The sequence below is a fragment of the Streptomyces sp. NPDC059564 genome, assembly GCF_042735575.1.
Taxonomy (GTDB): Bacteria; Actinomycetota; Actinomycetes; order Streptomycetales; family Streptomycetaceae; genus Streptomyces.
Map to the genome: position 1 here is coordinate 1 of NZ_JBHWBP010000027.1, position 42,912 is coordinate 42,912.

General features: G+C 69.5%; 48 protein-coding genes and 5 pseudogenes. 21 read left to right on the top strand and 32 right to left on the bottom strand.

Annotated elements, in window-relative coordinates; all coding sequences use genetic code 11:
- Window positions 1-152: 152 nt before the first annotated feature.
- Window positions 153-458, bottom strand: a complete 306-nt coding sequence (locus tag ACFV0Q_RS08070) for a hypothetical protein (protein WP_385002350.1) — start codon at window positions 456-458, stop codon at window positions 153-155.
- Here ACFV0Q_RS08070 and ACFV0Q_RS08075 point away from each other — a divergent pair.
- Window positions 406-624: an excalibur calcium-binding domain-containing protein gene (locus ACFV0Q_RS08075; RefSeq protein WP_385002342.1), complete on the top strand. Its 219-nt coding sequence runs from the start codon at window positions 406-408 to the stop codon at window positions 622-624. The two genes, ACFV0Q_RS08070 and ACFV0Q_RS08075, sit on opposite strands and share 53 nt — an antisense overlap.
- A gap of 52 nt (window positions 625-676) precedes the next feature.
- Here ACFV0Q_RS08075 and ACFV0Q_RS08080 read toward each other — a convergent pair whose 3' ends face one another.
- The gene (locus tag ACFV0Q_RS08080; RefSeq protein ID WP_385002216.1) at window positions 677-1,351 is read right to left on the bottom strand and encodes a hypothetical protein; all 675 of its coding nucleotides are present in this window, start codon (window positions 1,349-1,351) and stop codon (window positions 677-679) included.
- Between the two features lie 292 nt (window positions 1,352-1,643).
- Complete coding sequence (locus ACFV0Q_RS08085) at window positions 1,644-1,985, bottom strand: DUF5713 family protein (RefSeq protein ID WP_385002219.1); 342 nt, start codon at window positions 1,983-1,985, stop codon at window positions 1,644-1,646.
- 172 nt (window positions 1,986-2,157) lie between these two features.
- On the opposite strand from ACFV0Q_RS08085, the gene ACFV0Q_RS08090 reads away from it, so the two are divergent.
- Complete coding sequence (locus ACFV0Q_RS08090; protein WP_385002222.1) at window positions 2,158-2,292, top strand: hypothetical protein; 135 nt, start codon at window positions 2,158-2,160, stop codon at window positions 2,290-2,292.
- Between the two features lie 56 nt (window positions 2,293-2,348).
- On the opposite strand, the gene ACFV0Q_RS08095 is transcribed toward ACFV0Q_RS08090, so the two are convergent.
- A complete protein-coding gene (locus ACFV0Q_RS08095; RefSeq protein WP_385002225.1) occupies window positions 2,349-2,873 on the bottom strand; it encodes a hypothetical protein in 525 nt (174 codons plus the stop codon).
- A gap of 147 nt (window positions 2,874-3,020) precedes the next feature.
- Here ACFV0Q_RS08095 and ACFV0Q_RS08100 point away from each other — a divergent pair, with 147 nt between their 5' ends.
- The gene (locus tag ACFV0Q_RS08100; RefSeq protein WP_385002228.1) at window positions 3,021-3,188 is read left to right on the top strand and encodes a hypothetical protein; all 168 of its coding nucleotides are present in this window, start codon (window positions 3,021-3,023) and stop codon (window positions 3,186-3,188) included.
- A 16-nt stretch (window positions 3,189-3,204) separates the two neighbouring features.
- On the opposite strand, the gene ACFV0Q_RS08105 is transcribed toward ACFV0Q_RS08100, so the two are convergent.
- Window positions 3,205-3,555 (bottom strand): DUF6233 domain-containing protein, encoded by a 351-nt coding sequence (locus ACFV0Q_RS08105; protein ID WP_385002231.1) that lies wholly within the window; start codon window positions 3,553-3,555, stop codon window positions 3,205-3,207.
- Window positions 3,556-3,560: 5 nt separating this feature from the next.
- A complete protein-coding gene (locus tag ACFV0Q_RS08110; RefSeq protein ID WP_385002234.1) occupies window positions 3,561-3,920 on the bottom strand; it encodes a hypothetical protein in 360 nt (119 codons plus the stop codon).
- Window positions 3,921-4,147: 227 nt separating this feature from the next.
- On the opposite strand from ACFV0Q_RS08110, the gene ACFV0Q_RS08115 reads away from it, so the two are divergent.
- From ACFV0Q_RS08115 to ACFV0Q_RS08125, 3 genes and pseudogenes are all read left to right on the top strand, one after another.
- Complete coding sequence (locus tag ACFV0Q_RS08115; RefSeq protein ID WP_385002237.1) at window positions 4,148-5,584, top strand: serine/threonine-protein kinase; 1,437 nt, start codon at window positions 4,148-4,150, stop codon at window positions 5,582-5,584.
- Between the two features lie 73 nt (window positions 5,585-5,657).
- Window positions 5,658-6,636: pseudogene (locus ACFV0Q_RS08120) on the top strand (IS5 family transposase).
- 933 nt (window positions 6,637-7,569) lie between these two features.
- Window positions 7,570-7,865 (top strand): annotated as a pseudogene (locus ACFV0Q_RS08125) (IS3 family transposase); the annotation flags it as partial.
- Between the two features lie 38 nt (window positions 7,866-7,903).
- Here the strand turns inward: ACFV0Q_RS08125 and ACFV0Q_RS08130 are convergent.
- Both ACFV0Q_RS08130 and ACFV0Q_RS08135 read right to left on the bottom strand, forming a co-directional pair.
- The gene (locus ACFV0Q_RS08130; RefSeq protein WP_385002240.1) at window positions 7,904-8,488 is read right to left on the bottom strand and encodes a hypothetical protein; all 585 of its coding nucleotides are present in this window, start codon (window positions 8,486-8,488) and stop codon (window positions 7,904-7,906) included.
- Window positions 8,485-8,697, bottom strand: coding sequence for a hypothetical protein (locus ACFV0Q_RS08135; protein ID WP_385002243.1), 213 nt, complete (start codon window positions 8,695-8,697; stop codon window positions 8,485-8,487). The genes ACFV0Q_RS08130 and ACFV0Q_RS08135 overlap by 4 nt, the downstream gene beginning before the upstream one ends.
- Before the next feature lie 517 nt (window positions 8,698-9,214).
- On the opposite strand from ACFV0Q_RS08135, the gene ACFV0Q_RS08140 reads away from it, so the two are divergent.
- On the top strand, window positions 9,215-9,592 hold the full coding sequence (locus tag ACFV0Q_RS08140) for a DUF6193 family natural product biosynthesis protein (protein WP_385002246.1): 378 nt from the start codon (window positions 9,215-9,217) through the stop codon (window positions 9,590-9,592).
- A 333-nt stretch (window positions 9,593-9,925) separates the two neighbouring features.
- Here the strand turns inward: ACFV0Q_RS08140 and ACFV0Q_RS08145 are convergent, their stop codons facing one another.
- Window positions 9,926-10,375 carry an Lrp/AsnC family transcriptional regulator gene (locus ACFV0Q_RS08145; RefSeq protein ID WP_385002249.1) on the bottom strand — a complete coding sequence of 150 codons (450 nt, stop codon included), beginning with the start codon at window positions 10,373-10,375 and terminating at the stop codon, window positions 9,926-9,928.
- A 93-nt stretch (window positions 10,376-10,468) separates the two neighbouring features.
- Here ACFV0Q_RS08145 and ACFV0Q_RS08150 point away from each other — a divergent pair, with 93 nt between their 5' ends.
- Together ACFV0Q_RS08150 and ACFV0Q_RS08155 are read left to right on the top strand one after the other, a co-directional pair.
- Entirely contained in the window at window positions 10,469-11,287 is an 819-nt protein-coding gene (locus tag ACFV0Q_RS08150) for an LLM class flavin-dependent oxidoreductase (protein ID WP_385002252.1), read from the top strand.
- Window positions 11,284-11,721, top strand: coding sequence for a nucleoside deaminase (locus tag ACFV0Q_RS08155; protein ID WP_385002255.1), 438 nt, complete (start codon window positions 11,284-11,286; stop codon window positions 11,719-11,721). Before ACFV0Q_RS08150 ends, ACFV0Q_RS08155 begins: the two co-directional genes overlap by 4 nt.
- Window positions 11,722-12,214: 493 nt before the next feature.
- On the opposite strand, the gene ACFV0Q_RS08160 is transcribed toward ACFV0Q_RS08155, so the two are convergent.
- Window positions 12,215-12,574, bottom strand: a complete 360-nt coding sequence (locus ACFV0Q_RS08160) for a DoxX family protein (protein WP_385002258.1) — start codon at window positions 12,572-12,574, stop codon at window positions 12,215-12,217.
- A gap of 46 nt (window positions 12,575-12,620) precedes the next feature.
- Window positions 12,621-13,115, bottom strand: a complete 495-nt coding sequence (locus tag ACFV0Q_RS08165; RefSeq protein ID WP_385002261.1) for a cupin domain-containing protein — start codon at window positions 13,113-13,115, stop codon at window positions 12,621-12,623.
- Window positions 13,116-13,196: 81 nt separating this feature from the next.
- On the opposite strand from ACFV0Q_RS08165, the gene ACFV0Q_RS08170 reads away from it, so the two are divergent.
- Both ACFV0Q_RS08170 and ACFV0Q_RS08175 read left to right on the top strand, forming a co-directional pair.
- Window positions 13,197-14,048, top strand: coding sequence for a LysR substrate-binding domain-containing protein (locus tag ACFV0Q_RS08170; protein WP_385002264.1), 852 nt, complete (start codon window positions 13,197-13,199; stop codon window positions 14,046-14,048).
- An 811-nt stretch (window positions 14,049-14,859) separates the two neighbouring features.
- Complete coding sequence (locus tag ACFV0Q_RS08175) at window positions 14,860-15,201, top strand: HopJ type III effector protein (RefSeq protein ID WP_385002266.1); 342 nt, start codon at window positions 14,860-14,862, stop codon at window positions 15,199-15,201.
- 225 nt (window positions 15,202-15,426) lie between these two features.
- Here the strand turns inward: ACFV0Q_RS08175 and ACFV0Q_RS08180 are convergent, their stop codons facing one another.
- The 3 genes and pseudogenes from ACFV0Q_RS08180 to ACFV0Q_RS08190 all read right to left on the bottom strand — a co-directional run bounded on the left by ACFV0Q_RS08180 (window position 15,427) and on the right by ACFV0Q_RS08190 (window position 17,140).
- Window positions 15,427-15,993 carry a solute carrier family 23 protein gene (locus ACFV0Q_RS08180; protein WP_385002345.1) on the bottom strand — a complete coding sequence of 189 codons (567 nt, stop codon included), beginning with the start codon at window positions 15,991-15,993 and terminating at the stop codon, window positions 15,427-15,429.
- Window positions 15,985-16,112, bottom strand: a pseudogene (locus ACFV0Q_RS08185) (IS5/IS1182 family transposase); the annotation flags it as partial. The pseudogene ACFV0Q_RS08185 and the gene ACFV0Q_RS08180, both read right to left, overlap by 9 nt.
- Window positions 16,113-16,174: 62 nt before the next feature.
- Window positions 16,175-17,140 (bottom strand): hypothetical protein, encoded by a 966-nt coding sequence (locus ACFV0Q_RS08190; RefSeq protein WP_385002268.1) that lies wholly within the window; start codon window positions 17,138-17,140, stop codon window positions 16,175-16,177.
- Window positions 17,141-17,297: 157 nt separating this feature from the next.
- Between ACFV0Q_RS08190 and ACFV0Q_RS08195 the strand changes: the two genes are divergently transcribed.
- On the top strand, window positions 17,298-17,768 hold the full coding sequence (locus ACFV0Q_RS08195) for a hypothetical protein (RefSeq protein WP_385002271.1): 471 nt from the start codon (window positions 17,298-17,300) through the stop codon (window positions 17,766-17,768).
- Window positions 17,769-18,118: 350 nt separating this feature from the next.
- Here ACFV0Q_RS08195 and cqsA read toward each other — a convergent pair whose 3' ends face one another.
- Complete coding sequence (gene cqsA, locus ACFV0Q_RS08200; RefSeq protein WP_385002274.1) at window positions 18,119-19,294, bottom strand: alpha-hydroxyketone-type quorum-sensing autoinducer synthase; 1,176 nt, start codon at window positions 19,292-19,294, stop codon at window positions 18,119-18,121.
- A 143-nt stretch (window positions 19,295-19,437) separates the two neighbouring features.
- On the opposite strand from cqsA, the gene ACFV0Q_RS08205 reads away from it, so the two are divergent.
- A complete protein-coding gene (locus ACFV0Q_RS08205; protein ID WP_385002277.1) occupies window positions 19,438-19,995 on the top strand; it encodes an EF-hand domain-containing protein in 558 nt (185 codons plus the stop codon).
- Between the two features lie 339 nt (window positions 19,996-20,334).
- On the opposite strand, the gene ACFV0Q_RS08210 is transcribed toward ACFV0Q_RS08205, so the two are convergent.
- The 3 genes from ACFV0Q_RS08210 to ACFV0Q_RS08220 all read right to left on the bottom strand — a co-directional run bounded on the left by ACFV0Q_RS08210 (window position 20,335) and on the right by ACFV0Q_RS08220 (window position 21,668).
- Complete coding sequence (locus ACFV0Q_RS08210; RefSeq protein WP_385002280.1) at window positions 20,335-20,787, bottom strand: iron chaperone; 453 nt, start codon at window positions 20,785-20,787, stop codon at window positions 20,335-20,337.
- Window positions 20,788-20,862: 75 nt separating this feature from the next.
- Window positions 20,863-21,315: a pyridoxamine 5'-phosphate oxidase family protein gene (locus ACFV0Q_RS08215; protein WP_385002283.1), complete on the bottom strand. Its 453-nt coding sequence runs from the start codon at window positions 21,313-21,315 to the stop codon at window positions 20,863-20,865.
- The gene (locus tag ACFV0Q_RS08220) at window positions 21,315-21,668 is read right to left on the bottom strand and encodes a VOC family protein (protein ID WP_385002286.1); all 354 of its coding nucleotides are present in this window, start codon (window positions 21,666-21,668) and stop codon (window positions 21,315-21,317) included. The genes ACFV0Q_RS08215 and ACFV0Q_RS08220 overlap by 1 nt, the downstream gene beginning before the upstream one ends.
- 145 nt (window positions 21,669-21,813) lie before the next feature.
- Here ACFV0Q_RS08220 and ACFV0Q_RS08225 point away from each other — a divergent pair, with 145 nt between their 5' ends.
- On the top strand, window positions 21,814-24,660 hold the full coding sequence (locus tag ACFV0Q_RS08225) for an ATP-binding protein (protein WP_385002289.1): 2,847 nt from the start codon (window positions 21,814-21,816) through the stop codon (window positions 24,658-24,660).
- Between the two features lie 149 nt (window positions 24,661-24,809).
- Here ACFV0Q_RS08225 and ACFV0Q_RS08230 read toward each other — a convergent pair whose 3' ends face one another.
- The 6 genes and pseudogenes from ACFV0Q_RS08230 to ACFV0Q_RS08255 all read right to left on the bottom strand — a co-directional run.
- The gene (locus ACFV0Q_RS08230; protein WP_385002292.1) at window positions 24,810-25,487 is read right to left on the bottom strand and encodes a DUF6297 family protein; all 678 of its coding nucleotides are present in this window, start codon (window positions 25,485-25,487) and stop codon (window positions 24,810-24,812) included.
- A 22-nt stretch (window positions 25,488-25,509) separates the two neighbouring features.
- Window positions 25,510-26,196 (bottom strand): ATP-binding cassette domain-containing protein, encoded by a 687-nt coding sequence (locus ACFV0Q_RS08235; protein WP_385002295.1) that lies wholly within the window; start codon window positions 26,194-26,196, stop codon window positions 25,510-25,512.
- Window positions 26,193-26,945 carry a thiopeptide-type bacteriocin biosynthesis protein gene (locus ACFV0Q_RS08240; protein ID WP_385002298.1) on the bottom strand — a complete coding sequence of 251 codons (753 nt, stop codon included), beginning with the start codon at window positions 26,943-26,945 and terminating at the stop codon, window positions 26,193-26,195. The genes ACFV0Q_RS08235 and ACFV0Q_RS08240 overlap by 4 nt, the downstream gene beginning before the upstream one ends.
- A 239-nt stretch (window positions 26,946-27,184) precedes the next feature.
- Window positions 27,185-28,059 (bottom strand): IS5 family transposase gene (locus tag ACFV0Q_RS08245; RefSeq protein ID WP_385002301.1). Its coding sequence is split into 2 segments (ribosomal slippage): window positions 27,185-27,682 and window positions 27,685-28,059, totalling 873 coding nucleotides; the frame shifts between segments, so codons are not numbered across the junction.
- 71 nt (window positions 28,060-28,130) lie between these two features.
- Window positions 28,131-29,645 carry a flagellin gene (locus ACFV0Q_RS08250; RefSeq protein ID WP_385002304.1) on the bottom strand — a complete coding sequence of 505 codons (1,515 nt, stop codon included), beginning with the start codon at window positions 29,643-29,645 and terminating at the stop codon, window positions 28,131-28,133.
- A gap of 731 nt (window positions 29,646-30,376) precedes the next feature.
- Window positions 30,377-30,655, bottom strand: a pseudogene (locus tag ACFV0Q_RS08255) (VOC family protein); the annotation flags it as partial.
- 149 nt (window positions 30,656-30,804) lie between these two features.
- Between ACFV0Q_RS08255 and ACFV0Q_RS08260 the strand changes: the two are divergent.
- A pseudogene (locus ACFV0Q_RS08260) lies at window positions 30,805-31,047 on the top strand (SDR family oxidoreductase); the annotation flags it as partial.
- A gap of 59 nt (window positions 31,048-31,106) precedes the next feature.
- Here ACFV0Q_RS08260 and ACFV0Q_RS08265 read toward each other — a convergent pair.
- The gene (locus ACFV0Q_RS08265; protein WP_385002307.1) at window positions 31,107-31,613 is read right to left on the bottom strand and encodes a hypothetical protein; all 507 of its coding nucleotides are present in this window, start codon (window positions 31,611-31,613) and stop codon (window positions 31,107-31,109) included.
- A 184-nt stretch (window positions 31,614-31,797) separates the two neighbouring features.
- Here ACFV0Q_RS08265 and ACFV0Q_RS08270 point away from each other — a divergent pair, with 184 nt between their 5' ends.
- Window positions 31,798-32,070 carry a hypothetical protein gene (locus ACFV0Q_RS08270; RefSeq protein WP_385002353.1) on the top strand — a complete coding sequence of 91 codons (273 nt, stop codon included), beginning with the start codon at window positions 31,798-31,800 and terminating at the stop codon, window positions 32,068-32,070.
- On the opposite strand, the gene ACFV0Q_RS08275 is transcribed toward ACFV0Q_RS08270, so the two are convergent.
- Both ACFV0Q_RS08275 and ACFV0Q_RS08280 read right to left on the bottom strand, forming a co-directional pair.
- Window positions 31,999-32,313, bottom strand: a complete 315-nt coding sequence (locus tag ACFV0Q_RS08275; RefSeq protein WP_385002310.1) for an ATP-binding protein — start codon at window positions 32,311-32,313, stop codon at window positions 31,999-32,001. The genes ACFV0Q_RS08270 and ACFV0Q_RS08275 overlap by 72 nt on opposite strands.
- 69 nt (window positions 32,314-32,382) lie before the next feature.
- Complete coding sequence (locus ACFV0Q_RS08280) at window positions 32,383-33,540, bottom strand: zinc-ribbon domain-containing protein (protein ID WP_385002313.1); 1,158 nt, start codon at window positions 33,538-33,540, stop codon at window positions 32,383-32,385.
- A 426-nt stretch (window positions 33,541-33,966) separates the two neighbouring features.
- Here ACFV0Q_RS08280 and ACFV0Q_RS08285 point away from each other — a divergent pair, with 426 nt between their 5' ends.
- Window positions 33,967-34,347, top strand: coding sequence for a DUF6355 family natural product biosynthesis protein (locus tag ACFV0Q_RS08285; RefSeq protein ID WP_385002316.1), 381 nt, complete (start codon window positions 33,967-33,969; stop codon window positions 34,345-34,347).
- Between the two features lie 231 nt (window positions 34,348-34,578).
- Here ACFV0Q_RS08285 and ACFV0Q_RS08290 read toward each other — a convergent pair whose 3' ends face one another.
- Window positions 34,579-35,571, bottom strand: coding sequence for a hypothetical protein (locus ACFV0Q_RS08290; protein ID WP_385002319.1), 993 nt, complete (start codon window positions 35,569-35,571; stop codon window positions 34,579-34,581).
- Between the two features lie 264 nt (window positions 35,572-35,835).
- Here ACFV0Q_RS08290 and ACFV0Q_RS08295 point away from each other — a divergent pair, with 264 nt between their 5' ends.
- Window positions 35,836-36,657 (top strand): MarR family transcriptional regulator, encoded by an 822-nt coding sequence (locus tag ACFV0Q_RS08295; protein ID WP_385002322.1) that lies wholly within the window; start codon window positions 35,836-35,838, stop codon window positions 36,655-36,657.
- Between the two features lie 4 nt (window positions 36,658-36,661).
- Here ACFV0Q_RS08295 and ACFV0Q_RS08300 read toward each other — a convergent pair whose 3' ends face one another.
- On the bottom strand, window positions 36,662-37,255 hold the full coding sequence (locus ACFV0Q_RS08300) for a hypothetical protein (RefSeq protein ID WP_385002325.1): 594 nt from the start codon (window positions 37,253-37,255) through the stop codon (window positions 36,662-36,664).
- Window positions 37,256-37,333: 78 nt separating this feature from the next.
- Window positions 37,334-38,377 (bottom strand): helix-turn-helix transcriptional regulator, encoded by a 1,044-nt coding sequence (locus ACFV0Q_RS08305; RefSeq protein WP_385002328.1) that lies wholly within the window; start codon window positions 38,375-38,377, stop codon window positions 37,334-37,336.
- 93 nt (window positions 38,378-38,470) lie between these two features.
- Between ACFV0Q_RS08305 and ACFV0Q_RS08310 the strand changes: the two genes are divergently transcribed.
- On the top strand, window positions 38,471-38,869 hold the full coding sequence (locus ACFV0Q_RS08310) for a VOC family protein (RefSeq protein ID WP_385002331.1): 399 nt from the start codon (window positions 38,471-38,473) through the stop codon (window positions 38,867-38,869).
- Between the two features lie 49 nt (window positions 38,870-38,918).
- Here ACFV0Q_RS08310 and ACFV0Q_RS08315 read toward each other — a convergent pair whose 3' ends face one another.
- Window positions 38,919-40,205: a phosphatase PAP2 family protein gene (locus tag ACFV0Q_RS08315; protein ID WP_385002334.1), complete on the bottom strand. Its 1,287-nt coding sequence runs from the start codon at window positions 40,203-40,205 to the stop codon at window positions 38,919-38,921.
- Between the two features lie 380 nt (window positions 40,206-40,585).
- Between ACFV0Q_RS08315 and ACFV0Q_RS08320 the strand changes: the two genes are divergently transcribed.
- Window positions 40,586-40,720, top strand: coding sequence for a hypothetical protein (locus ACFV0Q_RS08320; RefSeq protein WP_385002336.1), 135 nt, complete (start codon window positions 40,586-40,588; stop codon window positions 40,718-40,720).
- Window positions 40,721-40,848: 128 nt separating this feature from the next.
- Here the strand turns inward: ACFV0Q_RS08320 and ACFV0Q_RS08325 are convergent, their stop codons facing one another.
- Complete coding sequence (locus ACFV0Q_RS08325) at window positions 40,849-41,529, bottom strand: NAD(P)H oxidoreductase (RefSeq protein ID WP_385002339.1); 681 nt, start codon at window positions 41,527-41,529, stop codon at window positions 40,849-40,851.
- A 105-nt stretch (window positions 41,530-41,634) separates the two neighbouring features.
- Here ACFV0Q_RS08325 and ACFV0Q_RS08330 point away from each other — a divergent pair, with 105 nt between their 5' ends.
- Window positions 41,635-42,573, top strand: coding sequence for an AraC family transcriptional regulator (locus ACFV0Q_RS08330; RefSeq protein WP_385002347.1), 939 nt, complete (start codon window positions 41,635-41,637; stop codon window positions 42,571-42,573).
- The last annotated feature ends 339 nt before the right edge of the window (window positions 42,574-42,912 follow it).

The following is a 42,912-nucleotide window of genomic DNA, read 5'->3' on the forward strand; positions in this document are numbered from 1 at the left end:
CGCACCACACATGGCCACCACCCGGACCGCTACGTCCAGATCGGTTCACTCACCAAGGTCCTCACCGGCACCGCCTTCGTCCGCATGGCCTCAGCATGACGTACTCAAGGGTCCCGGGCAGGTGCTCCGGTGCTTCGGCCATGGCCGCGGTCCTACAGGTGAGCCGCCAGCGCCTTCACGAGGTCGTCGCGGGTCATCTGCGAGCGGCCGTGAAGGTTCGCGGCGGCCGCCTTCTTGTAGAGGTCGGCTTTCGACAAGCCGCTCAGGTCCTCCTTCGGCGCGGAGCGGATCCGCTTCTTCGCTGAGGGCTTCGCCGTGGCCGAGGTCTTCCCGAAGAAGCTGCTGGCCTTGCCTCCGGTCTCCTTGGGGCTTGCGGCTCGCTCGACGCCGGCGCGCAGGGCTTTCATGAGGTCGACCGCGCCGATCGGCTCCGCGGGTGCCTGGGCGCTGAAGGTCACGGCCACCGTCGAGGTCGGCCTGAGCCCGGGCGCGCCCTACCGCCTGGAGCACAAGTATGAGAACTGCGGTGCCGCTCGAGCCGCCGGTGCAGCACCCCTACGTCGTGGCGAAGACGGGTACGGGCGGCACCTGGATGCGGACAGGGACAGCATCGCCTGCGAGTAGGAAAGGTCCGATCGTTGTGGTCGCCAAAGTCGCGTGACGGTCGTTTCCCGGCCTACTGCTTGGGAAGGCAGTGCCGGGCATTGAGGCGCGTCAGATCGGCGTTCACCTGGTCAACGTACTGGCGGCGCCATTTTGCGATGTCCTGGGCGGTCTGGCTCTCGCTCGTGATGTCCTGCACCTGGAGCTTGTCGGACAGCGCGAGATCTTGATCGCTCACGTCGTTCATTGCGTCCAGGAGTCTGGCGATCTCCTTCGTGTGCGATTCAGGCGTCTCGATCTTTCCCATCTCGCTGCTGAGCTTCCGCTCGGTGGTTCCCAGCGCGTCCCAGGCCGTTGCCGCCGGCTGATAGTCCGCGGATTTGTAGCCGCCGTCCACCCGCACGATGAGGGAGGCCTCGGCTGTTCGAACCTCTTTGGTCATTTGCGGGCTCAGGCCGTCGCAGACCGCGTTGTCCTGTTTCACCCAGTCCTCCACGGTGAACCTGTCCCGGGTGACGATCGCGAAGATCAGTCCTGCAATCCCGGCCAGGCCCGCGAGGGCGGCGATCCACCACCCCACATGCTTGCTGATCCGCCCCGCTCTACCGCTCTCATGATCTTGGTTCATGCCGCAACGTTTTCCCTGCAGACGAGGCGGCGGGCCCTTCCGGGAGAAGTGCACTCCTTGGGAAGACCCCGGCGGCGGATCAATCTCGATTTCGACGCGGCCACGTGCGACGAAGCTCATGCATGTGCGGGAGGAGGCCGACGCGGTCAGCGCCGACCTCTGATGCGGATCCCGAATTTTGGCTCTGGCCGGAGTTTCGTGAAATCCCAGGTCAGGAGCCGTGTGAGGGAACGTTCCGGCAGGGCATGTCTCGCTGGTGGGGGTCTGCTCGCTGGACGATGTGCTGTTCACAGACGTCGATGTGCGGTTGGAAGCCGTGGAGCTCACGGCCGAGGTGTTGGTGGTGATAGCGGCCGCGTGCGGTCCGCCGCCCAGGTGCCCTGAGTGCCGGAGGTGCCCTTCTCGTCCTCGTTCACCAGTCCCGACTGGCGGTCAGCTCCTCCGCATCCGCGTTCGTGAACCCGTATGCCGACGCGACGAAGCAGAACTCGTCACAGATCCACTCGCGCGCGACCGTCTCGATCTCGCTCCCCGCCGCCACGAACTCCCTGTCCAGCAGGTTGAACTCCTCCGTCGCGGCCTGGGTGAGCTCATACAGCGTTTCCAGATCCGACGGCTGCCCTGCCTCAATGCGCTCGCACAGCCGCAGCAGGATCGCCTTCCCCCCGTCGACCACGCGGTCAGGGAAGTACGAGTCGTCGTACATCTCCCGCAGGAACGCGTGTCCCGCTACCTGCTGGTTTGTGATCGGCATGGCACTTCCCTACCTCCGTGAAAAGCTGACGCGCTGATCATGCAAGGCACCACTGACAACGACGCCCGCGATGGACGCCAGACCCCACGTGATCAGTACTTTCACAACAGGCCCTAGTCGGCTGCCCGGCCTCACGGGCTTCGCACTCCGTTTGCTCCGAGACCTCGACGCCGTGACTGCCGGGCTCACTCTCGACTGGAGCTCCGGCAGCATCAAGGGCGCCGTCAATCGCATCAAGAAGATCAAGCGGCAGCTCTACGGCCGAGCCGGATTCGAACTCCTCCGCAAGATGATCCTGCTTCAGTGACCCTCCGCGATCGCGACCCCAGATGTTGCGCCAGAAACGCCTTCTGATCCCACACGTCAGAAGCGCGGCCCGACCGTGGGATGCGAGACCAAGGCACAGGCCGCGATCTGCAGTTGCGCTTTCCATGCCGCCTCGTCGAGCCCCAGCGTGTACTCGATGCAGCACGCGCATGGCGGGAGTAGCGCCACGAATGCATGCTCCTCAGCGGTCTCGACCTCTATCTCCGACCACTCGTCCGATGCCAACCCGGCGAGATCCACCTCCCCGGCGGTGAATTGCGTGGCCAGCCTGCGCAGCGCGTATCGGCGCGCCAGGTCGTGATCGGGCAGAATGATCCCCAATTCTTCGAGAGCCTGCTCAAATGTGTCGCGGATGTTCCGGGGGTCCGCATGACGCGGTAGGCCGGCGAGCTCGCACAGGGTCGGCGTGTCCATTCCCATTGCGAGTGCCTGGGCAGCGGCCATCGGCAGGTCTTCCGGACACACCTGATCCGCCTGATACAGCCACGCTGCCTCCGCCAGGGGCGGATAGGCGCTGCGGACAGGGCTGTCGGGTTCGGATGTGCCGTCTATCGCTGCCATGGTTCATACGATGCCAGCACGGCTCGCGAGAGCGCCTGCAAATTTGGACTGTCCCGGCAAACCGCCCTGCGGCCGGCCCACCTCATGCTGTTGCCCTGGTGACACTCCGCGACCGCTCCCCAAGATCTGTGCCAGAACCCCGTTCTCGTGAACAGAACCACGCCGGTACGGCTGCGGGAAATGCCGCCGCCCATCGAGCTGGACATCGTGGAGGCGTGGCGGCCTTACCGGATCCGGATCACAGACATCGGCTGGGAGACCAGGCACCAGCTCCCCCAGCCGGCGAAACCTCACGAGCCGCTCGACCCCGAGTAGTCCACGTCCGTTCCGGTCAGGTGTCGAGGAGCCCCAGCTCGCTGTCGGGCCGGCACAGCGGGCAGGCGATGACAGACGGAACGGTGCGCAGGACTTCCAGGACGGACTCGCGGGTGGCGGCGCGGCCGCGGTCGCTCACTTTGCAGGCGCCGGTGTGCACGCGGTCGGGCCTGCGGACGGCGCCGATGCCGTACTCGATCCACCAGCGGGGCGGCTCCGGCAGGGGGCGGCGGCGGGCCCGCTCATTCTCGACAGCCCGCACGGCGGCGATCTTCTCGTCGACCCGGGCGAGGGTGAGCTCCAGCCAACGGCGTATCACCAGAAGCTGGTCCAGGGCCGGGGGCAGGGGCAGAAGGGGATCCGGCATGGTGGTTACGCCGCCTTGGCCGTGTCGTCGGCGTCGGCAGGGCGGGCCTGCCTCTTCAGCTGCATGCGGGCGTTCACCAGGACCTCGCGGGGGACCGTTGCCCAGTGGGGGTGGTCGACGACCGCGATCGACAGCTCTCGAATCTCCCCCCACATCCGATCGACCGTCTCCTTCTGCTCGTCACTCCAGCCGGGGCTGTCGGGGACGTCCCCCCGGTGGGAGTGCTTCTCGGCCCGCCGCCAGCCCTTCATGGGCTCTACGCTCCAGGGCAGCCCGGCCAGGTAGGCGCGGTGCTCCGCGTGGAGGCGGTGGTGGCGTTCCTGCAGCTGGAGGAGATCGTCGGGGAAGGTGCTCGCATCGGTCACTCTCGAATCGTAAATCTGTTCGATTCGCTATGGGAATCCGACGCTCCGCACGGTCGCCCGTTCGGCGCCCTGCCCGCCCGGGTGCTCCTCGATCGCCCGCCCTCACGCCCGGTGGCAGGCTGGACTGAAGGGGGCTGGAAGGAGACGTGATGCGTCCTGTCTGGTCGGTTCACAATGGGCCAGTCGCAGTCGCATCGGGCGCGCGTGCGTGGAGGGGGAGCTGGGGGATGGACGCAGTGATCGGGCAACTAGTCCACGGCCGGTACAAGTTGAGTCGGCATTTAGGTTCTGGCGGGTTCGGCCAGGTGTGGTCCGCCGAGGACATGGTGCTCGGCGTGCAGGTGGCGGTCAAAGAGGTCCGGCTCGGGCACGCGCTGCCAGAGCAACAGGGAGAGCTTCTCGCCCGGGCCGCACGGGAAGCGCGCCACGCCGCCAAGCTGCGCGACCACCCCAATATCGTCACCGTGCACGACGTCGTCGAAGTCAACGGCGCGCCCTGGATCGTCATGCAGTTGGTGGAGGGTCACTCCCTCGCCGACGAGCTCAAGGCGAACGGTCCGCTCGGCGAGGCCAGGGCGTGCGCCATCGCACGGGCCCTTCTGCGGGCCCTGCAGTTCGCGCACGAGGCGGGCATTATCCACCGCGACGTGAAGCCCGCGAACGTCATGCTCACACCCCACGGGGATGTCCTGCTCACGGATTTCGGCATCGCGGTGGACCACACCGATACCCGGCTGACCCCGACCAACTTCGTCATCGGAACACCCGGATACACGGCCCCCGAGCGGTGGCAGGGGGCGCCGGCGAGCGGCCCATCAGATCTCTACTCGCTCGGCGTGACGCTGTACGAGGCTGTCGAGGGCGTGCTGCCGTTCCCCCGAGAGAACCCGGTCGCCGCTCTGGAGGAGATGCCCCGGATCGCACAGCGCGCCGAGCACCTTGCGCCCCTTCTCGATGCCCTGCTGCAGCGCGAGTCCGTCCGTCGGCCGACACCCGCAGAGGCGCTGGCCCTCCTGTCCGCCGTCTCGGCCGACCTGGGGCATCCGAGACAGCCCGAATCCGACGGGAGGCAGGCGCAGACCACGCTCACCGTCGGGCAGGAGAAGATGATCGCCCAGTGGGTGCAGCGGCGGGTCCTGCCGAGCCTCGGAACCGGGCTATTTGTAGCTGTGGTTGCTGGGGGCTCGGGCTACGGAAAGGACCTGTTCAAGTTCGACGACCCGACGGACAGCCAAGTCCTGACCGGTTTGATCGCGTTCGTCGTCACGGTGGCCATCGTGCTGCTGAAAGCCGTGTACGAGGGACGGTCCTTTCAGTCCGACATCGTCGTCGTGAGCCCAGACGGCTTCTCGGTGACGCGCTACCTCTGGGGAGAGGATCAGACCTTCACCATCGGATGGCGCGCGGTCGATCGCATCGGGCTCGGCAGCTCGAAGCACGGAGGTCAGCCGTACGCCGATGTCCGGGTCTGGTTCCACAAGGGCAGCGAACCCAGCCCGGCATGGCTGACCAAGCACGACATCAAGAGGCAGGACGACGGCAGCTTTCGGGTGTACTGCGCCGACCACGTTCCCTTCGTGCCAGCCGAGCGCCTGCACGATGCGCTGCGCACTTTCGCCGGGCCCCTGTACGACGACCCCGACTACACGTCTGATCCGGCCTAGGGCGTGTGTGATGTCGTGATCAGTTGCTGGGTTCTGCCCTCTTCGCGGGGCGGAACCCGGTAGGACTGTGGTGGTGACGCGTAGGCAACTCACCCATGCCCAGTGGAAGTTCATCGAGCCGTATCTGCCGATCGGTAGGTACGGTCCGTATCCGGAGCGGTTGCGGGAGCAGTTTGAGGGTGTGATCTGGCGGTTCCGCTCCAGTGGCCAGTGGCGGGAGATGCCTGCCGAGTTCGGCTCCTGGGCCACTGTCTACGGGCGCTTTCGCGTGTGGCGGGACGCCGGTGTGTTCACCGCTCTGCTGGAAGGCCTGATCGCCGAGGGTGCCCGGTTGGGTAGGACGGACTTGTCGCTGGTCAGCGTGGACTCGACCATGGTCCGCGCCCACCACGACGCCGCAGGGCTCCGCGTCAGCAAGCACCTCATGTCGGCCCTGGAAGAAGCCGTGCAGGAGCAGGAGGCAGCCCGGCAAAAGGGGGCGGCACGGAGGAGCAGAACGGACAGGACCAACGTCGGCGGGTCCGGCGCCGACGCAAGCTTCGTCTGAAGGAAGCCCTGCTCGGCAGGTCCCGGGGCGGCCTCACCAGCAAGATTCATCTCGCCGCGGACCGCAAATGTCGTCCGCTCGCGCTGGTCCTGACTGCCGGGCAGGCCGGGGACAGCCCGCAATTCGTCCCCGTGCTCGCGAAGGTCAGAGTCCGCTGCAGGTCGGCCGTCCCCGCACGACGCCTGGTGCGGTCGCTGCGGATAGGGCGTACTCGTCCCGTGGCAACCGTGCCTACCTGCGCAAACGCGGAATCAAGGCGGTCATCCCGGAGAAACGGGACCAGGCCGCCAACCGCAAGAAGAAGGGCTGCCGGGGCGGCCGGCCCATCGTCCACGACGCCGACCTCTACAAAGAGCGGAACACCGTCGAGCGTCTGATCAACAAGCTGAAAGCCTGGCGAGGAATCGCCACCCGATACAACAAATCCCCGGACAGCTACCTCGCCGGCCTCCACCTCCGCGCCGCCATGATCTGGATCGACGACCTCCTCAAAGCCGGCGACTGATCACGACATCACACAGGCCCTAGGCCCCCGCCCCGCCCAACCCCACAGGCCTTCTCCTTGCGGTCCTCCTTCTCCGGCTTCTCGGACTTCTGCGTCTTGCCGGCACGGCTCTGCTTGTCGTCGCGATCTTGGAGGCGTTGGCCGTCAGGCGGTTCAGGTGCGCGCCGTCCGCCGCGGGGCCGCCACCCTCGCCGATCTGCCCGCACGTCGACCACGGCAAGCACCTCAGGAAGGAAGAGCGAAGATTCGGGCTCTGCCCGCAGTCCAGTGAAGCCGGTTCGCCCCGCCCCGCCCTGGCTGCGGCGGATGCCGTTCTGGATCTTCGATGCGCCTATCCGAGTGCCTTCCGGATGTCCCACGAGCGTGCGACGCACGGCGGGGGTATGTCGTTTCGCACGAGGTGACCTTGGGATCCATGAGGAGATCAGCCGTGTACGCAGTGGTTCGACGGTACGAAGGAGTGACTGATCCGGCCGAGGCGGGACGCCGAGTGGACGAGGGATTCGTGCCTCTCCTCCGCCGAGTCCCGGGATTCGTGGCCTACTACTGGGTTGACGCAGGGGGCGGAGTGATGCTCTCCACCAGCGTCTTTGAAGACCAAGCCGGGGCCGAAGAGTCGGTCAGGAGGGCGGCTGACTTCGTACGGGAGAGCCTCGCGTCGCTGCTGCCCGAACCTCCCCAGGTCACGGCCGGCCAGGTTGTCGCTGCTGGGTAACGGCCTCCGGCGTGGTTCTGGATCCACGTACCTTCCATGCCGGTGACCAGGCACCTCACGGAACCCCGGGCAGAGCCTTGAAAGGCTCTGCTGGAGCAGGAGAACGAGGTCCAGCGCCGGGCCGCGGCCTATTCGTCGCAGGCGCATCTGCCGGGAAAGGAAACTACCCGCTCGTGAAGGAGCTGGCCGGGGACGGGGTGCCCGTCACGGTGACGTGCCGGGTATCGCAGTTCCGGTCCCGGACGTTCGTGCGGGCGCTCGACCGGCACCGGATGGCCGGATCGATAGGGAGGGTCGGGGCAGTCGGCGACAACGCGGCCATGGAGTCCTTCTTCAGCCTGCTGCAGAAGAACCTCCTCGACCACCGAAGCTGGACCACCGCGAGGAACTGTGGATCGCGATCGCGACCTGGATCGAGCGGACCCATCACCGACGCCGCCAACGAGCCGCACTCGGCCGGCTGACTCCCGTCGAATGCGAGACCGTCATCACCACACCGGCCCTCCAGGCCGCGCGGCCGAACCTGTCACCCAAAACTGCACCAGACCCCATTCACACGACGGGCCGCTTGTAGTACCGCCACGGGAACCATCCCACGCCAACCGGAATCCAGCCCTCTGATTCCATCCGCCGGTGTCGCGCGGAGGAGGGAAGCGCTACCCGGCAGTGCTCCCACGGCTGGCCGGACGCCTCCACCTCGTGGAAGAAGGGGCCGTAGCCGACCAGCTGCCAGCCGTCGCGGCCGGCTTCCTCCAGGGCGGCCATCTCGTTGAACGCGGTCAACCCGCCGAGGGTGCGGCGCTTCGGGGCGTTCGGGCCCGCGGCGGGCGGCGCCGACGGGCCCGCACCCGCATCCTTGCCCGAGAAGCGCTGCTGGGCCGCCTGGCGGCTCACCCCCAGGACGCGGCCCACCGTGTCCCAGCTGTGGCCGGCAGCCCTGGCGCCCTGGACGGCCTCGCGCAGCAGCCGGCTCGCCTCCTCGGCTCCGACGCGCGAGGCGTCCACGAGGCGCAGGTACCCGTGGGCATCGTGTTCGAGCGACTCGGCCAGCCCCTCGGGGGCGCCGAGGACGGCTGCAGCGATGCCTTCCCGGATCCGGGCGGTCTCCACCGGGTGGAGCAGCGGTTCGTTGTTCATCGGTGCGCTCCGGCAAGGGGTTCCAGGGCGTCGAGGACTTCCTCGTCCCGGCGCACCCGCTCAGCCTCGCGGGCAGCCAGGCCAGCCGTGCAGGCGATGGCCGCGAGGCCCGCGACGACCAGCGCGACGGTGGCGGAGGTGCCGAACCGGTCACCGAACATCACCGTCACGGCCGGCAAGCTCACACCGAGCGGCAGTACGACGGCCATGGATGCGGTGGCAGGAAAATCGACCCGATGCCGGGCCTTCGAACTCAAGATCGACATGCGTCAAGGAAACCTTGACGCAGTCGACTTGTCAAGAATTCCTTGACGCCCACGTCCCGCGCTGTGGCAGCCATCAGGAACCACGGCGCCGGGGCAGCCCGCGAGGCCCCAACGGCAACGGCAACGGCAACGAGTACCGATTCCCTGACAGGTCTTCCGTGACGGCCCGCCGGCAAATCCGGCAGGCGATCCCCATGCGCAGTCTCAGCCGGCCTACTCGACGCAGGAGGGGAACCGGCCGGAAGGTGCCGGAACGGCCTGGGAGATGAGCATCGTCGCGCGCAATGTGCGGATGCACGAGGCTGATGTGGCAGACGGAGACCCGAATCCCATGGGGCGGTCGTGGGTCTCCATCCACTGGAACTCGGAGAATCAACGCGTTGAAGTTCCCCGACCCGACATTCCCGAATTGGGTCCGCCGGACAGCGGCAACAAACCGAAGAGGAGGTGAGCTCGCAACATGACGGACAGTGAGGGCTCTGAGAAGGCTGCGGAGATCGTCGCGGAACGGTGGCAGGAGTTCCTGGGGTTCGGGGAAGACGTGATCGATCCCGCCATGGTGCGGGCCGCGTACGCGCAACCGCGGCTGCGGGTGCTCTTCCCCGGGGTCAGCCACGGCATCCTCTACCTCAGCCGGTGCACCGGCTACCCCGCCTCGCATGACGTGCCGCTCGTATATCCGCTCCTGGCCGGCGGGTTCCAGGTCACGGGCCGGGCCGGGGAAGGCGTCCTCGGCAAGGTGGCGACCCTGGAGGAGGCGTTCGCCTTGGTCGTGGCCCACCTCCCCGAAGGCAGCGGACCCGCCGTCCTCGGAACGAAGGACGGCCTGCGACCGTGACCTCGGCGGTCGGCACCGCCGCGGACAGCCGGCAGGCCAGCCTGGCCAAGGGACCGGATCGGATCGACCCCGCTGTGCCGCGGGCCGCGTACGACCACCCCGCCCTACGCGGTCACCCCCGGGCAGCCCACGACCTGAGCGGGGACGTCGCGCCAGGTCGCCGAGGTCGGGGCGACGGTAAGAACTTCCGGCCGATCAGTGGTCCAGGAAACGGCCTACGGGCCGATCCGGTCAACCAGAGGCCCGGTGAACACCTTGACCGCCACCGCAGGGAGTCATCTCGCAGAAGGCGACCAGTCCGGTCTGGGTTGCGCGCCGGGCGCAGGCCGTTGGTCAGGGCCGGTCGGGTCCGCGATAAGGCAGCGTCTGGCTGTAGACGACGCTCGTGGTCGTGCTGCCAAAACCGGCCAACTCGTCCATGAGTTCCTCCAGACGCTCCATGGAGGTCGCGGCCACTTTCAGGGTGTAGCAGTCGTCGCCAGTGGTGCGCAGGCACTCCAGGATCTCCCGCCGCTCGGCAAGCAGCTGCCGCAGCGGCTGGTGGTGGTGGTTGCCCGGGTACTTCAGCCGGACGACGGCGAGCACGGGATAGCCGACCTTGGCCAGATCCACAGTGGCGTGGTAGCCGGTGATGACGCCAAGCGACTCCAGGTTCCGCACCCGTTCCGTGGTGGCCGACGAGCTGAGGTTCACGCGCCGCCCCAGCTCGCTGAGGGAGATACGAGCCTCCTCTTGCAGCTGGCCGATGATCGCCCAGTCGACGTCGTCAAGATTCGCGGTCATGGCGCGATTCTACCGGCAGAATCATGGAAGAGAGGCGGTATATCCGGGAAGCTGCCGTTCCACACGGCATGATCACCGGGATAGCCTCGACTCATGCAACTTGGTGTCAATGTCCCGAACTTCGGGCCCGGAACCGATGCCGGCGTGCTGCGCGAATGGGCGCGTACCGCGGAGGGGCTCGGCTTCGATCTCCTCATGGTTTCGGATCACGTGGCCGTCACCCCGGACGTGGCCGAGCGCTACCCGGAGCCGTTCTACGAGCCGTTCACCACGCTGTCCTGGCTGGCTGGTCTGACGACGAAACTACGGCTGGGCACGACCGTGCTCATCCTGCCCTACCGGCATCCGCTGCTGGTGGCCCGGATGGCCACCAACCTCAACCAGCTCAGCGGCGGCCGGTTCGTTCTCGGCGTGGGAGTCGGTTGGGCACGTCAGGAGTTCGACGCGCTCGGTGTGCCGTTCACTGCGCGCGGCCGACTGGCCGACGCACACTTGGGTGCCCTGCGGGACGCCTGGCGCACGGAGACCGGGAACGGCACCACACCGATACCGGTCTGGGTCGGCGGCCACAGCGAGGCAGCGATCCGACGCACCATCAGGTTCGGCGACTCCTGGCACCCCCTGCGGCTCCCCCTCTCCCTGATGCGCTCGGTCCTGTCGAAACACTCGCTGCCGGGGTTCTCGCCCCGTCTCGCCCTGCGGATCACCGGCGCACCGGTCGACGATCCGGACCGGCCCGCCGGTGTCGGGACCATCGAGCAGATCCTCGACGACCTCGACCAACTCCGTCTGCTCGGCGCGGACACCGTCGTACTCGACCCCTACCACGGAGATCCGGAGGAGACCCGTCGGCCCCACGCGGCCTGGCAGGCGCTCACCACCGTGGCCACACACTGGAGGAACCCATCGTGATCACCGCTTCCGACGAGACCTTCCTGCGGCGCGCCATCAGCATCGCGGCCCATGCGGTCACCCTGGGCGACGCACCCTACGGCTCCCTGCTGACCGGCCCGGACGGCGCGATCCTCGCCGAAGCCCACAACACGGTACGGCGCGACGACGACATCACCGCCCACCCCGAACTGAAGCTCGCCCGCTGGGCGGCGCGCCAACTCGACCCGGACACGGCCGCCCACACCACCATGTACACCAGCTGCCAGCCCTGCGGCATGTGCACCGGCGGCATCATCCGCTCCGGCATCGGCCGGGTCGTGTACGCGCTCTCCACCGAACAACTCGTCGAACTCAACCCGCAGTCGGGCGAATGGCCGACGGTAACCCAGGAAGGCCCGGCCCTGTTCGACCAGGCACGCTCCCCCGTCGACGCCTACTACCGCTCAGTGTGAGGACGTCGGATCGTCCGGCTGGCCTTGGTATGCCACAACGCGGGTCCCGTCCACACCCACGAACGCCCGATCGGACGGCCACGCCGAAGCGCGGTGAGTGTGAAGGATCCAAGGATCCGACGAGGTAGCCCATTCGTGCTGGCCGGTGCCGCATCCGGCAACGTTCGCCCTGTCGACGACGGCGCGTGGGCGCCGGGCGTCTGGAGTGCCGATGCCGTTGAGGACGCCGCCACGGCTCTGGAGGTACGCGCCGGGGCACTGTCCGAGCGCAGCCCGGAGGCCGCAGAGCTCCTGGACGTCATCCCGGCGGCGGTCGCCGCGCTCCGCGAACGCGTCGAGCGCGTACCGGCGACAGCCAGGCCGGCCCGCCGAACCGACGCTGCGGAGGACCCGGCGGGCGTCCTGCTCTACTCGCGCCGGAACCCGAGAAGTGACAGCAGCCGTGTGGCGGTTGTCCCTGCGGGTGCCTCCACCAGTCGAGGGCTGTGCTCCATCACAGCCTGGTGGCCAGCCAGATGGTCACAGCCGCAGTGGTGATGAGCCCGACGTTGAATGCGATCCGGCGGTCTTCGCCGGTCAGGTGGACGGCGATCGCACCTGCCTGGAGGAGTACGAAACCGCTGGCCGCGGCCAGCGCCAGCGGGAGCGCTATGCCCGTCAGCGGCGGCAGGATCAGGCCGGTCGCGCCGAGTATTTCGACCGTCCCCAGCGCCCTGAGGGCGGGCAAGGGCATGCGGTCGACCCAGGACATCATCGGCCGGAGCTGATCACGGCTGCGGATCACCTTCAGCGTGCCCGCGTAGACATAGAAGGTGGCGAGCAGTCCCGCGACGATCCAGTAGGCGATGTTCATCGTTCCCCTTCATGGGTCATCGGTTCACTGAGACCCGTCGACTGCTTCAGTCGAGGTCGGTGGCAGGCTCGGTCGCGTACCGGCTCATCGCGTCGATATTGGCCTGGGGCGTCAACGGCCGACCGCCGGCGAGCGCCTCATGGAGGTCCCGGAAGTACTGCACGTACGAGTCGGGGGTGAACGTGCTGAGCAGGACGGCGGGTTGGTCGGTCAGGTTGGCGAAGGTATGCGGGGTGCCGGGCGGAACCATCACGAGCGTGCCCGTGGTGGCGTCGTGGTCCTCGTCCCCGACGGTGAACCGCACGGTCCCGGAGAGGATGTAGAAGCCCTCGTCGTGCTGGGCGTGGCGATGTTGCGGCGGTCCCTGGGTATGCGGGGCCAGGACGGACTCGGTGATCGCGAGGCGGTGCCCGGTGTGACTGCCGTCCTCCAGGACGCGCATGCGCGTGGTGCCCAGCACGATCGTCTCGCCGTCGCCGGGACCCACTACGGATACGGCCGGGTCGGCCTGCGGCGCGTTGGCCTCAAATTCTTCGGTCATGCTCACCAGTGCACCGTCAGGTACCTGCCGGTGTCCAAGACCCATCCTGCCGCGCCGATACCCGATGGGTATCGTGGCAGCGTGGAGCTACGGACCTTGCGCTATTTCGTGGCCGTCGCCGAGGAACTGCACTTCGGCCGGGCCGCCACCCGACTGCACATGAGCCAGCCGCCGCTGAGCCGGGCGATCAAGCGGTTGGAGGCCGATGTCGGGGCCCTGCTGTTCGCCCGCTCACCCACCGGCGTCACGCTCACTCCGGTGGGCGCCCTGCTGCTCGACGAGGCACGCGGCCTCCTCGACCATGCCGACCGCGTCCATGTACGCGTGAGCGCGGCAGCCGGCGCCGCGACCCTCACCGTCGGCATCCTGGGCGACGGCACCGACCCGGGAGTGTCCAGGCTGGCCGCCGCCTACCGCCGAACCCACCCCGGCATCGACATCCGCATCCGCGACACCGATCTGACCGACCCGACGTGCGGGCTGCGCACCGGACTGGTCGACGTCGCCCTGACCCGGGCGCCCTTCGACGAGACCGCCCTGACGGTGCGTGCGCTGCGAACCGATCCGGTCGGTGTAGTCCTGCGCGCCGACGATCCGCTGGCCCGCTGCGACCGGCTGCGGCTGGCCGAGCTCCGCGACCGACGCTGGTTCCAGTTCCCGCGGGGCACCGACCCCATCTGGCAGTCGTACTGGAACGGCGGCACGCCGCGCGAGGGCCCAGTGGTGCGCGCCGTCCAGGAATGCCTGCACGCCGTGCTGTGGAACGGCACGGTCGGCCTGGCCCCCCTCGGACACGACCTGCCCGCGGAGCTGACCGTGGTGCCGCTGATCGACATGGTGCCGAGCCGAGTGGTGGCGGTGTGCAACGAGGGCGACACCAACCCGTTGATCCGATCCTTCATCGAGATCGCGGCAGCCGCCTACCGTCACTGAGCGCCGCGACCGGTGCCGCCGCTGCTCGTGAACCGTTCGAACACAGTGGCCCCCGGAGGCTCCCGGAGTGGGGTTCTGGCATACATCCGTGAACGATCTTGCTGGCCTTCCGTCAGCAGGACGTACCTACCACGTGAGCTGGGCGGACTGGATGTCACGAGAGCCTGCTGGAGTCCTAGCCAGAATCGTTCACGGAATGTGTGGCAGAACCAAAATCAGACCATCAAAGCCCGGCGAGCAGACGTAGCGGTAGTAACGGTGGCCGGCTTCTTCTTCCGAGACTGTGTCGTCTTCGTATTGCACGATGTCGCCGGAGATCAGAAGCTCATGCCGCCAGATTCGAGGTCTTCGATGGCCACTCGGCCCTCCCCATTCCGGGACGCGCGACGAGCTCGGTCCCTCCGGCCGATGACCCTAGCGGGAGGGTCAGACAGCCGGGGCCGAGAGCACCCTGGAGATGGCGCCTCAACCGGCGCCGTCTGAACCGGGAATCCCACCCGAAGCGAATGCCCGATCGCGCCGGGGGGGAAGGACGCTGCGGCGCACTGGGCGCGGGGCGCAGCGGGTGAGCTCTCGTCGTCGGTGTTCAGGCTGGGTGATCCGTTCACCGGGGTTGGAGGGCGACGCCCTCCCGGCCGATCGCCCGGACCGAAACGGCTCCCGGCGGATCGCACAGTCGCACACACGGTGACCTGCGGAGATGCCGCCGTTCCGACATGTGGCACGGTTCCTGCCGGCTGGCCATAAGGGGGGTATTGTCGTCCGGTCACGGACGGCAACCGGATCGTCTGTTCAACCCAGGGGAACCAACATGACTGATCTGAACTCGCTGCGGGCAAGCCTTGCGTCAGGTGAGCACGAGTTCGCCGACACCCTGGCCTTCGTCACCGCGCACTACGAGTACCAGCCGCAGGCGTTCCGCAACGGGGAACTGGAAAATGCCGCAGGTGCGAACGAGGGCTCCTGCAAGACGCTGGGACTGGCCCTGCTGGAAGGGCTGAGCGACCAAGAGGCGCTGCTGGCATTCGGTGAGCACTATCGCAGTGTGCTGGCGACGCCGAACGACACTGATCACGGCAACATTCGCAACCTCATGGCCCATGGCCTGGCAGGGGTGACCTTCGCCGGACAACCGCTGGCCCGCAAGAGCTGAACAGCGGACTCCGGGCGAGCGCCAAGGGTCACGACCACCACTCCGCCCCGAAGGCCTCGTGTCGCGGTCGCCGGCAGCGCTGCCTGCAGCGGCGGCGCGGGTTCGGGTTGGGGCTTGCCGAGGCCAGTGCCGCGCACGACCAGCATTGCTCGCAGCGTCCGGCCCGCGGTGTGAAGGCGGCGCCGGTGGACTTCCTTATGGAGCTGAAGAACCGCTCCCGTCGTGTCACTGAGGGGTGGTGCCCCAGGTGAAGGTCTCGTAGCCGCGCATCGCCCGCAGCGTCATGCGGGCTGCGTAGCCCTTGCCTTCCCGAGGGTCGGTGACGCGGATCCGGGCGCGGCGGGTGATTGAGCCGAAGAAGACGACTCCCGCCCCGCCGAGTACGGGCAGCGGCACGAGCGCGACCAGCGAGCCCAGGACCGGCACGAGACCCATGAGGACCGGGATCGCTCCGCACAGGGTGACCGCGTACCGGCTGCGGATCCGACTGATGGCGGCCAGGCCGGCGCCCTGCGCGTAGGCGCAGCTCACGAACGCTCCTAGGGCGCCGCCGAGTGCGGTGCCCCGTCCCTGGGCGCGCAGGCTGCACGCGATGACGCGGTCGTCGACCGGTCTGTCGACGACCGTTCCCACCGCGATCAGGGACGCGGTGGATTCCGTCATGGAGACGGGCGTGACGACGAGCACGGTGGCGATGAGTGGTGCCTCGAACTGCGCGGCGCCGAGGGCGAACGGTTCGGGGAGCGTGAACAGCGGTGCCTGGGAGAAGTGGTGGAAGTCGACTTTGCCCATCGGCACCGCGACGGCCGTGCCGGCGATGAGGCCGAGCAGGAGCCGGCCGAACAGGCGCGGCGCAATCCGGTGAACGGGGCTGTCCAAGACGGCTCCGACGCCGTGATCACACCAGCCACCACAAGATCATCTCACCCTCGACTGGACGCTTTGGGAGGCGGCCTTGGCCCGTCTGAGGCAGTCAGCCCTCGAGCCGAATGGCAACCTCGCGCAGGGCACAGGACTCGGCGGCGCGGATACGCGTGCGGACCAGTGTCCGCATCATCGCCGCGCCTGCCACCACGGCACAGAGATGCAGCACCACCGCGACGGTGAGGCTCTCCGGCGGCGTGACATCGGCCGGATCCGCCAGCGCCACATACAGCATGAGGGGCAGCTTCCAGGCGCTCCATGCGAACAGTGAGCCTGATCCGACCCACCCGAATGTCAGCGGGAGCCAGCGCGGCAACCCGGCAGGACGTGCCCGGGCGACCGTCCAGATGCCGGCGGATCCGGCCAGTGCCCAGAACCCCGATACGGCGACCAGCGCGTACCAGTCGGTGTTCCGCTGGGCCGGGTGGGCGATTCCCAGAGTGCCTCCGACCGCCCAGTAGAGCCAGACCAGACCGACTACGGCACCGACGACAGCCGCCCACGGCGGCACCGTACGTGGCCCGTCACCAGCGCGCCCGATGAACGCATCCGGCCAGCGGCGCCGCAGATACGCCGGGACGGCGAGAGCCAGCCCCAGCCCCATCCCCACGAAGCTGAACTCGACCAGTACGCCCTCCCAGACCGGCATGGCCGGGTCGTCACCGCCGACGCCCTGCGAGTCACCGCCCACGTTCAGGAGCGCACTGAACAGGCCGAAAGGCAGCGCCGAGACGAGGAACCCCGACCCCACCCAGGAGCAGAAGGCCACCAGCGCCCCCGGTATCCGCATCCCCCACGGCCGCACCAGCGCGAGCGCCAGAGCAATCCCGATCACCGCCATACCGACCGTGACGGTGTTGAGCACCACCCACTCCGCCAAGCCGAACCCATTGCCGATCGGCACCACCCCCATGAGGGAGCCGACCACCCACGAGACTTTGATCAGCAAGTACGGCGACAGCGCCAGAGCCGCCCCATACGCCGCGTTCCGCCCGACCCGATCCCAGCGATCCACCCGAACTCCCCTTCCATCAGCAGGATTCCAAGCCTCCGGCCTTACCGGCCCGGCCACGTCCCCCGCCGGACGTATCCGCCTCCCCCACCCGGGGGAGACGGCGGGTGGCAGCTGAGTACCGACGATCAACATCACCAGCCCCACGGACGGCCACGACATGGGCTTCGCCCGGGGGAACGCCGACCCGCAGCCCGCGCCGAACAGCCCGGGCGACTCCCTCGTCGCCAACGACATCAGCCCCGACGGGTGGGCGGTCGAGGCCGAGCTGAGCACCGGCCGCATCGCCTCCACGCGCGGCCACAGGGCGATCTACATCGCGGTCGATTCCGGCAACCTGCCCGAGGGGCACCCGTACAAGCTGCGTGGGTGCATCGTGAAAGGCGGCGAGCGCAAGTGCACACCTTGGACGCCCGTCCACGCCGGATCCGCTGAAGGGCCGGGCCGCCTCAGCCGCCCGGCCGACGCGCGGCTCTCGGGCAGGGGGCGCCGCTGTTCGAGCTCGGCCTGCGGGAGCGAGCGTGTCAGCACGCGAAGCTGGATCACAGCGGACCTTCTCGCCGCCCGGTACAACCTCAGCAACCGCACCGCCGAACGCCTCATCAGCAAAGCCCACACGCACACCGCCTGAGCCCCAGGAGCCGTACGCAGGCCCGCCCGGTCAGCCGGTGCGGGGGGGGAGAGAGAGACACGCACTGTGCGTTGCGCCACGGTCACGTAGCCGTTGCGCAGGATCAGGGTGCGGGTGCCGCCGTAGCGGTAGCGCAGATCGGCGATGGCGACCAGACGGCCGCCGGGCCGGACGCCGGCCTCGGTCCCGTCCCGCAGTCGGCGCCACGTCGTCACCCCGGAGCAGCCCACGGTCTTCGTCGGGACGTCGTGCCGGGCGTCACCGAACAATCCAAGCGATAGCCCCAGGCGCCAGCGCGGCCGGCAGCCGGCCTCAGCCCGCGACTGCGGCCGCGCCCCCGCCGAACGGATTCAGCGCAGGCTTGCGGCCTGAGTACAGGCGTCGACGATCCGCTGCACCTGGGCGTCAGTGAGGCCGGCGTGCAGGGAGAGGCGGACCAGCGAGCGGGTGCGGGGGGTGGCCGGGGGGCAGAAGACCGAGCCGAAGACGCCGTGGTCTTCGAGTGTGTCGCGCAGGGCCATGACCTGTCGTTCGTCGCCCGCCACGAGGGCGAGGATGTGGCTGGCGGAACCGTGGAGGGCGAGGTCCGCGGCGGTGAGTTCTTCCCGTACGCGGGCGGAGATCGCCTGCAGGCGGGTGCGGCGCCAGGTGTCCTGGCGGACGACGGCCAGGGTTTCGGTGAGCCCGGCGATCTCGTGGGGCAGCAGGGTGGAGCTGAACACCGCCGGGTGGGAGCCCATCTTGAAGTGGCCGGTGAACTCCTCGTCGCAGGCAGCGATGAAGCCGGCCCTGCCGGCGAAGGCCTTGGAGAGGCTGGCGGTACGGAAGTGCACGCGTGCGGTGAGGCCGAGGGCGGCCGCCATGCCTTCGCCGAGATCGCCGTGGATGCCCAGGGAGTGGGACTCGTCGAGCACCAGGACGCAGCCGTACTCCTCGGCGAGCCCGGCCGTCTCCGTCAGGGGGCAGAGGCTTCCGTCGGTGCTGTAGACGGAGTCGACCAGGATGACCCCGGGCCCGTGGTCGATGATGCGGCGGCGAAGATGGGCGGTGTCGTTGTGCCGGACCCGGTGGAGGGACGCGCCCGCGATGCGGGCGCCGTCCCACAGCGACATGTGGGCCAGCATGTCGATGTAGACCGGCATGCCAGGCTCAACCAGCAGGGCTTGGAGCAGGCCCGTGTTGGCAGCCCACCCCGACTGGCACAGGATCCCGGCCGGAGCCCCCATGTGCGCCGCGAGCCCTTGCTCCAGCAGCAGCTGGGGATGCTCCCCGTGGAGGAAGACGCCCGACATCAGCGCGTCGGTGCCGTGGGCATGGAGCGCCTCGGTCATGGCCTTGACGATGCGCGGGTGGCGGGCGAGGCCGAGGTAGTCGTTGTGGTTGACCAGCACCGCGTCCGGGCCGGGCGGCCTGCCGTGCAGGGGGTGGCGGCCGTCCCAGTCGTCGCGCACGCGCCGCAGGTGGCGCTCGATCCCGCGCCGGAAGGGTTCGGGAAGGCGCGGGGCCGTCATGGTGGTGGTGTTCATGTGCTGCGTGAACCTTTTGCCGGCGGGTGGTCAACTTCGCTTCACAGAAGCCGTATCAAAGCAGATGGCCGATCGTTTCCTCCCGTGTGATCACCATCGGGTGATCTTTGTGCCCCTGCGGGCGAATCAAGAGGAGAAGACCTGTGACTGCTGCTACCGGAGTGCTGGACATCAAGCTCGCCCGCGCCTTCGCGATGCTCGACGTCGACGCCGACGGCAACCTGCGCGAGGAGGACCTCCTCGCCCTCAGCAACCGCCTCGCCGCCGCGTTCGACATGAGCAGCGACGCCACGAAGATCGCCCGCCTGCGCGCATCGTTCACCCAGCTGTGGGCCCACGACCTGTCCACCATGGACGCCGACGACGACGGCCGGCTCGACCAGGCCGAGTTCATCGCCGGCATGCGCAAGGCCGCCGCCAACGACCGCGAAGGGCTCCTGCAGCGCCTGAGTGTCATGGTCGACGCCTGGATGGACATCTGCGACACCGACGGCAACGGCCTCATCAACGAGGACGAGTTCCAGACCATGTACATCAAGTCCCTCGGCGCCTCCCCCGCCGACCTGAAGGTCGCCTTCGCCAAGCTCGACACCGACAGCGACGGCACCCTCGGCCGCGACGAGATCCGCCGCGCCACCGAGGAGTACTACACCAGCGAAGACCCCAAGGCCCCCGGCAACTGGCTCTTCGGCAACCTGTAACCCACCACCCCGGGCCAGAGACCCTCAACGGCCGAACCCCTCGGTGGGCAGGCAGGGGCGTGGCCGGACCACCCGGTCCGGCCACAGCGGCCACCGCACCCAGGCAGCCCGAGCGTCAGAGCAGCCACCCACACACCAGGTGCTGGTCGGGAGAACGGCAGGGTGCTTGAAGCCCTGGTAAGAACCGTGTCACCAGCCGCGAGCGTGGATCTGCTGCGCGGGCTGGGGCAGTTCGGGCGCGGCCGTCGCCTCGGCGAGTGTGCCCTGGCCCGCCCTTCGGGCCTCCTGCCGCCTGCAGGGCGGAGCAGGAGGCCATGAGGGCCACCTACCGGGCGCGCCTCAGCTCACCGCCTGCTTCACGAGTGCGGCGATCCGCGCCTCCACCTCGGCCGTCACTTCGGTCAGGGCGAAGACGGCCGCCCACATCGGGCCGTCGTCCAGCTGCGCCTGGTCGCTGAAGCCGAGCGTCGCGTAGCGCGCCTTGAACTTCTCCGCGCTCTGGAAGTAGCAGACGACCTTGCCGTCCAGCGCGTAGGACGGCATCCCGTACCAGAGCTTCGGCGCGAGGACCGGGGCGGTGGCGGTGATGACGGCGTGGACGCGCTCGGCCATGGTCCGGTCCGCGTCCTGCATCTCGGCGATCTTCGCGAGCACGTCCTGTTCCGCCTCGGCCGCCTTGTCCGCCTTCGAGCTGCGGCGCGCCGCCTTCTTGAGTTCCTGTGCGTGGTCCTTCATCGCGGCACGCTCCTCGGCCGTGAATCCCTCGTGTGCGCGGTTGTCGGTACTGCTCATGGTGGATCTCCTTCGTGAGGCTCTGGATGTGTGGATCTTGAGAGCAGGGGCCGTACGGCGGGACCGGGCGAGGCGTCAGACCAGCCAGCGACCGTCGCGCATCAGCTCACGGTCGGCCAGCTCGTTCTCCTCCCGCCAGGCCCGGATGCGGTGGGGAGTGATACGGAACCAGCGGTACCGGGTGGTCGGGGAGCGCGGGTCGAAGCCGGTGCGTGCGGCGAACCGGTCACCCAGGTGCGGCGGCAGCGCGTCGATGGCGAGGACCTCTACGTGGCCCTCGATCATGGCGACGTCGCGGGTGTGGCCGAGGGCGAGCCGAGCGGTCCGGGTGGCGGCCAGGTTCCGGCCGGTGGGGCTCTCTGCCGGGGTGGCCGCCAAGAGCGCCTCGCCGTCCCAGTCGAAGGACAGCGGTACCAGGTGTGGGGCTCCGTCCGCCGAGGCACTGGCCACCCAGACGTCGATGTCGTGGCCGAGCCGGTGCTCGGTGTCGCGACGGCGCTGTGCGCGGGAGCGGGGTGGGGCGCTCATCAGTCCTGCAGCAGTCCGATGGGGTTGCCGTCGGGGTCGATGGCGATGGCCACCAGGCGGCCGCCGCCGACGTCGTGCGCGGGCTCCTTGACGGTGGCACCCGCGGCGGTCAGTTCGGCGAGCTTCGCCTCGATGTCCGGCACGTGCCAGTAGGCCAGCGACGAGGTCAGGCCCTGCGGTCCGCCGCCCGGGAGGAGGCCGACGTGCTGGCCGGCGGCCTCGAAGCCGACGTAGTAGGGCCCGTCGGTCTGCGGGGCGACACCGAGCAGTGCGGCGTACACCGCCTTGGCCTGGGCGAGGTCGGACACGGGATGCAGCACGGTCTTCATCCCGTGGGTGGAAGAGCTGGTCACGGTCACTCCTGTCGTCGCGGAAACGATTGGCCCGGTGTGGTCCGGTGTGGTCCGCCGGGCTCGTTCCCTGTGATCACAGCTTCCCCCGGGCGGGGTACGGGGCGCCTCCGTGCTGACCACGGAAAGCACTACGGATAATGACCGGGTGTCCACTCCAGTGATCTCGGCTCGAGAAGCCGACGTGCTCGAGCTGCTCGGGGAGCACCTGAGCAACGCAGAGATAGCCGCGCGGCTGTTCATCTCCGTACGGACGGTCGAGTCGCACGTCTCCTCGCTGCTCAGGAAGTTGGAGGTGCCGGACCGGCGGGCGCTGTCCCGGCACGCGCCCGGACCGACGCGTGCCGAACCGACGCGTGCCGAGCAGGCGCGCCCGGCACCCGCGCTTCCGGCACCGTTGACGGCGTTCGTCGGCCGGACACGGGAACGCGGGGAGCTGGCGGCAGCGGTGACGGCGCGTCGGCTGGTGACCGCCGTCGGTCTGGGCGGGGTGGGCAAGACGCGGCTCGCGCTGGCGGTGGCGGCTGACGTGGCGGGCGACTTCGCCGACGGGGTGTGCTTCGTCGACCTGGTCCCGGTGACCGATCCCGGGCGGGTGGGCGCGGCGGTCGCGGCGGCCATGGGCGTGGGCGAGCAGCCCGGGCGCGGCATCGACGACGCGCTGGTGGCCGCGTTGGCGGACCGTCAGGTGCTGCTGGTACTGGACAACTGCGAGCAGGTGCGCGACGGGGTGGCGCCGTTCCTGGAACGGCTGCTCGTGGCGTGCCCGGGGATACGGGTGCTCGCGACCAGCCGGGCGCGGCTGATGGTGCCGTTCGAGTGGGTCTTCCCGGTTCCGCCGCTGTCGCGCGTGGGCGGCGGCGGGTCGGAGGCGGTGGCCCTGTTCCTGGAGCGGGCGGCGGCGGTCGGCAGGGCCCCGGCTCCGGCGGAGCGCGACCGGATCGCGGCGCTGTGCGAACGGCTCGACGGCATGGCGCTGGCCATCGAACTGGCGGCGGCGCGGTGGGCCACGCTCGGTTTGGACGGCCTGGCGGCCGGCCTCGGCGACCAGCTCCGGATCCTCGCCGGCGGCCCCCGTGCCGACGGCAGGCACCGGTCGGTGCGGGCCGTCCTCGACTGGAGCCACGACCTGCTCGAACCGCAGGACCGGGCACTGCTGCGTCGGGTGTCGGCGTTCGTCGCTCCGTTCACCGTCGAGGCGGCCGCCGAGGTGGCCGCCCCGGTGGCCGGGTTCGCCCCGCTGGAGGCGGCCGCGGTCACCGACGGGCTCGGCAGGCTCGCCGAGCAGAGCCTGCTCGCCGTGACACCGTCCGACACCGGCACCCGCTACCAGGCGCTGGAGACCCTGCGTCAGTACGGCACTGAGCGGCTCGCCGACGCCGGTGAGCTGGACGACGTACGGTCGCGCCACCTGGCATGGTGCCTGGCCGGTGCGGCCGCCCTCCAGGAGGGTGGCGGCTCGGACTGGCGGGCCCGGTTCGACGCGGTCGCGGAGGACCTGCGGGCCGCCTTGACCTGGGCCGCGGGCCGGCCGGAGCAGCGCGCGGACGCGTGCCGTCTCGCCTTGTCCATGGCCGAGCTGGCCTTCACCCGGAACCTGCTGGGCGAGGCCCAACAGCGCTACGAACAGGCGGCCTTGCTCGCTTCCGGCGCCGATGCCGCCGCCGCATTGCGGCAGGCCGCCGGGGTGGCCGGGTGCCGCAGGCTCGGCGACGACATGTACCGCCTGCACCGGGCCGCCGCCGAAGCCGCCCGCCGGGCCGGGGACGGCGCCGGGGCCGCCCGTGACCTGGCGGCCGCCGCCACCGCCGCCTACCGCTTCTCCAGCACGTTCAGCAGCCGGGTTCCGTCCGTGGACGAGGTGACCGGCCTGCTCGCGGCGGCGCGCGAGCTGACCGGTGACGACGACTCGGCCGCCGAGGCGGCTCTCGCGCTGGCCGAGGCCGCGGTGGTCGCGGACGCGTTCGGCGCGGTCCAGGGAGCCCCGGACAACACCGCACCGGACACCGTCGCGTGCGCCGAACGGGCCGTCGAACTCGCCCGGCGCGCGGGAGACCCGGTGGCACGGTCCGCCGCCCTCGACGCGCTCTCCGGCGCCCAGAGCTGGGCCGGTGAGAGCTTCGCCGCCGCGTCCGCGGCCCGGGCCCGGATCGACATCCTGACCTCGGCACCGAGCACCCCTGCCCGGACGCACGAGCTGATCGATGCCCTCGCCATGGCCGCCGCGACCGCCGTCGGCACGGGCGAGCTGCCGGCGGCCCGCCGGTGGGGCGGCCAGCTCGCGGGCCAGCCGCAACTGGCAGAGGTGGGCGACCACGCCACGTCCTGGCTGCTGGTCGCGGACGCGTTCGCGGGCCATGCCGACGCGGTGCTCACCAGCAGCGTGCGCTTCCTCGACGCGTGGGAGCAGGCCGGCGGGCAACGGTCGTTCTCACTCGGTCCGGCCGCCGCGTCCGTCGCGATGATCCACGGCCTGCGAGGCGACCACGAGGCCCGGGCGACCTGGCTCACGATCACCGACCGGGCAGGCAGCAAGGAGGATCACGACCACGGCCACGGCGCCGTCTTCGACGCCATGGTCCTGCTCCACCACGGGGACGCACAGGCGGCCCTGGAGCGCATCGCGCCGGAGCCGGAGCAGGTGTGGAAGTGGGTCTGCTGGGTCTGGCTGCACTGGTACGCGGCGCTCCGGGCCGAGGCGGCGGTCCTCGCCGGGCACCCGGACGCCCGGGCGCGGGTCGCCGCCGCCCGGGCCCTGGTCGCCGGGAACCCGGTCGCCACCGCCCTGGTGGACCGGGCGGAGGCACTGCTCGGCGGCGATCTGCCGCAGTTGCTCGCCACCGCGTCGGCGTTCGAGACGGCCGGCTGCCGCTACCAGTGGGCGCGCACGCTCCTGCTCGCCGGGGGCACGCACGCCGCGGCCGGCGCGTCCGCACTGGCCGGCCTCGGACTCGCGCCCATGGCCGTTCGGCAGCCGCACCTCTGGCGCCCCTGAACAAACCGGAGCAACGCGGCCGTGGGAATCTCCGCCGCCGCTCCGGAGGCCGCCCGCAGGGCGACGGCCGCGCAGAGCAGGAGGACGCCGAGCGCCACCGGCCATGCGAGTGGGTCGCCTTGGGCCGCACCGGCCGTCGCCCAGGCCGCTCAGCCCCCCGGCCCGCACAGGGCGGCCAGTGCGGTGAGGGAAGGAACGGCCGGACCGGCGAAGACGATCGCGATGCCGACGACGGCCGAACCGGTGCCGAGGGCCCGGGCCCGCCCGGCCAGGGCGGGCCGCACCTCGATCAGCGTCCCCACGGCCACCGTCAGCCAGGCCAGGGCCAGATGCGCACCGAGGGCCACGGGCAGGGCGGTGAGCCGTGGGTGGCCTTCGAGCAGCAGCGCGAGGGCGGCCGTCAGGGTACCGGTGAACAGACCCACGGCGGTGGCGACGACCACGGCGCGGGCCAGGCGGGGGCGCAGCAGCCGTCCCCGGTCGCCGGGCAGCGGCAGCAGCCAGGTGATCTCGGCCGTGCCCAGCAGCACCGGGCCCAGTCGTACGCATGCGGCCATCTGGGCCGCCCACAGCAGCAGGCCCGTGCCGACGAGGGCGGCGCGGGCGGCGGCGCCGCCGGGGGCGCCGAGGCCGTGGCTGATGGCGGGGGCCGTCCGTACCAGACCGGCAAGCACCACGACGGCCGAGACGGCGACGCAGACCCACGACCACACGTCGTCGAAACGGGGCCGTCCCGCACCGCGTGCCCGCCGGGCGTGCGCCACCTGTGCCATGGCATCGGCGGTGGCGTTCCCCTCGTCCCTCGCGAGATCGGTGGTCACCGCCACGGCGACGCCACCGCCACACCGGTCACTTCGGCAGGCGTGCCGAGGGCCGCGACGCGTCCCCGGTCCAGGAGCAGTATCCGGTCGGCGGCCTCCTCCACGGTCGCCCGGTCGTGCGACGCCAGCAGGACCGCAGTGCCGTTCGCCTTGGCTGCCGCAGTGCGGTGGCGAGTCGGTGCCGGGCGGCGGTGTCCAGTCTCTGTTCGGGCTCGTCCACGACGATCAGGCGGGCCGGGCGCACCAGGACCGAGGTGAGCACGAGCATCTGGCGCTGTCCCGCCGACAGCGCGTCGGGGAACGCGTCGATCCGGTGGTCCAGCCCGAGTTGCGCGAGCACCCGTTCCGTGGCGGGCCCGGCGTCCTTGCCCATGCCGTGCGCGGTGGCGACCATGCGGATGTGCTCACCGACCGTCAGGTCGGGAAAGCACTCGGCCCCGTCGAGGAGCAGTGCGACGTCGCGCCGGAAGGCGGCGTCCGCCTCGCGCGGCGGTCGGCCGGCGAAGAACACCTCCCCTTCGTCGGCTTGCTGTCGGCCGACGCAGACGCGCAGCAGCGTCGACTTGCCGGAGCCGTTGGCACCGGCGAGGGCCAGGCAGTGGCCCGCTCGCAGATCCAGGCTCACGTCGTCGAGCACGGGCTCGCCGCCGTAGGCAATGTGAATGCCGGTGGCCCGCAGCACAGGCTCCGGCCCGGTGTCCGCCGTGTCACTCATGTCCGGACGCCTTCGTTCCCGTTCGCCTGTCCGGTTGCTTCGCGCTGCGCGGCACGGAGCCGTGCGGCCGCCTCCGCCAAAATGTATTGATCATGCACGAATATACCCAGGCGGTTCAGCGTCACGTGGGTGTGGGAGATGAGCAGACCGGCCTCGGCGCCGTCGCCCAGGGAGGCGGTCGCGAGGGGCAGCGCCGCGGCCAGGGATCCGGCCCACGGGGACACCGCGGACGTGCGCCCAGCCAGCACGCTCGCGCTCACCTTGGCGCGTCCCGTGAGCAGTTCGGCCCATTCGGCCGCCCTGCGGGCCAGCTCGCCGGCCGGGAAGACCTCCCGGGGAGCGGACCGGGACCAGCCACGCCAGTAGGCGGCGTGCAGCCTCAGCTGGCGCTCGACCGGGTCATCGGCCGCTTCCGGACGCGGGGCCAGGGCAGCGGCCTTGAGGAGGACCTCAAGGCCCAGCAGCCTCAGCCGAAGCTCGTCCAGAACGGATCCGGCGGCGCGCAGGGACAGTTGGCTGGACAGCATGAAGGCCTCCTCCGCCGCCTCCAGTGCCGGCCCGGTTCCGTAGCGCGCGGTCTCCGGTACGTAGAGCGCCGGATGGACGCCCGGCGCGAGCACGGTGGCCGCCACCCGCCGGTCCACCGTCGGGTCGCTCGCCGTGGAGGCGGCGGCGAGGTCGCCCACCGAACGCAGGTAGTCCCGCGGGGCGTGGCCGTCCTGCGGCAGGCCGGCGAAGGCGTGCCGCACCGCCGCGTCCAGGTCGGCCAGCCACCCCCGCCTCCCGGCCGCTGAGCGAGGCGTCCAGGGTCTCCTGGGCCGTGCGCATCGCCTCGGCGTACTTCGGCTCGGACAGTCGCTGCCAGGCCAGGTCCGGGGCGATGCGCTCGACCCGGCTCATCACCCACCAGATGTTGCCGAACGGGGTCCCGCCCCCCACGCACTGTCGGCAGCCTCGGTGATCACTAGAGCGTGTTTAGAAAGTGCTTTCACAGCCACTCATCGATCATGGCAATGTTGACCGTGGCCTCGTAACGGACGGCCAACTTGTCGTACCGGGTAACGACTGCGCGACGGCGCTTGAGGCGGCCGATCCCGCACTCCACCGCGTGACGCTCGCGGCAGTCGGCCTTGTCGAACGTCGGGGGTCGGCCGCCGGCGGAGCCCCGCTTCCTACGGTTGCGGATCTGATCCCTGTTCTCCGGGATGGTGCAGCGTATGCCGCGCCTGCGCAGGTAGGCGCGGTTCGCCCGGGATCCGTAGGCCTTGTCCGCTCGCACCTTCCTGGGCCGGGTGCGCGGGCGCCCGACTCCGGTGCGGGGCACCTCGATCCGCGCCAGGACGGTCTGGAACTGCGGGGAGTCACCCCACTGGCCGGGGGTAATCACGATCGACAGGGGCTTCTGCCCCTGCTCGACCGCGAGGTGGATCTTCGTCGTCAGGCCTCCCCGGGAGCGTCCGAGGCCGTGGTGGGCAGGTTCGGTCTCGACGCCACCGGGAGACTCCTTCTGGAGGTCCCCCTTTTACGGGCCCCAGCCGCGTGCTGGTGCGCACGGCAGACCGTGGAGTCCACCGAGACGTCCCAGGTGATCAGGCCCTTCGCGTCCGCCCGGGTCCGGAGCCCGACCACCACGGCGGCCCAGGTCCCGTCGCGCTGCCAGCGCCGGAACAACCCATACACCGACTCCCAGGGCCCGTACCGCTCCGGAACGTCCCGCCAGGGCGCTCCCGTGCGAGTCCGCCACCGAATCCCGTCGATCAACTGCCGCCGGGAGTACGTCGCAGGTCGCCCCGGCTTCACGCCCACCGGCAGCAACGGCGCCAGCCCGGCCCATTGTTCGTTCGTCAGATCTCCACGCCCCACGACAAAATCGTCGCAGAGCTTGATCTACTTTATAGACAGGCCCTGGTGTGGACACGGCCGCCGCACCCCGGCTATCGCAGGAGCTGCAGGACGCCCTGGGGGAGCTGGTTGGCCTGGGCGAGCATGGCCTGCGAGGCCTGGGTCAGGATGTTGTTCTTGGTGAACTCCACCATCACGTCGGCCATGTAGGCGTCCCGGATCGTGCTGTCCGAGGCGGTCAGGTTCTCGACCGCGTAGTCCGCACTGCGGAAGGCGGACTCCAGGCCGTTGGAGAACGCGCCGAGGTTGGACCGCTGGTCGGTAACGGACTTGATGGCGACGTCGATCTTCGCGATCGAACTGTTCGCGTCGATCGCGGTCATGACGTTCACCGGCCGCGAGACGGCGCCGCCGGCCAGGGGCTGCGTGTCGTCCTGCGCGGCCGGTGCCGTGGCCTCGCCGGCGAAGAGGTGCGTGACGTTGGCGGCGAAGATGTTGACGGCCAGGGCCTCGTTGGTGTTCGCCCCGACGTGTACGCGCAGGGTCCAGGACGCCTGGTCACGCAGGGAGGCGGGGGCGTCGGCCTCCTCCTGGGCGGCAACGCGGTCCAGGTCGGCCGCGAGTTGCTCGACCTCGGCCTGGATCGCCAGGCGCTGCGCATCGTCGGGGGTGAAGTTCGCGGACTGGACCGCCAGGACGCGCATCTGATGCAGGATCCGGCCGGCCTCCTCGAGGCGGCTCTCGGTGTCCTGAAGGAAGGCCACGGTGTCGATGGCGGGGACCTCGACGGCCTCGTCCACGGCATCCGTGCCGTCCTCGGTACCCCAGTCGGCCCAGAACTCCCACTCGTCGATGTCCACCACGGCATCGTCGCCCAGGGATGCCAACTTGACCTGGAAGGCGGTGAGTCCGTCCTGCTGTTCGGCGATGCCCTGCAGTGCGATTTTGATCCGTTCGGTGCTCCTGACCGCGGCCTCAGGTGAGGAGACCTCCAGCGGAGCGGGCGGTTCGACCGTGATCGGCGCAGGCTCGGCGGCCGGCTGGGGGTCGGGGACCTCGACCTGGCTGGCGAACAGGTTCGAGAAGTCGGGGGTGACGAAGTTCAGGACGAGCGCCTCGTCGGGCTTGTCGGTGACCGGCGTGCTCAGCGTCCAGGCGGTCAGGGCCTGCGGGTCGGAGGCTGCGGTGCGCTGGGAGGTGAGCGCCCTCATCTTGTTGAAGTCGGCTTGATCCGCGATTCGGCCGATCTCGTCGGTGAGTTGGTCGACCTCGATCTGGATCGCCGACCGGTCCTCCTCCGAGTAGGTGCCGTTGGCACTCTGGATGGACAGCACGCGCATCCGCTGGAGCACACCGGTCAGCTCCTTGAGGTGGCCCTCGGTGGTCCGGATGAAGTCGAGTGCATCGGAGGCGTTCCGGCTGCCCTGGGTAAGCCCCCGTGACTGGGTGCGGAGCTTCTCCGAGACCGCGAGGCCGGCCGCGTCGTCCTGGGCGCGGTTGATGCGCATGCCCGAGGAGAGCCGCTCGGTGTTCTTCCCCAGCACGTCCAGGTTCTCCTGGTAGACCCGGTTGGTGTTGATCGCGTTCATGTTGTGATTGATGATCACGAAGAGGCCTCCTGGCAGAGAGATGGCACAGGTGAGTGACGGTCGCGAGAGTGCGCGCTATCCCCGCCTGGAGGCGATTCTGCCTTCGCAGGGCAGGCCCCTCCGGTGTGCCCAGCAGAACCCATCCGATGTGGTGAACGATCAGGCGACGTTACTCCGTTGACGGAGCGAATTTGCTAGATTCGGCCCACGCGTGAGTTGGACGAATAGCCGCAGATACTGTCTGATGGTGCAATCTGGGGCATTCAGGCTATATGTCTGATTTACCCCCTGGGGTATGTCGGTGCACTCAAACGCCTTCCTGGCGGCCCATCTGCGGCCTGCGGAGACCTTGTTGGTGCATCTACTCGGTCTCCGGATGGCCGGAGCCGACCACGGGAAGACGCCGTCCCAAGCCACTGTGGCATCGGCGATCTGGCACCGCCCGTGATCGCCAGGGCAGGTCCACCACGCTGCCCGTCGACTCCTGCCCGAAGCATCTGCCTCAGCAACAGCCAAGGGATCAGATCCGCAACCGTAGGAAGCGGGGCTCCACCGGCGGCCGACCCCCGACGTTCGACAAGGCCGACTGCCGCGAGCGTCACGCGGTGGAGTGCGGGATCGGCCGCCTCAAGCGCCGTCGCGCAGTCGCTACCCGGTACGACAAGTTGGCCGTCCGTTACGAGGCCACGGTCACCATTGCCATGATCGATGAGTGGCTGTGAAAGCACTTTCTAAACACGCTCTAGTGCCCCGTGCGCAACAGCAGCAGCCATGACGGCGTCCGCGTCCGGGACATAGACCCGCAACAGGGAGGGCATCACCGGCCAGTCGGGCCGTCGGTCGAAGGCCAGCACGACCGTGTCGCCGACTCGGATCTCGCCGTGACCGATGGTGCCGTCCTCGACCGGCACCCGTGCGATCTCTTCGCCATCGAACACACCGGTGATGAAGTCGAGCAGTGCGCCGGTGTCGTCGGTGACCACCCACGGTGCAACCCTGGTGTAGCCCTCGGGTGGAGTCCGACTCATCAGCGTCGTCCCCTCCTGCGGTTCTTCGTGACGTGACGACACTAGGGATCAACTAGGACAGCTCTGTTCCTGGATGAGCCCGGAATCAGCACGACCCTCGTCAGCGCCCTGGTCGTGGCTCACTGCCCCGCCGACAGCAGCTCGCCGACGGCCCCGCCGGCGAGAACCTGACGGCGGAGCAACTGCTCAAGGCGAGCGGCACGGCCTGGACGGTCCTGCGGCCGACGCAGTTCGCCTCGAACGCCCTGATGTGGGCTGCTTCCGTCGGTGGCCACGAGACCGTCCACGCGCCGTACACCGTGACCGCGCTGCCAACCATCCACCCTGCGGACATCGCATCGGTGGCACGCGCGGCACTGGCCGAGGCCGGCCACCACGGACGCACGTACGCCGACGCACTATCGCGTCTCCGATCTCTGGGCCGAGGTCTGATCCGCAAGACCTTGATACTTCAAGAGCAGGGCCGCACTCGCTGGTTCGGGCCGGGGGGAGCGAAGGTCAGGCCGTTCTCGTCGAGGGCGTTGAAGACCGTCAGCCGGGCGTCGGGGAAGACGAAGCTCACGTCCGTGGTGCTGCCGGCGACGTTGTCCATGGTCCATTCGAGGAGTTCGACACTCCGCAGAGTCATCCCGCGGATCGTCTGCAGCTCGGGCAGCGGATCAGGGCGCCACTCCAGGTCGAACCCGGTCCAGCTGACCGGACGGCAGGGGTCGATAGTGTTCCAGGTCAGGGAGAGGTCATCGAATTTCCGGTGATTGATCTCCACGTGCACGCCGTCGAAGTCCAGCAGCACCGGGCAGTCGCAGAACCATTCATCGTCGATGAGGTCCCACACCATCCAGGCCCCCGTCAGAGGACGGCCGCTCAGCGCCTGGAGGCGACGCCCGTGCGTCCGCGCCACGTGGGCTGGGCCGTTCAGCCAGCGCGGGTGGTACCCCTCAATACCGAAATCGAACACTCGCACATCGTGTCAGGGTCGACGCCAGGACCGGCATCAGGGGTCACAAGATCGGCGACAGAGCCCGTTCGTCCGTACTCAGGTGCGCACCTTCAGGAGTACGCCGACAGCAGGGTGATGCCGATCCCGGATTTCGGCTCTGCCCGCGATTGCGTGACGGTCGAAAGCTGAGGTCCTGCACCGGTTGCTGCTCGATGGCCGCGACACGTTCGTCACTCAAGAGACGGCGGAGGCTCTGCTCGGACACTGGGACGTGCTTGGCCTGCGCATGGTGCCGGCCGCGCTCGCCAATGCGGATGACGACACTGGCGATCACCTTGATGCGGCAATCCTCAACGTCTGCCGTCAGTCCGAGAAGGACGAGGAACGGCTGGCGGCACTGTGCTCAGCGTTGACATCGGATGCGGATGGCGACGTGAGCGGGGAAGCCCGCAGGATCCTCAGACCGCTGCGGTGACCTGCCCCGCGACCGCGTCATGGAAGCCGTCGAACTCCTGCAAGCGACAGCCGCAGACCTCCTACGCAGCCTCGCGATGGCGGAGACGACTTTGCACTGATGACCGAGCCGATCGAGCATCGCGGTGGCGAGGACTCCATAGCCGAACACTCTCCCCCATTGGCTGAAGGTGGCGGGAGAGATCCCGAACAGCGGGCGAGCTGCCGCATCGTGAGGTTTGTGCGGTAGTACACCACCACCCACAACGACTCAGCCCGCAGCACCCCATCCATACAGGCAAAATGCCCAAGACTGACCCTTCTCCAACGCCCTTTAGACGCCGGTCGCGGCCCTTACGGCCTCCCTTGCATCAATGACGCCCACCCCGGCGACTTCTTCCAGCCCGCCGGTTCCAAACCGCACCCAGAGCGGGACCGCGCCGGCGTCCCGGACGAACTTCAACTTCTGCAAGGACGAAGGGTTCGGTGCCGAATCGATCTCCACCACAAAGTCCGGGATGGCCGGTGAAGGCAACCACCCCACCAGGTCCAGGCGCCCGTACCGCGTCTTCCCGTCCGGTACGACCGGCACACGCACCTCCCCGTAGACCATCGCACCGTCATCCAGGCCGTGGAGGAACTCGCGGATCTCCCCCGTCAAGGCCGCGGTGACCTCGGCCGTGGTGGCCGGCACCCTACGGCCCGCCTCCCGCTCCTCGCGTACATGCTGCGCCCAGTCCTCCAGCCACCCCTCCAAGTGGCCGCGCAAGGCCGCCAGGTGTTCTGCGCCCAGCGGCTCCCGGGGCTCGCCGGAGAGCAGGTAACACCAGCCCTCGGCCCAGTAGGCCCGCCCCAGGATCTTCACCACCCCGTCCTGCGCGGCCGCCGCCGTGCACGCTTCCAGCGCGGGTATGCTCCGCTCCGCGACCGCCATGACGCGCTGCAGGGCACGTTCGGGCTCCCCTGACTTCGCCAGAACCTGCTCGGCGGCCATCGCGCCGCGGACCTCGCCGGCCGCCCAATACCGCCACTCGACTGCCAGGCCGACCGGGAGCGCCCCGGGCAAAGGAACCGTGTCCAGCAGCCGCTCCGCCCGCCCGGCCGCGGCCTTCGCCGCCGCGGCCAGCTCGGCCTTGACGCGCGGTGCGTTCTCCTCGAACTCCCGGGCACGGCACTGGTAGCACTGGGCTCGCTCAGCCTCTCGGGTACCGGGCTGGACCATCTTCACGCACCCGCACTCCGGGAACACCCGGCGGACCTTGAAGCCGCTGCACTCCCGGCACGCGGTGACGTCCCCGCCCTTCCACTTCGGCAGGGACCTACGACTGATGACGGTCTCCTCCCACTCGTGACCGGCTGGGCATCGCCACCACACCTTGCCACCACCCGTACCCACCCGGTCCGGGGTCAAGGATCCGTTCCGGTCCGGATGCCACAGCGCCACCAACTGCGGATACGCCTGTGCCAACGACACGGGGAACGTACGCGGCATGGTCAGATCACCGCCCCGGTGCGCCGGGCGAATGCACGGGGCCTCGTGGCGCACACCGACGATCCGACATTGGTCTCCTCGTATCCAGGCACCCGGACAGTCTCTGGCATCAGCCAGCCCTACGGGGAGCCAATTCGAGCAGTTCCAGGCCGACAAGGGCCCATACGACATCACTGGCTGTCCTGTCGTGGCTGACCTTGCGTCTGGGAGCGGGCCACCAGGGCGCGGGCCGAGGCTGGAGGGGGGACCCGCGAGCGGGGGCGGCACCTGTTGACGGCCCGGATGACGGGCACGCTGGACAGCTGTTGACCGTCGGCGTGACGGGCCCCTGCCGAAGGGCACGGCCGAAAGGCGATCATCCGTTTGAGCGGCTTTGTCCGGCACCCCCTGTTCCGGGACACGCAGTATCCGATAGCCATGGGAGGTATGACCTTCCTCAGCACAAAACTCCGTACGACAGCCGCCGTTGCAAGCGCGCTGGCCATCGGTGGTCTGGCGTTGCTGCCGACCTCCGCCAGCGCGGGAGCGGCCGCAGCCCCGGTCACCCAGACGATCTCCGAGGCCGGCAGGACGAACTCCCTCGCGGGCTGCGGCTGGAACGAAGGCAGGGGCGGTGAACGGGCCTACTACGAGCACTGCGCCACCGACACGAACGTGTGGATCCAGGTCAAGCGGTGGCCCCGGTCCAACTACCACCGCTGCGTCGGGCCCGGCCGAACCAATCTGGACGCCGACGCCACCGGCGCCTGGTACGACAGCAACTACCAGGGCGGCCTCTGCTCCCACCCGGGAGACACCGGGCCCTGACCGTCTCCATCGGTGACGGGCCGCTCGTCCCCGTGCGGGGCGGGCGGCCCACACCAGGGCAACTGGATCCTGCGAAGGGCTGCGGGTCCGTACCGCGAGACAACGGCACGCTCAGGCACGGTCGTCGAAGACACAAGGTCGGGTTGACCGACGCGGACGCCGATGGCGAAACCCGAGCCTGTGCTCCCGATGCGGAACCGCTCGGACGGTCGGCGCTGCTGCCTGGTTAGATCAGCGCGCCATCTGGGGGAACTCTGGCGCCATGGCCGGTGCGGTGGTGGTGCGCTTGGCGGTGACGATCACTCCTGCGGTGGTCGCCGACGTGAGCAGCAGCACTGCTGCGAGGGCGAGGAGGGTGGCGGTGTCCGGGTGGATCAGGGACTGGCCGCGCAGCGCCTGCCAGGTCACCACCGCGACCAGCCCGGTGTAGCCGAGGGCGGCACAGCCGACCAGGCGGGCACGCACCTTCTCGTCGCGCAGCCAGACGTGCTCGGCGGCCAGGGCGGCCAGTAGCGCGGTGATCAGGAGGAGCACCTGGATGCCGTGCAGGGCGAAGAAGTGGGGTACCCGGAAGTCGCCGCCGGTCACGCTCCAGTTGGTGAAAGGCATGCCGTGGCCGTCGGGGTCGCCGATGCCGTGGCCCTGGTACATCTGCACGGGGTGGCCGTTGGCGTCGGTCACCGTACGGGAGTGGATCTCGGTGACCATCCAGTAGACCGGCACGACCATGCCGAAGGTGGCCAGCGCGAGCCCGGCGCGGATGGCCCGGTTCAGTGCCGCCCCGCCGGTTCGCTGGATCAGCACGATGACCGCCAGGATCAACTGCGCGATGACGATGACCATCACGCCGAAGGTGAGGACGGGGACCAGGGCGCGGGTGATCGGGTCGGCCTGGTCGGCGTTGAAGTGACTGAAGGTGCCGCGTGCCGCCTGGGCGGTGATGGCGCCCACCTCGGCGGTTGCGGCCACCGCGAAGACGGTGCCCAGCCAGCGTCCCAGCCGCCTGCCCCTGGTGAGCTTGGTCAGCAGCCACGCCAGCGTGCCGGCGTAGAGGGCGAAGGCGAAGCCGAACTTGAGCGGCTTCACCCACACCGACTCGTCCAGCAGCGTCCGGCTGTCCACCACGAGCCCCGCGCCGGAGACGAGCACCAGGCCGAGCATGAGGGTGGAGCAGACCACCAGCGGCCGATGCCAGGTGCGCAACGGGGAGAGGAAGGACGTCATGGCGGGCTCCGATCACGGCGACGAGCAGCCCTCGTCCGGGCCGGCTCGGTTCGCATCGCTTGTTCGCGAATAACTAAAAGCTAAATTGCTTTCACTCTTTCGTCAATCCATGAAGCAAGAAGGAACACAAATAGGCAGGTCAAAGACTGATTGACTTGCAATGAGTATGCAGGTGAATGCACATTCGACCTCGATGATTTGCAATGGACTGCCCATGAACGCAATACTGGGGACACGCGAGGACACGACACGGAGGTAAGGCCGATGCCCGGGGGCAGACTGACCCACCAGGAACGTCTGGAGATCGCCGAGGGACTGGCGGAAGGACTCACCTACACCGAGGTCGCCGGCCGCCTGGACAGACCGATCTCCACTGTCACCCGGGAAGTGGCCCGTAACGGCGGCGCCGGCGCCTACCGGGCTGACGCGGCGCAGCAGTCGACCATCAGGCGCGCCCGCCGCCGCGGGCAGGCCCCGGCCCCGTCCACGGCCGCTTCGAACGACCCGGCCGTGGACGGCGCACACGGGCGCGACCCCGAGGCCGTCCACGAGCTGGAGGAACAGTTCACCGCATTGATGGTCGGCACGGGCCTGCCGCGGATGACGGCCCGAGTACTGACCTGCCTGTACGTCACCGACGCCGGCAGCCTGACCGCCACCGAGCTCGCCCAGCGCCTGAAGGTCAGCCCCGCCTCCATCTCCAAGGCCGTCGGCGAACTCGAACAGCAGGAGCTCATCAGGCGCGAACGCGACCCCGGCCGGCGGCGCGACCGGTACGTCATCGACGCCGACGCCTGGTTCCGGGGCTGGATGGCCAGCGCCCGCCAGAACACCATGCTGGCCGACTTCGCCCGCCACAGCGCCCAGACCCTCGGCGCGACCACACCCGCCGGTACCCGCATGCAAGACATCGGCCACTTCTTCGAGCACGTCGGGCAGACCATGATCCAGGCGGCCGAGCAATGGCGGCAGGCCCATGCGACGAGACCCGCCACGCGGGGCCAGGAGCTGTCCGGCCGATCACCTGACCGCGTGCCGAGTAGAGGTCAGGAGGCCCCGGATCCGCCCGGAGCCCCGGGACAGTGACGCGCTATCGGGGAGGTCGGGGGCGGACGGCGCGTACGTGGCTGGCTGAGAGATGGAGCTCGTACGGCAGGCAGCAGTCGGAGCAGAGGGTGGCGACGAGAGCTCCGCAGGCGCACAGCTGGTTCATCCCGCCGTCCGGAGTCGCTCCGCAGCAGGCGGGTGATGCATGGCGCAGCACCAGGCCGCGTGCGTCGTCCGGATTGACGACGATGTTGCCTCGCGGGCCCCGTGACACCAGCGGCTGCCCCTGCGCGTTCGATTTCGTCCCGCGGCGTGGCATCACCGGCCCTGGCGTCTCGGCTACGACCAAGGGCGCACCGTACGGCTCCGTCTCGATCGCGTAGCAGCCCGACGGGACGGTCGCCGGCGACGGACCCGGCTCCTCGGCGTCCCACCATGCGTAGTACGGAGCCTCGGGAACGGCGGGCAGCCGTGCGAGCGGCCCCGTCAGCGGGACGCCGCACAGCGCGCACACGAACACCGAGACTTCGGCCTCGGCGCCCCCGTCGGCGTCGTCAGCCGCAGTCCGAGCAGGCGGGTCCGCACGCCTGTGCGTCAACTTGCCGTCATCCCGGTCCTGGTCTCGCTGATCGTGCATGAGCCGACCGTACGCGGCGGGGCTCAGGAGTCGACCGCCACCCCGGCAGGGCCGTACACGACAGCGGTCCTGAGGCGATCAACCAGGGGCCGGCTCACCGATCTCCCAGGGGTGAGGCGGGCTTCGGCGGGCGAAGTTCGCGAGGCGTTCGGCGAAGGCCTCGACGAGGCCGCGGAGCTCATCCGGGCGTTCGATGGCGAAGGGGCGGTCCAGCGAGGAGAGTACGGCGGGCAGCCAGTCGAGCCGGTCCACACGCAGCTCGACACGGCACCAGCCCTCGGCGGCCGGATCTGCGCCGCCCGGGGACGGCAGTTCCGTCACGATCGCGACGCCGGCGGGCAGGCGGGTGTGGATCTGCTCGGCCGTCCCCTGGATGCGCAGGGTCACCTCATGCCGGTACGGAGCCGTGGCGAGCCCCGTCAGGACGCGCTTCGCCGGATCGATTCCGACGGGTGGTTCGAACGAACCGGGCAGGATCCTCACACCGGTGATGCGATCCAGTCGGAAGGTCCGGTCCTCACCCGCCGAGAGATCCGCTGCCGTGACGTACCACCTGCCCGAGTGGGCGACGACCCCGTACGGGTGCAGGGTGCGCTCGCTGCGTCGCCCGTCGCCGGCGGTGTACCGGATCGAGATCGGCCGGTGATGGTGCACCGCATCGGCCATGGGGAGGAGGACCGCGGGCTCCGGGGCAGCCGCCTTGCCGGGCGGATCCGTGAAGGCGAGGGAGCCGAGCACGGCGTCGAGTCTGTGGCGCAGCCGCTCGGGAAGCACTCTCCGGATCTTGGCCGCCGCCGTCTCGCTCGCCGTATCCGTGGTCGCCGTATCCGTGGTCGCCGTCACGCCTGATCGCCGACCGGCGACCAGGCCGAGCAGTACGGCGAGCGCCTCGTCGTCGCTCAGCATGAGCGGAGGCATGCGGTATCCGGGGGCGAGCCGGTAGCCGCCGTAGCGGCCGCGCACCGATTCGACGGGCACGTCGAGGTCGACGAGCTGCTGTGCGTAGCGCCGTACGGTGCGTTCGTCGACGCTCAGCCGATCGGCGAGTTCGGACACGGTCCGGATGCCACCCGACTGCAGCAGCTCCAGCAGGGTGAGGACGCGAGCGATGGGGCGGGGCATACCCGGAAGTCTCCAGCACATACCGGGCGGGTTCCGCCCGGTATTGGTCGTAGCGTGCGGTCACGAACACCGACCGGCCAGAGGAGAACACCCATGGACTTCGTTTCCATCCGCATCATCACGAGCGACGTCGCCCGCCTCGTCGACTTCTACGAGCGCGCCACCAAGGTGTCCGCCACCTGGGCCAACGAGGACTTCGCCGAGCTCAGGACCACCTCGGCCACCCTCGCGATCGGCAGCGCCCGTACTGTCCCCCTGTTCGCGCCTGGGTCCGCCCGCCCGGCCGACAACCACAGTGTCATCCTCGAGTTCCTCGTCGACGACGTGGACGGCGTCTACGAGAACCTGAACGGCTTCGTGGAAGATTTCGTCAACGAGCCCACCACGATGCCCTGGGGCAACCGCGCGCTCCTGTTCCGTGACCCCGACGGCAACCTCGTCAACTTCTTCACCCCGGTCACGCCTGCCGCCATCGAGAAATTCGCTCGCTGAGGACAGCACGGCCTCCGGGCACGGCTTCCGTCGCTCGGGCGCGGGCGTTTCACACCAGTTCGGGCTGCGGCTCGCGTCTCGGTTGCGGGAGGTGCGCCGTCGGCGGGGGCGGCCGATCCCAGAGCCTGGTGGTGCGTACGTAGCCGTAGACCACTGAGGCCATCGCCAGGATGATCAGCGGACCGAACACCCACCGGTGTGCGGCCATCTGCGTCGGCAGGTAGCGGTACGACGCCAGGAGCGCGGCGAAGACGGCGGTGCCGTAGACGGTCAGCTGGATTCCCCTCCGGTCCCGGCCGCGGTCGATCGAGCGCAGCCCCGCCTCGATCGTGAGCGTGAACACGACGCCGGCGACGATGTCCGCGCCGTAGTGGTAGCCGAAGCCCAGCGTCGCGCCGAGCGTGGCGATCAGCCAGAACGCGCCCGCGAGGCGCAGGGCCCGCGGGCCCTTGCGGGAATGGATGAAGATCGCGGTTGCCCACGCCGTGTGCAGGCTGGGCATGCAGTTGCGCGGGGTGATCTCGTCGAAGGGCATCGGGTGCGGGGTGCCGATCGGCGGCGGCGTGTTCGGCCACAGGTTGGCCACCGCCCAGTGCCCGCCGTCGGCGCCGTAGGCCAGGATCGGTCCGACCACCGGGAAGATCATGTAGATGCCGGGACCGAGCAGGCCGATCACCAGGAAGGACCGCACCAGGTGATGGGTCGGGAAGCGGCGCTCGACCGCCACGTTGCGCAGCTGGTACAGCGCGACGGCTACCGCGGCCACCGCGAGCTGGATGTAGACGAATTCGAGGACGTGGGCGCCGACCGTGCCGGTGGCCGCGACGATGCGGCCCGCCAGCCACGAGGGGTTGCCCAACGCGTGATCGGCGGTCGCCACGTACTGGTCGAGCACCATCGGGCGGGTCTTCGACGTGATCAGCAGCCAGGTGTAGCCGGTCTTGCGGCCGGCCACCAGGAGCAGGGCCAGTCCGACGCCCTTCAGCAGCAGGGCGCGGTCCCGTCCGGTGCGGCGCGTGACGGCGATGACGGCACAGGCCAAGGTCACCCACAACGCGCCGTTGCCGAACATCATCTTGGCGTCGACCGCCGCCCGCACGAGCCAGAAGACGAGGTCGATGCCGACCGCGGCGCCGAGCGCGATGAACCGCTGCCGCCAGGTGAGCACCACCATCATCAAGGCCATGCCGGCGTACAGGACCGTCCCCGACTTGGGAGCGAAGATCACCTCTTGCGCCTGGGCGGTGATCGGGCCCGGCGCGCCGTAACGACGCGCGGCGATCTCCAGTGCGATGAGGAACCCGAGGGCCACCACGCCGACCGTGGCCCACAGCATGATGCGTGGTTGACGCCACGTGGCGGACCTGGTTCTGCCGTCTATTCGCGATAGCACTCGCGTTATTCCAGATATCAATTTCCAGCCGACTCTGACTACATTCCAACGCACCGGTCGCAAACTCGAACATGTTAGCGGATCGACGGGGTTCCGCTCCCCTTTTGTTTGCGGCGCGTTCATCTTGGGCCACGGCACCTGCCCGGCGGGTGCCGCAGAAGGGGTGGATCAGGCGACCGTGGGTGGCGAGATCGCCCGGTTCGAGCAGCGGGACAAATCCGCATAGACCGGTATCAAGGTGTCCGTCGGCGGAGGCCACATCTGGGCCGAGAGGACAGGGGACGGCCCTCCGCTCGTTCCGCTCCACGGATCGGCGGGCACGAGTGGCCCCGGACCGGGACCGGGACCGGGCCCAGCACACCCCGCAGCAGCAGGCCTGCCACGGCGCGGGGCTGCTGGAGGGCGATCCGCTGCCCGCCGACGGCCTGACCGCGGCCGCGGCGGCGCACCAGGACTGACCGTCGGCGGGAGCCTGCCGGAAGGACACATGCGTGGCGCAGGCGCACCTCGGCCTCGAACGTGTGGGTCGTGCGGTAGACGAGCCCGTCGAGGACCAGCGCCTGCGCGAACCGTTGTCTCCTGGCGGTCAGGCCCTCACGAGTTCCTCGGCAACGAACCGTTCCACGAACTCCCCGGCACGGCGGTCGAGATCGGCGTACTGCGCCTCTCGCTCAGCCCCCGCGACCGCTTCGCCGATCAGGAGGTTACCTTCGGTGTCGAAGCGCTGCGGGCGCTCCTCCGCGCCGGTGAGCAGGCCGACGATGGAATGGGAGAAGCCGCAGTAGTAGGCGATGCCTTCGCTCAGATTGGCTTCGAGGACGGTTTGCATCCCCTCCACGAGGGGATCGTCGGAAGTGGCGCCGGCCAGGCCCAGCCACAGCATGCGCTTGCCGGCAAGGCGGGGCTTGCTCCGGCCGTAGGCGAACCCGTAGTTCCATACGCGGTCGATCCAGCCCTTGAGGATCGCGGGCACGCTCTGCCAGTAGACCGGGAAGACGGCGACGACGACATCGGCGTCGAGGATGCGCTGCATATGGGCGTGTGCTTCGTCCGAATACGGCTTTTCCCTGTTGCCCCAGTCCGGCTGGTCCGACGTGTTCATCCGGGGGTCGAACCCCTCGGCGTGCAGGTCGAGCATGTCGATGCGGTACCCGGCGGCTTCGAGCCGGGTGGCGGCACGGCGGGCCGTGTGCGCGGTGAGGGAATCGGTGCGGTGGTGTGCGACGACCACGAGGGCTGTCCTGGCATCGCTGCCGTGCTGGGTCACGTTGTCTCCTGGCTGGTCTCGGTTCGATTCGATGAACCCAGTACAGCTGCGGTGACGTAGATGATCCATGGGAGAAACGCTCCGGAACATAGGAGATCGTCTACGCTGCCCTGCGTGGATCCTTTGAGTTCATTACTGAGTGGCATCCGGGCCGAGGGCTCGGTCGTCAGCCACGCCGTACTGACGGCGCCCTGGACCATCCGCTTCGCCGACGACGCACCGCTCACCATGATCAGCGTGCTGCGCGGCGGGGGCACCCTGATGCTGCCCGACGGCACCGAGCGAGCGGTCGGCATGGGCGATACGGCCATCGTGAGCGGCCCCGCACCGTTCCATCTCGCGGACCATCCCGGCACCCTCCACAGCTCCCATGCCGCGTACGAGATCGCCTGCTTCACCCCGGATGCCGAGTGCACCGCCCAGGAACTCGGCGGTATCCACTGGGGCATCGACTCGGAGGAGACGACCGCGCTGATCGTGGGCGCCTACCGCGCCTCGGGCCACCGCCACGAGCGGCTCCTTCGTGCCCTGCCGCCCGTCTTGGTGATCAAGGAGGACGCCGAGGTCTGTGCCTGGCTGGAGACGGCCGCCGTCGACGCCGCCCAACTCTCGGCCGGTTCGCAGGCGCTGATGGACCGGCTCCTCGACTGGGGCCTGGTATGCACGTTGCGCAGCTGGTTCGACCAGGCCGGCGCCGACGCGCCCAGCTGGTACCGGGGCCTCGCCGACCCCGTCCTCGCTCCCGCCCTGCAGGCCTTCCACGACCGGCCCGCCGAGGCTTGGACCGTGGCGTCGCTGGCCACTCGGGCCGGCGTCTCCCGGGCGCTGTTCGCCAAGCGCTTCACCAAGCTGATGGGCCGCCCGCCCCTCGCCTACCTCACCGAATGCCGCATGGACGAGGCCGGGGCGCTCCTGACCGACACCGACCTCAGCATCGCCCAGATCGGAAGGTCGGTCGGCTATGCCGACGCCTTCGGCTTCAGTGCCGCGTTCAAACGCCACAAGGGCCTGAGCCCCAGCACGTTTCGCGCCGCGGCGGCCTGAGTCCCGGTCCGGCGAAGCAACCTGTGGACCGGCTGCACGACCCTCCCGTCTCCGTCGAAGACCAGCCAGGGCACAACACCTGGGTCCGTATCCACTCCCCCCATCGCTGGAACCGGCGCGGCGGATCCAGCCCCACCGGCGTTTGAGGCGCGGCGTCCGGGACGGAGCCCCAGTGGCCCCGCGGTGGTCGCCGCGAGGCCCACTCGGTCAGGAGCGCGGCGAGACCTTGACGATGGCTTCGATCTCCACGAGCTGCTCGGGGACTGACATGTCGCTGACACCGACGATGGTGTCGGTCGTGCGGTGGTTGCCGACGTACTCCTTGTGCAGCCTCGCCGC

Bases quoted from the DNA above. Each gene is read 5' to 3' on its own strand.
- ACFV0Q_RS08195 (WP_385002271.1), top strand. From the start codon at position 17,298: ATGGGCTTCGCCCGGGGGAACGCCGACCCGCAGCCCGCGCCGAACAGC.
- ACFV0Q_RS08095 (WP_385002225.1), bottom strand. From the start codon at position 2,873: ATGGCAGCGATAGACGGCACATCCGAACCCGACAGCCCTGTCCGCAGC.
- ACFV0Q_RS08135 (WP_385002243.1), bottom strand. From the start codon at position 8,697: ATGGCCGTCGTACTGCCGCTCGGTGTGAGCTTGCCGGCCGTGACGGTG.
- cqsA (WP_385002274.1), bottom strand. From the start codon at position 19,294: ATGAACACCACCACCATGACGGCCCCGCGCCTTCCCGAACCCTTCCGG.
- ACFV0Q_RS08305 (WP_385002328.1), bottom strand. From the start codon at position 38,377: ATGCCCCGCCCCATCGCTCGCGTCCTCACCCTGCTGGAGCTGCTGCAG.
- ACFV0Q_RS08140 (WP_385002246.1), top strand. From the start codon at position 9,215: ATGACGGACAGTGAGGGCTCTGAGAAGGCTGCGGAGATCGTCGCGGAA.
- ACFV0Q_RS08130 (WP_385002240.1), bottom strand. From the start codon at position 8,488: ATGAACAACGAACCGCTGCTCCACCCGGTGGAGACCGCCCGGATCCGG.
- ACFV0Q_RS08115 (WP_385002237.1), top strand. From the start codon at position 4,148: ATGGACGCAGTGATCGGGCAACTAGTCCACGGCCGGTACAAGTTGAGT.
- ACFV0Q_RS08080 (WP_385002216.1), bottom strand. From the start codon at position 1,351: ATGAGCTTCGTCGCACGTGGCCGCGTCGAAATCGAGATTGATCCGCCG.
- ACFV0Q_RS08165 (WP_385002261.1), bottom strand. From the start codon at position 13,115: ATGACCGAAGAATTTGAGGCCAACGCGCCGCAGGCCGACCCGGCCGTA.
- ACFV0Q_RS08150 (WP_385002252.1), top strand. From the start codon at position 10,469: ATGCAACTTGGTGTCAATGTCCCGAACTTCGGGCCCGGAACCGATGCC.
- ACFV0Q_RS08285 (WP_385002316.1), top strand. From the start codon at position 33,967: ATGACCTTCCTCAGCACAAAACTCCGTACGACAGCCGCCGTTGCAAGC.
- ACFV0Q_RS08290 (WP_385002319.1), bottom strand. From the start codon at position 35,571: ATGACGTCCTTCCTCTCCCCGTTGCGCACCTGGCATCGGCCGCTGGTG.
- ACFV0Q_RS08310 (WP_385002331.1), top strand. From the start codon at position 38,471: ATGGACTTCGTTTCCATCCGCATCATCACGAGCGACGTCGCCCGCCTC.
- ACFV0Q_RS08315 (WP_385002334.1), bottom strand. From the start codon at position 40,205: ATGCTGTGGGCCACGGTCGGCGTGGTGGCCCTCGGGTTCCTCATCGCA.
- ACFV0Q_RS08295 (WP_385002322.1), top strand. From the start codon at position 35,836: ATGCCCGGGGGCAGACTGACCCACCAGGAACGTCTGGAGATCGCCGAG.
- ACFV0Q_RS08280 (WP_385002313.1), bottom strand. From the start codon at position 33,540: ATGCCGCGTACGTTCCCCGTGTCGTTGGCACAGGCGTATCCGCAGTTG.
- ACFV0Q_RS08145 (WP_385002249.1), bottom strand. From the start codon at position 10,375: ATGACCGCGAATCTTGACGACGTCGACTGGGCGATCATCGGCCAGCTG.
- ACFV0Q_RS08160 (WP_385002258.1), bottom strand. From the start codon at position 12,574: ATGAACATCGCCTACTGGATCGTCGCGGGACTGCTCGCCACCTTCTAT.
- ACFV0Q_RS08180 (WP_385002345.1), bottom strand. From the start codon at position 15,993: ATGGGCAAAGTCGACTTCCACCACTTCTCCCAGGCACCGCTGTTCACG.
- ACFV0Q_RS08175 (WP_385002266.1), top strand. From the start codon at position 14,860: ATGACTGATCTGAACTCGCTGCGGGCAAGCCTTGCGTCAGGTGAGCAC.
- ACFV0Q_RS08075 (WP_385002342.1), top strand. From the start codon at position 406: ATGAGGTCGACCGCGCCGATCGGCTCCGCGGGTGCCTGGGCGCTGAAG.
- ACFV0Q_RS08085 (WP_385002219.1), bottom strand. From the start codon at position 1,985: ATGCCGATCACAAACCAGCAGGTAGCGGGACACGCGTTCCTGCGGGAG.
- ACFV0Q_RS08215 (WP_385002283.1), bottom strand. From the start codon at position 21,315: ATGAGCGCCCCACCCCGCTCCCGCGCACAGCGCCGTCGCGACACCGAG.
- ACFV0Q_RS08210 (WP_385002280.1), bottom strand. From the start codon at position 20,787: ATGAGCAGTACCGACAACCGCGCACACGAGGGATTCACGGCCGAGGAG.
- ACFV0Q_RS08235 (WP_385002295.1), bottom strand. From the start codon at position 26,196: ATGAGTGACACGGCGGACACCGGGCCGGAGCCTGTGCTGCGGGCCACC.
- ACFV0Q_RS08105 (WP_385002231.1), bottom strand. From the start codon at position 3,555: ATGCCGGATCCCCTTCTGCCCCTGCCCCCGGCCCTGGACCAGCTTCTG.
- ACFV0Q_RS08300 (WP_385002325.1), bottom strand. From the start codon at position 37,255: ATGCACGATCAGCGAGACCAGGACCGGGATGACGGCAAGTTGACGCAC.